Annotated in this window: 34 protein-coding genes, 2 tRNA genes, 1 other RNA gene and 2 pseudogenes; 27 read left to right on the top strand and 12 right to left on the bottom strand. The window is 38.8% G+C overall.

Annotated features, from left to right (window positions below; genetic code table 11):
• From AB7E63_RS05225 to AB7E63_RS05185, 9 genes and pseudogenes are all read left to right on the top strand, one after another.
• Window positions 1-233: pseudogene (locus AB7E63_RS05225) on the top strand (hypothetical protein); the annotation flags it as partial.
• Window positions 234-544: 311 nt separating this feature from the next.
• Window positions 545-2,077 carry a hypothetical protein gene (locus AB7E63_RS05220; RefSeq protein ID WP_036746109.1) on the top strand — a complete coding sequence of 511 codons (1,533 nt, stop codon included), beginning with the start codon at window positions 545-547 and terminating at the stop codon, window positions 2,075-2,077.
• Between the two features lie 95 nt (window positions 2,078-2,172).
• Window positions 2,173-2,929, top strand: a pseudogene (locus tag AB7E63_RS05215) (IS5 family transposase).
• A 296-nt stretch (window positions 2,930-3,225) separates the two neighbouring features.
• A complete protein-coding gene (locus tag AB7E63_RS05210) occupies window positions 3,226-4,608 on the top strand; it encodes an NAD-dependent succinate-semialdehyde dehydrogenase (protein WP_006340956.1) in 1,383 nt (460 codons plus the stop codon).
• Window positions 4,609-4,618: 10 nt separating this feature from the next.
• A complete protein-coding gene (locus tag AB7E63_RS05205) occupies window positions 4,619-4,909 on the top strand; it encodes a putative quinol monooxygenase (protein ID WP_006340955.1) in 291 nt (96 codons plus the stop codon).
• Window positions 4,906-5,463: a PPC domain-containing DNA-binding protein gene (locus AB7E63_RS05200; protein WP_013924840.1), complete on the top strand. Its 558-nt coding sequence runs from the start codon at window positions 4,906-4,908 to the stop codon at window positions 5,461-5,463. Before AB7E63_RS05205 ends, AB7E63_RS05200 begins: the two co-directional genes overlap by 4 nt.
• Window positions 5,464-5,555: 92 nt before the next feature.
• A complete protein-coding gene (locus AB7E63_RS05195; RefSeq protein ID WP_006340953.1) occupies window positions 5,556-5,822 on the top strand; it encodes a hypothetical protein in 267 nt (88 codons plus the stop codon).
• A 27-nt stretch (window positions 5,823-5,849) separates the two neighbouring features.
• Complete coding sequence (locus tag AB7E63_RS05190; protein ID WP_173362540.1) at window positions 5,850-6,644, top strand: SDR family NAD(P)-dependent oxidoreductase; 795 nt, start codon at window positions 5,850-5,852, stop codon at window positions 6,642-6,644.
• 16 nt (window positions 6,645-6,660) lie between these two features.
• Window positions 6,661-7,794 carry an L-dopachrome tautomerase-related protein gene (locus AB7E63_RS05185; RefSeq protein WP_006340951.1) on the top strand — a complete coding sequence of 378 codons (1,134 nt, stop codon included), beginning with the start codon at window positions 6,661-6,663 and terminating at the stop codon, window positions 7,792-7,794.
• On the opposite strand, the gene AB7E63_RS05180 is transcribed toward AB7E63_RS05185, so the two are convergent.
• From AB7E63_RS05180 to yidC, 7 genes are all read right to left on the bottom strand, one after another.
• Complete coding sequence (locus AB7E63_RS05180; protein ID WP_006340950.1) at window positions 7,791-8,378, bottom strand: iron-sulfur cluster assembly accessory protein; 588 nt, start codon at window positions 8,376-8,378, stop codon at window positions 7,791-7,793. The two genes, AB7E63_RS05185 and AB7E63_RS05180, sit on opposite strands and share 4 nt — an antisense overlap.
• A gap of 31 nt (window positions 8,379-8,409) precedes the next feature.
• Window positions 8,410-8,682 (bottom strand): 2Fe-2S iron-sulfur cluster-binding protein, encoded by a 273-nt coding sequence (locus AB7E63_RS05175; protein ID WP_006340949.1) that lies wholly within the window; start codon window positions 8,680-8,682, stop codon window positions 8,410-8,412.
• Window positions 8,683-8,769: 87 nt separating this feature from the next.
• Window positions 8,770-9,894: a prolipoprotein diacylglyceryl transferase gene (gene lgt, locus AB7E63_RS05170; protein WP_428418894.1), complete on the bottom strand. Its 1,125-nt coding sequence runs from the start codon at window positions 9,892-9,894 to the stop codon at window positions 8,770-8,772.
• Window positions 9,895-9,960: 66 nt separating this feature from the next.
• Window positions 9,961-10,035 (bottom strand) — tRNA-Pro (locus AB7E63_RS05165).
• 257 nt (window positions 10,036-10,292) lie between these two features.
• Window positions 10,293-11,621, bottom strand: a complete 1,329-nt coding sequence (gene ahcY, locus AB7E63_RS05160) for an adenosylhomocysteinase (protein ID WP_006340946.1) — start codon at window positions 11,619-11,621, stop codon at window positions 10,293-10,295.
• Window positions 11,622-11,629: 8 nt separating this feature from the next.
• On the bottom strand, window positions 11,630-13,024 hold the full coding sequence (locus tag AB7E63_RS05155) for a DnaA ATPase domain-containing protein (protein ID WP_006340945.1): 1,395 nt from the start codon (window positions 13,022-13,024) through the stop codon (window positions 11,630-11,632).
• Between the two features lie 229 nt (window positions 13,025-13,253).
• Window positions 13,254-15,776 carry a membrane protein insertase YidC gene (gene yidC / locus AB7E63_RS05150; RefSeq protein WP_006340944.1) on the bottom strand — a complete coding sequence of 841 codons (2,523 nt, stop codon included), beginning with the start codon at window positions 15,774-15,776 and terminating at the stop codon, window positions 13,254-13,256.
• A 215-nt stretch (window positions 15,777-15,991) separates the two neighbouring features.
• On the opposite strand from yidC, the gene AB7E63_RS05145 reads away from it, so the two are divergent.
• The 5 genes from AB7E63_RS05145 to AB7E63_RS05125 all read left to right on the top strand — a co-directional run bounded on the left by AB7E63_RS05145 (window position 15,992) and on the right by AB7E63_RS05125 (window position 25,144).
• Window positions 15,992-16,906 (top strand): tetratricopeptide repeat protein, encoded by a 915-nt coding sequence (locus AB7E63_RS05145; RefSeq protein WP_036746105.1) that lies wholly within the window; start codon window positions 15,992-15,994, stop codon window positions 16,904-16,906.
• Entirely contained in the window at window positions 16,899-18,866 is a 1,968-nt protein-coding gene (locus AB7E63_RS05140; RefSeq protein ID WP_006340942.1) for a bifunctional serine/threonine-protein kinase/formylglycine-generating enzyme family protein, read from the top strand. Before AB7E63_RS05145 ends, AB7E63_RS05140 begins: the two co-directional genes overlap by 8 nt.
• Before the next feature lie 18 nt (window positions 18,867-18,884).
• Window positions 18,885-19,361: a low molecular weight protein-tyrosine-phosphatase gene (locus AB7E63_RS05135; protein WP_013924847.1), complete on the top strand. Its 477-nt coding sequence runs from the start codon at window positions 18,885-18,887 to the stop codon at window positions 19,359-19,361.
• Between the two features lie 4 nt (window positions 19,362-19,365).
• Window positions 19,366-20,685: a glutamate-1-semialdehyde 2,1-aminomutase gene (hemL, locus tag AB7E63_RS05130; protein ID WP_006340940.1), complete on the top strand. Its 1,320-nt coding sequence runs from the start codon at window positions 19,366-19,368 to the stop codon at window positions 20,683-20,685.
• A gap of 265 nt (window positions 20,686-20,950) precedes the next feature.
• A complete protein-coding gene (locus AB7E63_RS05125) occupies window positions 20,951-25,144 on the top strand; it encodes a PEP/pyruvate-binding domain-containing protein (protein WP_428418890.1) in 4,194 nt (1,397 codons plus the stop codon).
• 651 nt (window positions 25,145-25,795) lie between these two features.
• On the opposite strand, the gene AB7E63_RS05120 is transcribed toward AB7E63_RS05125, so the two are convergent.
• Window positions 25,796-26,416 (bottom strand): HAD-IA family hydrolase, encoded by a 621-nt coding sequence (locus AB7E63_RS05120; RefSeq protein ID WP_013924850.1) that lies wholly within the window; start codon window positions 26,414-26,416, stop codon window positions 25,796-25,798.
• A gap of 450 nt (window positions 26,417-26,866) precedes the next feature.
• On the opposite strand from AB7E63_RS05120, the gene AB7E63_RS05115 reads away from it, so the two are divergent.
• The 10 genes from AB7E63_RS05115 (at window position 26,867) to AB7E63_RS05070 (ending at window position 35,061) form a co-directional block, all read left to right on the top strand.
• Window positions 26,867-27,478 carry a hypothetical protein gene (locus AB7E63_RS05115; protein WP_237753907.1) on the top strand — a complete coding sequence of 204 codons (612 nt, stop codon included), beginning with the start codon at window positions 26,867-26,869 and terminating at the stop codon, window positions 27,476-27,478.
• Window positions 27,479-27,612: 134 nt separating this feature from the next.
• A tRNA-Val gene (locus tag AB7E63_RS05110) sits at window positions 27,613-27,686 on the top strand.
• Between the two features lie 19 nt (window positions 27,687-27,705).
• On the top strand, window positions 27,706-29,430 hold the full coding sequence (locus AB7E63_RS05105; protein WP_428418888.1) for a His/Gly/Thr/Pro-type tRNA ligase C-terminal domain-containing protein: 1,725 nt from the start codon (window positions 27,706-27,708) through the stop codon (window positions 29,428-29,430).
• Between the two features lie 20 nt (window positions 29,431-29,450).
• Window positions 29,451-30,020: a translation initiation factor IF-3 gene (gene infC / locus AB7E63_RS05100; protein ID WP_006340934.1), complete on the top strand. Its 570-nt coding sequence runs from the start codon at window positions 29,451-29,453 to the stop codon at window positions 30,018-30,020.
• A 34-nt stretch (window positions 30,021-30,054) separates the two neighbouring features.
• On the top strand, window positions 30,055-30,249 hold the full coding sequence (gene rpmI, locus AB7E63_RS05095; RefSeq protein WP_006340933.1) for a 50S ribosomal protein L35: 195 nt from the start codon (window positions 30,055-30,057) through the stop codon (window positions 30,247-30,249).
• A 77-nt stretch (window positions 30,250-30,326) separates the two neighbouring features.
• Window positions 30,327-30,683, top strand: a complete 357-nt coding sequence (gene rplT / locus AB7E63_RS05090; protein ID WP_013924851.1) for a 50S ribosomal protein L20 — start codon at window positions 30,327-30,329, stop codon at window positions 30,681-30,683.
• Between the two features lie 132 nt (window positions 30,684-30,815).
• Window positions 30,816-31,844: a phenylalanine--tRNA ligase subunit alpha gene (gene pheS / locus AB7E63_RS05085; RefSeq protein ID WP_006340931.1), complete on the top strand. Its 1,029-nt coding sequence runs from the start codon at window positions 30,816-30,818 to the stop codon at window positions 31,842-31,844.
• Window positions 31,845-31,847: 3 nt separating this feature from the next.
• Window positions 31,848-32,735 (top strand): RluA family pseudouridine synthase, encoded by an 888-nt coding sequence (locus tag AB7E63_RS05080; RefSeq protein ID WP_013924852.1) that lies wholly within the window; start codon window positions 31,848-31,850, stop codon window positions 32,733-32,735.
• Window positions 32,732-33,781, top strand: a complete 1,050-nt coding sequence (locus AB7E63_RS05075) for a glycosyltransferase family 9 protein (RefSeq protein ID WP_013924853.1) — start codon at window positions 32,732-32,734, stop codon at window positions 33,779-33,781. The genes AB7E63_RS05080 and AB7E63_RS05075 overlap by 4 nt, the downstream gene beginning before the upstream one ends.
• Window positions 33,782-33,816: 35 nt before the next feature.
• Window positions 33,817-35,061 (top strand): hypothetical protein, encoded by a 1,245-nt coding sequence (locus AB7E63_RS05070; RefSeq protein WP_006340927.1) that lies wholly within the window; start codon window positions 33,817-33,819, stop codon window positions 35,059-35,061.
• Here the strand turns inward: AB7E63_RS05070 and AB7E63_RS05065 are convergent.
• A complete protein-coding gene (locus AB7E63_RS05065; protein ID WP_006340926.1) occupies window positions 35,058-36,173 on the bottom strand; it encodes a phosphotransacetylase family protein in 1,116 nt (371 codons plus the stop codon). The two genes, AB7E63_RS05070 and AB7E63_RS05065, sit on opposite strands and share 4 nt — an antisense overlap.
• Window positions 36,174-36,295: 122 nt before the next feature.
• Here AB7E63_RS05065 and AB7E63_RS05060 point away from each other — a divergent pair, with 122 nt between their 5' ends.
• From AB7E63_RS05060 to ffs, 3 genes are all read left to right on the top strand, one after another.
• Complete coding sequence (locus AB7E63_RS05060; RefSeq protein WP_226987372.1) at window positions 36,296-36,961, top strand: MazG family protein; 666 nt, start codon at window positions 36,296-36,298, stop codon at window positions 36,959-36,961.
• Window positions 36,958-37,461 carry an NUDIX hydrolase gene (locus AB7E63_RS05055; protein ID WP_006340924.1) on the top strand — a complete coding sequence of 168 codons (504 nt, stop codon included), beginning with the start codon at window positions 36,958-36,960 and terminating at the stop codon, window positions 37,459-37,461. The genes AB7E63_RS05060 and AB7E63_RS05055 overlap by 4 nt, the downstream gene beginning before the upstream one ends.
• 118 nt (window positions 37,462-37,579) lie before the next feature.
• Window positions 37,580-37,678: signal recognition particle sRNA small type (ffs, locus tag AB7E63_RS05050), an RNA gene on the top strand.
• A 436-nt stretch (window positions 37,679-38,114) separates the two neighbouring features.
• On the opposite strand, the gene AB7E63_RS05045 is transcribed toward ffs, so the two are convergent.
• The 3 genes from AB7E63_RS05045 to AB7E63_RS05035 form a co-directional block, all read right to left on the bottom strand.
• Complete coding sequence (locus AB7E63_RS05045) at window positions 38,115-41,180, bottom strand: hypothetical protein (protein ID WP_428418883.1); 3,066 nt, start codon at window positions 41,178-41,180, stop codon at window positions 38,115-38,117.
• 181 nt (window positions 41,181-41,361) lie between these two features.
• Complete coding sequence (locus tag AB7E63_RS05040; protein WP_006340922.1) at window positions 41,362-42,330, bottom strand: class I SAM-dependent methyltransferase; 969 nt, start codon at window positions 42,328-42,330, stop codon at window positions 41,362-41,364.
• 22 nt (window positions 42,331-42,352) lie between these two features.
• Window positions 42,353-43,285 (bottom strand): asparagine synthase-related protein, encoded by a 933-nt coding sequence (locus tag AB7E63_RS05035; RefSeq protein ID WP_428418899.1) that lies wholly within the window; start codon window positions 43,283-43,285, stop codon window positions 42,353-42,355.
• Window positions 43,286-43,374: the final 89 nt, after the last annotated feature.

Raw genomic sequence — 43,374 nt, 5'->3', positions numbered from 1 at the left:
GCTTACGAAAAAGGGCAGAAATTGATAGTTCCGCAAGAGAAGGAGCAATGTTTAACGAAAAGGAAAAGCCATGGCAAAGGGCTAGGAATGATGCTATCTGTCAGATTATAGGATTAGGAAATGGTGAGGTGGCCATAAAGCTATGGAAGAAATTAGTCGGATATCACAAAAGATCGCTAGTGGAAACAGCATTTTCACGACTAAAAGGAATATTTGGGGGCGAAGCTATTTAGTAAAAGCATTGGAAATCAAGAATTTGAGTTGAAACTAAAGGCATGCATACTGAATGAAATGACAAAACAAGGGATGCCAAAAGGGATCATGACTTAAGAGAAGTAAAGATAATTTTGGGGTAAGACGAGCGAAAGCGAGACTTATCCTACAAGGCCCTAAAAGAGTGATTTTGCATGTGCAAGATTTAGAAATTCAGTAATTTATCGTTTAATCAAATTAGTGAACTAAAATTGTGTTGTATGAAATAAATTGAATTTAAATATTTGAAATTATAACCTTAAGTTTTTTTAAAATTAAATAGGTTCTTTTCATGTCAAATCACATTAGTTTATTAAGTAGTCCTCCGCCAATTGAAATGGATGATTGGGCAAAAAACAAAATTATTAAAACGGCTTATTTAAAAACAAATACAAACGAGTATGGCTTGCCAACGGAAGAAGCAAGTTTATTGGTTTACAATTTTGCACATGTTATTTTTAAAAATTTTTATTCGCAATTATATCAAAAACATCCACTCCCTCTAGACAAAGAAATTGTTGTGATGACCCAAGTTTTAACGGATGGGGTTGGAGATTACTATCATGCTCTTTCCACCTCTGAGGCAATAAAAAAAAGTTTTCCTAATCAGCAGGTGTTAATGATCCCCGTATTTTGTTCGGACAAGCAATTAGAAGGAATCTCTTTACCTACAAAATTTGATTGTTGTGTGGTAAAGTCAGGTGAATCCTGTCAAAAAGACGTGATAGAGAGAATAAAAAAATCTTTGTTCATTTTGGAAATTCCTTGGGAAGTTGATATCTTTCATTCTAGAGAGATTTCTAATGCAAAAGATGAAATGAAGTCAGAAAAAAGGTATGTTTTTGTAAACGAATATGGAAGTCGCCGAATTGGAATGGGATTAGACTATTACTACGATGGAATTTTTATTAAGGATATGCCTTCCAATAGCTCTTTGATAAATTTAAAGGATGATATTCTAAAAAGTTGTCTTTTTGAGAGAACAGCTCTTTCTGAAGGTGATGTTGAAAAATATTTTTATGAAAATGAATTGTTTTTTTCATATATCCATACAAATAAAAAAATCATGCGTTTATTTCTTTATTCGGCAACTTTCTCTCAATTTAATCAAAGTAAAAATATTGATATTTGTTCTTATCTCGATCCTTTGGATTCAGAAATTGACTATCAATTTTTGAAAGAGCAAGGCATTGCGGGGGTTGAATTTATTTCCAAAGAAGGAAATAAATTGGTCTCTGTCAAAAAAAAGCTTGCAGAACAAGGAAAATTTTTACGCCTGATTAATCTCTTTCCCGTGCCACAAAAAGATGTACATGCACTAATGGTTAATAGTCACATGATGATAGGGTGTACGGGCGATCAATCTTTCACAGAAGCCGTGTCTTTTAATAAGCTTCCGTTTTACGAGATGAGAACATTTAAGCAAATGTTCTTCATGCATTATCGTCGTATTACGCAATATGAATTAGATCCGGAAGAAAAAGAATTTAAAAAATACTTAGATCAAATTTTTAAAACTGTAAATATTAATAATTATTCTGAAGAAAAAATTAAAAAACGAGCAATTAAAATTGGAAGATTGGTTAATACGCGAGCTCTTTTTGAAGAAGCACAAAAAATGAATCTGATTATTCAAAAAAGATTTTCTTTTCATGATAATTTAAAAGGAATCATTGCACAACAAATATTTAGAGATAAATTTCCTGAATTTTCCAGGTTTGAAAATAAAATCATCAGCCTCATTGCACGACATAAAATTGTTAATTTCCAAGAAATCTGGGATCTTTTGAATCAAAAAGCACAAGAATTGCTTCATTTAGAATAAGATTTTCTTATTTTTTATTAGAGCGTGTCATCAATTAAGTGATTGATTAAATCATGTAGATATCGAATAAACTAAACGATTCCAAGGAGTTGTTTATGAAGCGATATGCATTGAGAGATGATCAATGGCAACAGATCAAAGATCTGTTGCCTGGGCGTGAGGGTTATATTGGGTATACTGCTAAAGATAATCGATTGTTTGTTGAAGCTGGGCTCTACCGTATCGAGCAGGTATACCCTAGAGAGACTTGTCAGAGAGATTTGGGGGATTGGAAAAATATCCACCGAAGATGGAGCAGGTGGGGCTAAGAGCGGTGTTTGGGAAAAATATTCAAATATTTAGCCGCTGATGCTGATAATGAATACGGGATGATCGATTCTACAATTGTACGAGCGTATCAACGCCAGTGCAATAAAAAAAGCAACGCGAAGACCAAGCCACAGGAAAGAGCAAAGGAGGGTTAAGCACCAAAATTCATGCTACAACAGATGCTTTAGGTAATCCGACCAGTTTGCTTTAACTCCAGGACAATCTCATGATCTAGATGGGGCTGATCTACTACTACTACCTAAAATCCAGGCTGAAATTGTTATTGCTGATAAAGCATTTGACGTCGAAGACAGAGTAATTCTTCCATTGAGGAAAGCTTGTAAAGGCATCGTAATTCCATCAAAGAATAATGCTAAAGAATCGAGAGATTATGATAAACATCTCTATAAGTCTAGGCATCTTATTGAGAATTTTTTTGCCAAGTTAAAACAATATCGAGGGATCGTTACTCGTTATGATAAAACTGTTCGAAACTTTTTATTTGCCATTTATTTAGCAGCTTCTGTGATATGGCTTAATTGACGACACACCCCAGTCAGGAAATTGAACGAATTCCTGACCAATCATTTCTTCTCATATCTTTTTAGGGGATCTTACTTCCATTCCATACCCCAAATCGAAAGCCATTTCTTAAAATTAGACTTGAATATTCATAAGTTAATGACTTTATTTATCTAAGGATTCTAAATCCCTAAAAAAGAGAAATATTATTTAAAAAATAATTTACATGAGCTACACACAATAGTAAGTTTATATAATTAAGAAAATCGCCTGTCGTGCGCTTTCTTTTCTTCCTAATAACTTATTTGGAGTTAGATATGGCCATTCAAACAGTTAATCCTTTCAATAACGAGGTTATAAAAACATTTAAAGAAATGACACCTCAAGAAATAGAAAAAGCTGTCACAAAAGCGCATGAAGCTTTTAAAAGCTGGAAAAAAACGCCTTTCTCAACGCGTTCGAAAGTTCTGCATGAAGCAGCCGCAAAAATGCGTAGCCAAAAAGAAGAGCTTGCCCAAATCATTACGCTTGAAATGGGAAAATTGATCAGTGATGCAAGAGCAGAAGTGGATCTCAGCGCGAATATTTTGGATTACTATGCGGACAATGCGGAAAAATTTTTAAAACGGCAAAAAGTAGATGTAGAGACTGGTGAAGCCTATGTTGTTTTTGATCCGATCGGGGTTGTTTTTGGTATCGAGCCATGGAATTTTCCTTTTTATCAAGTGGCACGTATTGCGGCACCTAATATCATGGCTGGGAATACAGTTCTCATCAAACATGCTTCAAATGTTCCACAATGTGGAATCGCTTTAGAAAGACTTTTCAAAGAGGGTGGAGCTCCAGAGGGTGTCTATACAAATCTTTTAATTTCATCCAAAGCTGTTGCTCAAGTAATTGAAAATCCCAAAATAGCGGGAGTTTCATTAACAGGAAGTGAGGGGGCTGGAGCGCATGTAGCTGAAACTGCTGGAAAATCCTTAAAAAAATCAGTGCTCGAATTAGGGGGGAATGATCCTTTCATCGTTTTGGATGATGCCAATATTGAAAAAACGTTAGATTCTGCGATTTGGGCGAAGATGAATAACACAGGCCAATGCTGTATCGCTGCTAAACGGTATATTTTGATGGATTCTATTGCAGATGAATTTATTAAAAAATTTAGTGAGAAATTAGCCAAATTAAAACCGGGAGATCCTTCTAAAGACAAGACAACCCTTGGGCCTCTGTCGAGTGAAGGTGCTGCAGTTCTGTTGCAGAAGCAGATAGACGAAACAATTAAAAAAGGTGCTAAAGCGTTGGTGGGTGGAAAGCGACCAGATATCAAGGGTGCATTTGTAACCCCTACGGTTCTGGTTGATGTTAAGCCTGGGATGCCAGCTTATAGCGAAGAGCTTTTTGGGCCTGTTGCCACCATCTTCCGCGTCAAAACAGAAGAAGAAGCCATCCATTTAGCTAACGATACGGTTTTTGGCTTAGGTGCCTCTGTTTTTAGTGATAATCTAGAAAGAGCTGAAAAAGTAGCTAAGCAAATTGATAGTGGGATGGTCTTTATCAATCACCCCACGTGGACAGAGCCTGATCTTCCTTTTGGAGGAACGAAAAAGTCAGGTTATGGACGGGAGCTATCTGAAGTTGGGATCTTTGAGTTTGTCAACAAAAAGCTGATTCGGATCAGTGATTATAACGACCCATTTTAGGGAGGATGGCATGTTAACTGTCATTGCAAAAATAACAGCGAAATCTGGTAAAGTCGCCGAATTAAAAAAGGTTTTGATTTCAGTGCGAGTTCCAACCTTAGAAGAAGCGGGTTGCAAGAATTATGATCTTTATCAAAGTCATGAAGACCCAAACATTTTCTTTTTTTATGAAAATTGGGAAAGCAAAGAGGCTTTAGATAAACATCTGAAGAGTCCACATCTGTCTGCGTTTAAAACGCAGACAGATCCTTTACTTGTAAAACCGATCGAAATGCATTTATTGCATGAGGTGACAGAATGAAAAGAGCGATATGCCTGTTAATCTGTTCGTTATTTACCCTACAAATTTTTGCAGCGGAGGACTATATGGAGGTTTCAAAAGCGGTTCCACATGGCCAAGCTCAAGGAGTTAAAGTCAAGCTGCTCAGTGATTCAAATGGCGTAAAAAACTATGTGCTGATTTTTGCTGAAGATGATGAAGTTTTGACGGGGATTGCAGATTTTGCTAATAAGCATCAAGTGAAATCCGCCCATTTTACAGCGATTGGAGCGCTGAAGAAAGCGACGACAGGCTGGTATGACGTTGTCAAAAAAATGTATAAGCTCCATTACATCAACGAGCAAGTAGAGCTTATTTCATTGATTGGAGACATCGCACTACAAAATGGAAAGCCCATTGTACATGCACATTTTGCTGTTGGATATCCCGATGGTAAAGTAGAGGGTGGTCATTTGATTGAAGCCTACACATTTCCAACGGTAGAAATGTTTATAACGGTTGAACCCGCATCTTTATATAAGGATCCTGATCCAAAAACGGGTCTAAATTTAATTAATCCCGATTCTAAAGAGTGAATGGACAAGTTGGTGAGGAAATTTAGATTTATTGACTTTTGAGAACTTTTTAGTATAACTTTCGTAAGGATTATGATTTCTACGGAGGATATATGTTTAAAAAAGTGTTTTTCTTTTTGACTCTTTGCACTACTGCGACTGGCTTATGTGCACAGGAAAAGCAGCGTTCTCAACCGGGGCGATATCAAATAAGCACGGTTTATAATCCTGAATGGGGCACTGAAGTTTTTCTTGTGGATACAGAAACTGGGTCTGTTTGGAAGAATTGGCGGAGCAAAAGAAAATTTATGAGTTCTGATTATGGTGAATGGAAAGAATTACCTCCTTTATTTCCTAGTGAGGAAGAAGTGGAAGATTAAAATCTAGATGATAGAGAGTGAGTGATTGTGGATTTTCAACTGAAAAATAAGAAGGCTTTAATCACCGGAGCTACTGGTGGAATTGGTTTAGCGTCTGCGCAGCAACTTTTGCAGGAAGGGGCTTTTGTTTATGTTAATGGAAGAACCAAAGAGCACGTAGATAAAACTGTGGAATCTCTTAAAAAAGCAGTGCCTCATGCAAAAGTACAGGGTGTTATTGCTGATTTTTCCAAAATTGACGAAGTCAATCATTTGATTGAAGAAGTCCCATCAGTCGACATTTTGATCAATAATGTAGGTATTTATGGTCCCAAGCCATTTGCTGAAATTACGGATGAGGATTGGTTCAAATATTATGAAGTGAATGTATTAAGTGGAGTGCGTTTGTCACGCCATTACTTTCCTCAAATGCTTAAAAACAATTGGGGACGAATTATTTTTCTTTCCAGCGAATCTGCCATTCAAATTCCAAAAGACATGATTCATTACGGGATGACTAAAACGGCCTTATTAGCAATTAGTCGAGGTCTAGCTGAACTGACAAAAGGTACTGGTGTAACTGTTAATGCTATTTTGCCTGGTCCGACAGAATCGGAAGGAAACAAAAGAAGTGTCGACGAAATCGCCAAAGAAAGACATATTTCTCGTGAAGAAGCGATTCAGTTTTTTTTCAGAGAAGTGAGACCCACTTCTCTTCTACAACATTTTGCACATAGTGATGAAGTCGCTAATCTCATCACCTACGTGGCAAGTCCCCTTTCTTCGGCCACAAATGGGGCGGCTTTACGAGTGGATGGGGGCGTAGTTCTTTCGGCATTTTAAATGAAGGGATGAAAGAATGGCAAAATGGATTATTTTGTTGATGGGAATTGTCATGCTTACAACCGTACAAGCATTACCTCTTTTTGGAGAGATTGAAGTTATCGCAGAAATCACCAAGCCTGATTTTTCGGGGATTGTGGTTACTGCAGATGAGCGCATCTTTTTAGGATTTCCCCAACATGCTGAAGCGCATGTTGGGCCAACCTTAGCTGAGTACCGGGATGGAAAACTGATTCCTTTCCCCAATGCCGAGTGGGCACTGCCTTCGAATGCTTTACCAGAAAATCATTTTGTTTCACCGCATGGGATGACTTTAGATTCTTTGGGGAGATTATGGGTGCTTGATGATGGAAAAATTGCAGGCCAACCGATCCAACCGGGAGCCCCAAAAGTGGTGGGAATCGATTTAAAAACGGGTGAAATTTTTGCAAAAAAAATCATTACATCACCGGCTATGAAATCTGATAGTCATCTAAATGACTTACGTGTGGATTTAACGCACGGAAAAGAGGGAATGGTTTACATTGCCAATTCTTCCTTTGGAACATCCCCTGATTTAGTTGTTGTTGATATCGCAAGCGGAAAGAGCCGTGGCGTGTTAGGAAATCATATTTCGACGCAAAATGAAAAAGGGTATATGGCTTTTCTGGAGGGGATTCCCCACGTTTATGATCCAAAGAATCCGACGTTTCCTGTAGGAGGGGCAGATGGAATTGCCCTTCGCAAAGATGGAAAAACACTTTATTGGACAACGTTGGTTGGACGACGTTTATACAGTATTCCAACGGATATCTTAGCTAACATGGAAGCAACCGAAGAAGAATTAGCTGCGGCAGTAAAAGATGAAGGGGAAAGACCTGCTACGGATGGAATAGCAATCGATGATGAAAATAACATCTATTTTGGAGCTTACGAACAACAGTCTATCGTCAAAAGAAAACCCGATGGACAATACGAACTTGTCGCTCATGATGAACGTTTTGGATGGCCTGATGATTTGTTTTTAACAAAAGATTATTTATATGTGACTTTGGGGCAATGGAATCGACTTCCTGCTTTTAACAACGGAAAAGATTTGCGTAAGCCGCCCTATTTGGTTGTTCGAATAAAAATTAAAGGGCAGTCACTTGTACTGCCCAAGAATGATTAGTAGCCGTGGGAATGGCCACATCCACAGGAAGATTTAACGTGTGGATTTGAAACTTTAAAGCCTGAACTATGTAATCCATCGACGTAATCAATGAGAGAACCTAATAAGTGATCAGCGATGTAATCGTCTACGTGGATTTCAACTCCACAGGAAACAAAGACACGATCGGCTGGAAGAGCTTTTTCTGAATAATCAAGAATGTACTCAAATCCGTTGCAGCCGCCAAATTTTTCAGCAAAGCGAATTCCCCACCCTTCTTTACCTTCTTCTGCGAGAATGCTTTTGTATTTTTCCGCTGCGCGAGGCGTTAGCGTGATCGATGTTGCATCGGATTCTTCTTCTTCGAGAAGGGCATTTAATCTTTGGACTAAACGTTCAATGTCTGCTTCATTCATGCGGTGACTGAGCATTCCGGCTTCTAGTGTTTCCCAAACAGCTGCATGGCATCCAACACAATTTAAACCCGCATTGGTGATTTCTTGTGAAAGACGTTGAGCCTTATGAGGGAAAAGAGAGAGAATGTCTTTAATCGTCATGTTTTTATGAATCACGACTTTTTCTGTTGTTTCTTTTGACTCTGACATGATTGATCCTTAAGTTTTATGAATTTAAGATTTAGAACGAAATACGGACACATCCACCTTTGATTTTGCATTGGCAGGCAAGTCTTTCATCGACTGTTCCTTCACCTAGAAAATCTTTTTCTTCTTGTGTAGGATCGGTAAGATTTTCTTTACCTTCTTTTACCACAATAACACAAGTTCCACATACACCTTCTGTGCAAGCAAAAGGGACGCCGGCTTCTTCGCATGCTTCGGCGATCGCGGAGCCATTTTCAAGTTCGACTTCTTCGTCGTTATGGTCAAATATTAACTTTGATTTTGACATGTTTTAAACTCCAATACTAAAAGGACCAAAATGTCAAAATATAACGAACAAAAAATTAAAAAACAACAAAAATGACAACTGGCTCTATTAAGACATTTGTAATTGTTTTCGATTCCGACAAGAATAAAAGATCAAAATCAAACCGAGTATAACAAAAGGGATGCTTAAATATTGTCCTGTTTGTAAAAAGGATTCATCCAACATATGGCTCATGGGGAGTTTAAAAAACTCGAGGAAAAAACGAGCGGAAAAAGTGAGGGCGAAAAAGATTCCAACTAAAGCCCCTTCTCTCATTTTTTTGCCTTCAAATCTCCATAAACAATATAAAATGGTAAAGATCGCTAAATAGGAAAATGCTTCATACAGTTGTACGGGATGGCGAGGGATGCCAGGTTGTCCATAGACTGGATGACCAAAAACGACAGCCCAAGAGACTGTTGTATACGTGCCAATAATTTCCTGGTTAAAGAAGTTTCCTATCCGGATCCAAAAAGCGCCTAATGAGGCGGGAATGCATAGACAGTCGAGAATGGTCAAGATGGAGAATTCAGGGAAATTTTTTTTGATGGAACGATGAAAAAGAAAAATGGCGATTAAAATGCCGATGACTCCTCCATGGCTTGCCAATCCTCCTTCCCAAATTTTGATCATATCGAGCGGATGCTCTCGGTAGTGGGGCCAATCATAAAAAAAGATTTCGCCCAATCTAGCTCCCACTAATGTGCCCACAGTCACAAACCAAGTGATTCGATCGGCTAATGAGACACAAAGTTGTTTAAGGGGAATGATCGTTTGAGGGAATAAGGTTTCTAAATCTATTCTTGAACGTGACCCTTTTAGTTCATTTAGGGTTTGCAAGAGAGTGGCTTTAAGAGAGGAATCAGGCTCTTGCATAAACTGCAGTTGAGAGAGTTGTTTTTTTGCTTCAGGACTAAGTTTGAGGTGCAAAGAACGGATCCAAGGATCAGGACTATTTTGTGCAACTTTGAAATCTTTTACTAAGAGAGGCCAGTCTTGAATATCTCTTTCTAACAAATTTCTTGTTTCGAGAAGTTTACGCTTAAAAATAGGGAGAATAATGAAGTAGCCCAGGATAAAGCCTAAAACGAAACAAGCTCCATACCAGCCAAGTGGTCGGTCAACAATCGGAAGACGAAAGATTTCTCTAGAGGGATCCCAATAAAACCACCCCAAGGATATGATTCCGTGCATTGAATATTTCCAATGTTAAGAAGTGGATAGATAAAAAAAACGAGCCTTAAAAAAGGCTCGTAAAGATCGGAGTAGAGGGATTTGAACCCCCGACCTACTGCTCCCAAAGCAGCCGCGCTAGCCAAACTGCGCTATACTCCGTAGCAATAAAATGTAACTATAGCAAAGAGTCATTTTTTCCCAAAGCAGAAAATTCATACAAAATGAAAAAAAATAAAAAGTTGACGGTTAGCTTCTTAAGAAAAAGTTTTTTTCTCTCTCAAGAATAGGTATAGAAGTGATCATTTCTACAATGAAAATTTCTGCTTATGCGTCAAAACATGCGAAATGGCTGAGTTTTTTTGCTTGATTTCCACGATGTTCTTAGCAAAAATAAAACAAATAATTTTATTGGTTTATCAGTAGCGATAGAGCTCAGGCTTGAATGGTCCTTTAAGATTGATTCCGAGATAGTTAGCCTGCTGAGGAGTGAGATTTGTGAGATGGACTCCGAGTTGATCGAGGTGCAATCGGGCAACTTTTTCATCTAAAATTTTTGGGAGGCAGTAAATACCGATTGGATAGTCTGAATTCCATAACTCAATTTGCGCAAGTACTTGATTTGAAAAGGAGTTAGACATCACAAAAGAGGGATGGCCTGTTGCACATCCTAGGTTAACGAGCCTGCCTTCTGCGAGTAAAATCAAGCTTTTTCCTGTGGAGTCCCATGTGTAACGGGAAACTTGCGGTTTAATTTCATCTTTTCGAATGTTTGGATTGTTTTCTAGCCAGGCGACGTCAATTTCAATATCAAAATGTCCAATGTTACAGATGATGGCTTGATGCTTCATCTGCTCCATGTGTTGTCCTGTGATGACATTGCAACAGCCTGTGGCTGTGATAAAGATGTCTCCAGCGGGAGCTACTTCTTCCATCGTAAGGACCCGAAAGCCTTCCATTGCAGCTTGATAGGCACAGATGGGATCAACTTCACAAATCACAACGCGGGCACCAAAGGCTGCCATGGATTTTGCACATCCTTTTCCAACATCTCCGTAGCCTGCAATGACCACCGTTTTTCCGGCAATCATTACATCGGTTGCGCGTTTGATGCCATCAATTAAGGATTCTCTGCATCCATATAAATTATCAAACTTAGATTTAGTGACTGAATCATTCACATTGATGGCAGGCATACCCAATGTTTTATCTAAAAGACGTTTTTGCAGTTTACGCACGCCGGTCGTTGTTTCTTCCGAGAGTCCTTTAATGGAGGGGAGCAATTCAGGTGTTCTATCGTGGACATAATCGGTTAAGTCGCCTCCATCATCAATGATCATATTGAGAGGTTTATCGCCAAAAAAAAGCGTTTTAGAGATACACCAAAGATATTCTTCTTCTGTCATTCCTTTCCAGGCAAAAACAGGCACTCCAGCTTGGGCAACGGCTGCTGCGGCATGATCTTCTGTAGAAAAAATATTGCATGAAGACCATCTAACCTGTGCACCAAGTGTGCGGAGCGTTTTAATTAAAACAGCGGTTTCAATGGTCATGTGGAGGCAACCGGCTATGCGAGCTCCTTCAAGAGGTTGTGAAGAGGTGTATTCTTTGCGTAAAGCCATTAAGCCCGGCATTTCTCGTTCAGCCAGTTCGATTTCTTTATTTCCCCATTCTGCGAGCTTTTGTGCTCGCTTGCTTTCAATATTAAGCCCTCCCACAATCCTGTAATCAGTCGTTTGGGAAGTCATTGGGGTCCTTAAACTTTAAGTTTTTTGAGAATCGCGGAAACCGATCCAGACAAATCTGGTTTGTCTTGTTCGATTCCTTTATGAATCAGTTTGACGCTAGACATAACCGTGGAGTGATCGCGAGTGAAAAGGTCTCCAATTTTCATATAGGGGATTTTGAGTTGATTACGGCATAAGTACATGGCGATTTGGCGTGGAAGAGCACAATCGCGACTTTGTGCTTTGCCCAAAATATCTTCAGTGCGGATGCCATAAAATTCAGCGACAGCTTGCACAATCTTATGAGGTGTAAGAGCGGTTTGTTCTTCTTCTTTTATTAAATCAGCCAAATACTGTTTGACTTGCATAATTGAGGGATTAGGATTTGTTGTGATGCTGGTTCCTTTTAAATTGAGATGGGAACGTAGAATCAATGCTTCTAAAGCTTTGACTAGTGCTTTAGTGCTACTTGTAAATGTTTCAAGTAGGTATTGGGAAACTTTAGGATTGAGTAGATAGTTAAATGCGCGTGCTTTGCGTGAAAGCATTTCCTGCTTTTCCTGGATGTTTAGGGATTCAAGAGGGAGGACAATTCCCCATTCAAAGCGACTGACAAGGCGTGGCTCTATGAGTTGTAAGTCTCCCGGCAAGCAATGTGAACTAAGCACAATTTGTTTTCCAGAAAGGTGAAGGGTATTAAAAGTATGGAATAACTCTTCTTGAGTGGCTCCTTTTCGAGAGAAAACATGGACGTCATCGATCAAGAGAACATCTATATTTCGATAGGCTTGTCGGAAAGTACTCATTTCGCCTGCGCGAATAGCGCCAACGACGTGTTCTGTAAATGTTTCAGCGCGTGTATAGATCGCGGATAATCCTTGCTTTCTTAAGGCATCAGCAGTTGCCATTAATAAATGTGTTTTACCTGTCCCTTCTTTTCCATAGAGATAGATTGGATTAAAAGCTGCTAAATCAGAAGTGGGAGGAATGAACGTTTTAGAAACAGAATCAAAGCCTGTGATTTTGCAAAGCAGTTTATGAGCTAGAAGGTTACTTTCTGAAATGACAAATTGATCAAATGTACAGTAAGGATCGACCTGGTCAAAACTGAGGTGAAATTTTGGTGGCGCCGTTTCGGCTTGACCCTCTCGTTCTTTTTCTTTCTTTCCTTTTGAAGCTTTCGGTCGCTCAGAAGCCGCAGCAATGTGAATCTTGATGCGTTTATTGTTGTTATTAAACAGGCGTGAGCTTGCTTTTTGACGCATATGCTCTTCAAACCAAATAACTTGAAAATAATCTTTGGCTTGCAGGTAGAGGTTACAAGCGTCGTAACGGACAATTTTGAGTGAGCGCAGCCATTTATGGACTGTTTCGACCCCTATTTCAGCTTCTTGAAGTGTTAGAAATTCATCCCACGCACGCATGTCAAACAAACTATGAAAATTTTCAAAAATATTATCGTCACTACTAATCTAAAACTAGTGCAATGGTATAATAAGAGGCAAGAATAAAGTTTTTTTTTATTTCTCCAGGGTGAATTTTGGGCCCTAGCTTGAAAATTTTAACTTGTCATTTTTGTCCGCTGTGTCCATCCAAAACCGTAAAATCTGGTCTGGGCTTTGGGGTTATTTTCCCCAAAACCCAGCCACAAGATTATTTTTTGGTTTCTTTTCCCTTTGCCGGAGCGGCTAAAATTTTGGCCGTCTCTTTTTTCATTTTTTTACCCATCCACCATTGTTGGAGCATTCCCAGTAACATGGAAGATAACCAATAAATATTTAGTCCGGAAGGAAATTGATAGAACATCACCGTAAAGACGACTGCCATCATATTTCCCATCACTCTTTGTTGTCTTTCTTGCTCAGTCATCTGATTTGCATCTTTTGGAGCTGCAGACATGAATCTTTGCTGCAACCACATGACCACTCCGAGAAGAATAGGGAGCAAATGGAATTGATTTCCAATAAAGGGAAGGGGCGTTTGCCAGCTAAAGAGAACGTCCGGTGCTGTCAAGTTGTCAATCCATCCAGGAATAAAAGAGGCGCCTCTCAATTCAAAGGTAGACTTGAGCAAATCGAACATCCCAATCAAAAAGGGCATTTGAATCAAGAGGGGAAGGCATCCTGACACAGGATTCACTCCACGCTCTTTATAAAGATTCATGATCTCAAGTTGCGCTTTTTTAGGATCTTTTTTGTGACGTTCCTGAATCGCCTTCACTTCTGGGGCAATCTGCTGCATCCGTAGCATAGACTTCGTTGACCACGCATTTAATGGATAAAGCATGACACGTAAAGCAACCGTGAGCAAGATGATAGAAAAGGCCCATGAACCAGTGACAGAATGGAAAAATTGCATCAAGATAAATAAAAACTTGGCAAAAGGTTCTGAAATAAAGGAAAACCATCCATGGAAGCTTTGACAAGCGATATAGTCAGGATTATAGCCTGTCTCAGGATTAGAAAAAGTGGCATCGACAGTTTTCAAGACATTGCTTGCAAAAGGACCTGCAAACATACGGAAAGTGGCTGTTCCGCCGCTACTTTTTAGAGGGAGCAAGGTCACATATCCAGGAAGGTCCTGTGCTTTAAATCGATCTGTTTTCTGTCCAAGAATGGTTAAACGAGAAGGAACTTCAACTCCTGAAACATGATCGACACGCAAGCCCGGATCAATTTCGGTTAGAGGATCCAAAATGGTTCCCAAAAATCCATTTGAATTACAAATCCAGTCTGGAAAGATGGAGGTCACCGTGATTGCATCACTCGGAGGCGAAATAGAAACAACTTCAGATTTGCCTTTTCGTGTAATACGGTATTTTAAAGCTGGCGCTGGCGATCCTGAGATAATCTCAACTTCAGGGACTCCAGAGCCCACCCATAATCCGCGACTATCGCCCTCAATTTTGATGGTTGCGTTGAACACATAAGGGGCATTTTTTTCATTTTCCTCAAGTGTATAAGTTTTTGTTATACGGCGGAAATTTTGATTTGCCTCGAATACAATGCTTTTGCTGTCAAAATGCTTAACGGTATAGACCAAATTTGAGATTTCTGGATATTCGGAAATCAGGTTAAAAGCGTAGTAGACAGGGGCTACGCGGGTGGCCTTTTGGTTTTCGGAAGGAAGTACATCTCTTCTTAGTAATGGATAAAATCCACCCAATTGACCTTGTGTATGGTATTGGAAATTTTGCGGATCTTTTCCTTCAGCAGGTGTAAAATAAGGGTGTGCCGGGAAATGTGCATTGTTCGGATGATGGGCGACCATCTCGCGATCAAATTCGATTTCTTTGACAACGCTTTGAGGGTTTTGTTTACTTTGCAGGGGTAGGTTAATCTCGGCTAGGGCACCACCATAATTGGAGAAAACTAATTGCTGGTAGGGTGTTTCTAAGACATAGAATAATTCTTCTTGAGTTGTCTGTTGCTGCGATTGTTGCTGTGGGGAAACGATTTGTGTAGGCAAACCAGAAACATCGCTTAGATAAATGAGTCCCGGAATATTTTTACGATAGAGTGCGATTGGATAGGTTTTGTCGTCTTTCTTAAATAAGACGATTGCTGTGCTCATCGGTGATGGTGTCGACTGGTAATGTGCATCTAGCTGCTGCTTGAGCTTTGTTAGCTCTTCACGTGGCAATGAAAAATGCCCATCTGTGTAATTGCCTAATTGCACTAGATAAGGAGGTGTGCTCTGTGTCGCTAGTGGTGAGACGAGTTGCAAATCATAGGTTCCAAATTCAGGCAAACGAGGAATGGCTAAAGGATGTTCATTCGTTTCTTGATAAACAAGCAAGCCTTCTTCGCCATCTTGTCTAAATGTCAGATGAAACTTTTTAGGGATTTCAGATGTGGTTGAACTTGCATAAATTTCAGCAGGAGCGGAATCTGCATTCCAAGCTAGAGCTAAAATCGATTGATCATAGAGCAAACCATGGCTCAAAAATTCTTTTTGATTTGCGTCATGAAAGAACGAAACAACAGGCAATTCGGCCGTTGAATTTTGATGTTTTTGAAGCAAGGCTTCTAAATTAGCCACTTTTTCTTGTTTTTTTGCTGTTTGTTGTTGATGCCAGATTCGAACAGATTCATCATTTTGCTGCTGAAAATACTGGTTTACAAACAAAAGAATAAGTGTAAATGAAAAAACTAAAAGGAGTGTGCGTTTATCCATGTTGTCCTAAGCTGCGCAGATCAAAGAGGTAACAGCAGTATCTTAGCTGTTGCAAGCAACTTTTGATCTCATACACTGTTAATAAAGTTTGAAAAAGACTTGAGTTTATCATAAGCTTCCGAAACCGGTAAAGAAAAAACTCGGAGATTAGCCAAATGGTAGTTAAAAATCTTTTTAGTTTAATTCATTTATAATGAACATTCTAGGGTCAAATTATGCATCGTTTTCGTTTACCTGTAGTTTTATGTGCATTTTCTTGTATGTGCTTTTTTGAAAAAGGTTTTAGTCAAAGTGACATAGAATCAGCAATTTGTGAAAAAAATTATAAAAAAGCCATTTTGCTATATCAAGATCTTCTTGAAAAAAGTTCTTCAGAAAAAAGACTCGATATTTTAAGAGATTTGGCGATTGCTTATTGGAAGGATCAAGAAGCAGAGAAAGCTTTTAAAGTATTTCTTGACGGAGTTGAGTTGAGACCTGTCCAGGCAATGTTGACAGAAATGCATGTAGATGAAAAGGTCGTTTATGAACAGGCTCTATCTGATTACCTCAATTTGCAAGAAACTCCCCAAAAAATTGCAGTTAAAATTTTGGAAAAATATGAGCCCATTTTAACGCAACATCCTGACTACCACCATCTGGGTTATTTAGTTGCGGCAGCTTATGCCAATCAAGGAAATTTCGAACGTTTTTTTTGTGTTTTCTTGAGTTCTTATTGTGCTGATCCTTCCCATTTCATGGCTTATAAAACCAAAGCTTTGCTGCACATTAAGCTTTTTGAACGCGCGAGAACGACAGAAGAGCATAAGATTCAGCGTAAACAAATTTTAGAACAATTGCGATTAGCCACAGAGGCTTATCCCCAAGATCATACCATTTACAAAATGCTTTTGCTTTTCACTCCAGAAAGTGAACTTCCGCAAATGCTAGACAGGTACTTGAATAAAATAATCGATATAAATATGATCATCCCCCGAATGGATATTGCCTTTTACATGCAGCACATTTTAGCAACGGGACAAGTCGAACTCGGAAACAGATTTCTAGATAAAGCGAGTGAGTGGTATACGCAAAGCAAGGTAATTGATGAATTTCGAAAACGGCTCAAAAGTTGGAATCATAATGACTGATACAAAAATCCTCGGGGACTATAAAATTATTAAAAGCATTGGACAAGGTGCCTTAGGCTTTGTCTATCTTGCTGAGCATCGCTTTATGAAACGGCAGTTCGCTTTAAAAGTATTGCCTGAGGAGTTGTCTCAAGAACGTTCATTTGTGCAGCGCTTCGAAGAAGAAGTCGGGCTTCTAGCTACTCTAGAACACGAAAATATTGTTAAAGTACACAATATTTCTTTTGCCCAAGGGCATCATTTTCTTGTTACAGATTGTGTTGTAGATGAACATGGGGAAACGACCAATCTTGCCCAATATATTCGGGCTCGCAATAAACAAATTAAAGAAGAAGAAATTTATCATATTTTAAGTCAAATTGCAGATGCGCTCGATTATGCACACAGCCGCAAAGGGGTCAGTGCCTGCATGGTGCACCGTGGATTGAAATTGAATAATATCTTGATCAGCAAAGGAAAAGCTGGGGTCAATATCCACTTATCTGATTTTGGCTTGTCAAAAATTATTGGTTCAGGCGCCATTTTAGCGCGTAGCTATAAAGTATTGGCTGAAGCATTAGGGATTGCATCTATCGGAGGTATAGCACAAGAAGGCTATCCTGTTCCTCCTCTTGATATTAAAAAACTCACCCCTTTGCATGCCTCCTTTTTGCAGAATTATTCCTTTTTAGCTCCTGAACAAAAACAATTAGACGAATGCAAAATCGGCGATGCAAAAGCGGATGTATATGCATTTGGTGTTATGTCCTACTTTTTAATCTGTGGTTGCTACCCGGAGGGCTTTTTTGAAATGCCGTCAACTTTGCAGCCCGGTTATCAGTACGATTGGGATACTCTTGTTAGTGAATGTCTGCAAGTTAATCCGGAGAAACGCCCATCAAGCTTGCTGAATTTACTTGAAAGTTGCAAGAGCGGCCGAAAGCAGCAGAAAAAAGTCGAATTTGATCCTTCTATTGGGCTTGTAGAGCCTGTAGAGCCTCTAACGACAGAAAAAGAAGAGCTGCATTTGCCAAAATCGCAAGAATGTGTGGAAATAGAAGAAGTCGTTGAACAACAAGTTGTAGAAGAGCTTCGAGAAGAATTTGTAGAAGAAGTTTTACCCAAAACCTTACGTCCTATTCTTAATGTGACTCAACTTGAGCGTCCTGAAACGGATTTGGATCCAGGGATTATTTTTCAGCTTGACACAACAGTTAAGCAGTATTTGCCTGAGAAAAAAGAGGTTAAAAATGTTCAACCCTTACTAACAGATATGGTGGGTATTCCAGGCGGTGTATTTGCGCGTGGAAGTGCTAGTGGAAATCGAGATGAGATGCCGCGTCACCAAGTCACGGTTGACAGTTTTGCTATTGATATCCATCCTGTCACAAATGAGCAGTTTACGCGCTTTTTGGAGGCAATGGGAGGCGAAAAAGATAATAATCATCACGATATCATCCGTTTACGTGATTCCCGCATTAAGCGGAGTGGTGGAAAAGTTCATATTGAATTTGGCTACAACAAACATCCTGTCGTGGGAGTAACTTGGTATGGGGCCCTAGCTTACGCAAAATGGGTCGGAAAGAGACTTCCGACAGAGGCTGAGTGGGAAGTTGCTGCATATGGTGGAGTAGACAATTATTTATTTCCTACCGGAGATGATATTGAGAAAACGCAGGCCAATTTTTTTAGCGCAGATACAACGGGTGTAATGAGCTATGCTCCCAATGGTTATGGGCTTTATGACATGGCTGGAAATGTTTATGAGTGGTGTCATGATTGGTATGGCTACAACTATTATGAAATTTCGGTTCAAGAGCCAGAGAATCCAAAAGGTCCCTTACAAGGTGTTTACCGTGTTTTAAGGGGAGGATGCTGGAAAAGTTTAAAAGAAGATCTGAGATGTTCACGTCGTCATCGTAATAATCCAGGCACTGTAAATGGAACGTATGGTTTTCGTTGCGCAGCTGATGCTCAATAATCGAAGGATTCTTCACTTATGATTTCAGTGCTCTATGTCTGTTTAGGAAATATTTGTCGCTCGCCCGCGGCTGAGGGGATTCTGCGTCATCTTGTGAAAAAGCAAGGAAAAGAGGAGCAGTTTCATATCGAAAGTTGTGGTGTGGGGGATTGGCACATTGGGCGTTTACCGGATGACAGAATGCGTGATTCTGCAAAAAATCGAGGGGTTGTGCTCTCCACTCGCGCTCAACTATTCAAGCGTGAATTTTTTGATCAATTCGATTACATTTTTGTTGCAGATCAGGAAATTTTGCATGTACTCTATCAACATGCTAAATCACCTGAACACAAAGCAAAAATTCATCTCATGACTGTTTATAGTAAATGCTATCCAAATGAAGAAGTGCCAGATCCCTATTATCGGGGAGGTGGAGATTTTGAAACAGTCTTGGATATTTTAGAAGACTCTTGCGAAGGGTTTTTAGATTATTTAAACAAACATCACAAAGCTTAAGAATATGATTTGCCGAACAAAACCTCAAGCAGAAAGACCTGCTTCTCAATTAACATATAGTCATTTATGTTCCGTTATTCCTGCGGGGGTCAATTCTCCAATCCGAGCCTGTAAAGGGCTGGATCATCTGCCGTTAGTCGTTGAAAGTGCGGAAAACGATCTCATTCAAGATGTAGATGGAAACAAATTCATTGATTATTGTGGTTCTTGGGGAGCTCTTATTCATGGCCACGCACATCCGAAGATCCTTGCTGCAGTGCAGAAAAGACTGGAAAAAGGAACGACTTTTGGTGTCACGAGTGCTATAGAGGGGCAGTTAGCTTCAAAAGTGGTGCAATGGATCGATTCTGTAGAGAAAATTCGCTTTGTTTCATCAGGAACAGAAGCGACGATGAGTGCTGTCCGCTTAGCTCGAGGCTATACGGGGCGTAATTATATCATTAAATTCAATGGAAATTATCATGGTCATGCTGATTTCTTTCTCGTTAAAGCTGGGTCGTGTGTTGCTGAATTATCTGCCTCTTCATCAGCTGGTATTCCTGCCGAAGTTGTGAAACACGTGATCTCTTTGCCTTTTAATGATGGAGAAGCTGTAAAAAAAGTTTTCGCGGAGTTAGGAGATCAAATCGCCGCTGTGATTTTAGAACCTATTGCTGGCAATATAGGGGTCGTTCCGGCTCAGCCTGAATTTATGGAGCTTCTGCGTCAGGAGACATTAGAAGCTGGAGCTCTCTTAATATTTGATGAGGTGATCACGGGGTTTCGCCTAGGATTGCGTGGGGCGCAAGGGATGTATTCTATTAAGCCCGATTTGACTTGTTTTGGAAAAATCATTGGAGGGGGATTCCCTGCTGCCGCTTTTGGTGGCAGAAAAGAAATTATGGATTTCTTAGCTCCTCTCGGACCTGTTTTCCAAGCTGGAACACTTTCAGGTAACCCCATCGCGATGGAGGCAGGACTGCAAACGCTCGTCTTGGCTGAACAACCCGGTTTTTATGAAAAGCTGGAAGCCAAAACACAGGTGATTGTGCAACCGGTTCAAGAATTTATCCTTCAAAATGAGCTGCCGGCTTGCATTCAGCAGGTGGGATCAATGTTTACGCTCTTTTTCGGTCGGCGTAGAGTGATGAATCAAGAAGAGGCTCAGCAGCTAGATCTTCCCCGTTTTGCGCGATTTTTCCGTTTTATGTTTGCTCAGGGGATTTATGTTCCTCCCTCGCAGCATGAGGCGTGGTTTGTGTCGAATGCACATGAGCAGGAGCATCTTGAAACAACACGTGATGCGATCCTGGCTTTTCTAAATACAGAGTTCAATTCTTTATAGTTATTTTCTGTAGGAGTCGCATAGGGCTTTGGTTTTGTGAGGGTCCTATGCAAAAGAAAAAAATGTGAGCGACAATTGGTTTTGCCTTTTTAAGGGCTTAAATAAATTTTTGTTGTTCACTTTCCTTATGAAAATAAACCTATCAAGTTTGTTCACCTTGCTACTAATTAAATAGTACATCTAATTTTATGATACTTGTCTTTTATGGGAATTTTTATTAAAATTAGTTCATTTTCTGACAACTAATTTATAGAAGGTATAAGAAATGAGTGTTAATTTCTTTGATAGTATTTATTATCCACGTCATCGAAATTTAACATGGTCAGAATTTTTTTTAGAGAAAGCAGATAGTTATTTTGCCTTGCCTTGGACAAGAAAAATGTGCGTCCTTCCCTCTTGTACTCAAGGAGGGGCCCAAGGTGTGATGTTAAAAAGCTATCCCACTTCTAAGATAAAAACCATTCTAAAAGTTGCCTCGTTATTTACTATCATTGTTCCTCTCGTAATGCTTCCCATTAAGCTGGCAACTCGCCATACTCATCGCTTTTACTTGATTGATTCAGATGTTGCTGCGACTCAGATCCAGAAGAATATTCGTGGATGGATAGCGAAAAAGTCTTTCGACCGCAAGAGGAAGGCTGCCATTTGTATTCAAAAGATCTATCGAGGGCATAGAGAGAAACAAATTTTTCAAAAGAAAAAAGAAGCGGCTGTTGTAATCCAAAAAAACTGTCGCAGATATTTAGCAAAACAGGTTTTCGAAAAACAAAAAAAAGCTGCGAATATTATTCAGAGAAATTATCGCAGGCATAGGGCCCAACTTGTATTTCAACATCTTCGGCAAGAAAGAGACTATGAAAAGCTGTGTTCAGTGGTTTTTTCTTCAGGTCGTTGTGGTTCTAAACACGATAATCTTTTGCGGATCAGAAGCTCCTTATCAAGTGAAATAGCTTTAGTTCCTGCTTTCTTTGGATTTACGGATGAACAAATTAAGTCGTATTTTAGTCCAGAAACTTATCGGTTATGGGATCAGACAAAATCCGAAACAAATGAAAGCCGGCAGGGAGAATTGCTTCGATCAGTAGAGAAAAATGTGAAAGAAGATATCTTATCCGTGGATTTTTTGAAGCTTACGCCGGAACAAAAAACAGCTCTCAATGGACTCAAGGGAAAAACTCTTATTGTACGTAGCTCCTCGAATGAAGATGGTCGTATTGTGAATGCGGGAGGGAATAAAACGGTGGGGGGAATCCTAAACACAGAGAGATTGTTGAAACAAGCATTGGCTGAGGTGGTTGCTTCTTATTTTGGATATCGCTCTTTCAAAAACCGATCCCCTTTTGAGAATCCATTTGCCCACATGCCTCTTTGTAGCGTGCTGGTCATGGAACAAGTGACAGAAGATGATCATCCCTTAGTGAGCGGAGTTATGATGACGCATAAGCCGAACTGGAGTTCTGATCAAGAGGGAAGGATTGCGCAGATAAGTGCTTCTTGGGGTTTTGGAGAAGGGGTTGTTTCTACACAAAAAGGAATTGCGGCGGATGAGTGGATTATTACTGAGATGGGGATTTATGAAACAATTCGGAGAAAAACGCACAGATTGGTGGTTTTACCCGGTGGTTCAACCAAAGAAGTGGTGAATGACTCATCTCTTCAAGAAAAGAGAGTTTTAGAAGAAAGGCACTTAGAGAAACTTCAAATTGTAGCCAACCGTTTAGAGGAAACCTTTGGTTGTCATCTGGACATTGAATTTGTGATTCGAGAGGATGTGATTTACATTGTTCAAGCAAGGCCTATTCAAGTCCCTGAGATGAAGGATCCTACATTCTTGGATCCAGAAACCATCCCACAAAACGGAATAAAATTTTATGGTAAAGCCGTGGTTTCTGGAGAAAACCGGCTCATGTCTGTCTCTGGTAAAAGTCTACTCTTCGCTTCAAATTTAGATGAAGCAGATGAGAAGTTTAGCTCAAAGCATCAAGCTGTGATTATTTATGAAACCCCAAAGGTCAGTAATTCACATGCCGCAGTCAATTTTTCCAGCGCTCGCACTCCCATCCCTTGTATGGTTCTTTCTTATGAAGACTGGAAGAATTGTCGTAGTTTATGGAAGGATTTAGGGTGTTATAATCTGTGTCCACAGACAGGAGTTATTGTCTTTGCAGAGAGCTATATTCCTCCTAGAAGTGGGCTTATTATCCATTCTGCTTCTAATCCGATCAGTGTAGATCTTCAAAGCATGAGCATACAAGCTACTGTTCCAAATGAAAGTATTCAAGAGATCACACGGCTTCTGACCACAACTCCTGAAAGGCTAGCTGTAAATTTAGATGAGATTGATGAGAAAATAGCGCGCATTTTTGCCCACATATTGCATAGCAAAGTGCAAACAAGCGCAGTAAGAAAGGTTGCCATTTCTCTTCATGGCTCAGTAACACGCACTCTGAACATCATGCACAAGTGTCGAGAGTCAAAGGCGCCTTCTCATCTTTCTTTGCATGCGGGGATGCTCAAGCAAATGCTTGAACAAACTGCTAAAGGAATCGTAGGAGCCCATAGCCTAGCGGGAATCCAGGCCGCTACTTATCTTCCTCTCTTTATCAAAGTATTCATGGAGTCTCATGTGGAGAGTGAGATAATTTGCGATCTTGCAGCCTGTGGTCGAAATGCTTTTGATGAAAACCTTCAACGTAAATGGATTATCTTTTTACAAGATAACCTTCAGGCGCCTCCAGAAAAGCTAGAGAGATTATTACATATCGTTCAAGAATTAGGTGCTATTCATATGGACACTTTGTGGTTTGCTGTTTATTTTTCAGGTGAAACACCTTCTATTGATACTTTAATACAAGAGAGCAAAACGCGTGAATTTTTACTCTCTGTTTTGGAATTTGATGTTCGAGTTCAAAATTTAACTGATCAGTCCGAAAAAATCGGATCCAAAGAGAATCTTTATGATTCATGGACAGCATTACAAGCATTCAGTCAAGATTTTTTAAAATTTGTTTCAAAACATCACCAGCGAAGTTTTTTTCATAATCTCTATCTCTCAAAGATATTTGTCGATGTGATTCAGCTATGGGATTTAAATATTAAGATAGTCAGAAGTTTCCGCCTTCTTTCTGAAGAGGAAACAGACTCTTTATTTAAAGATCGCATTACTCAATTTGCTCTCTTTGGATTAGAGTGTCGAAAAAGTAGGTTGATTAATCAGAATTATGAAGAGGTGATGTTCGATATGGTAAGACCTATATCCAGAGCCTCTTCTTCTAAAAAAACTTTTTCGTTGGAGCATTGGCTTGTTCCTCTCAGTCCTGTTTATAGAGCGATTGAAAATGAGGATCAAAGGTTGACTGTGATTCATCAAAATTTATTACAGGCTGCTCAACCTGCCTTCTCTTCCACTCTCGCCACCTTATTACCTAGAACACTTAGGAGGGCATTACAACTTTTTGAGAAATATAATAAACCAGATCTTGTAAAGCGTTTTGCAGAAAACATAGGAACGTTTGTCGCTTTTTCTTCCGAAAAGGCATCTGTGCGTATTAATGTCCCCTTAAACTATCACAGTTTTGTGGCTACCATTTCCCAAAACAGAGGAAGCGACAGTTTGGAGGTGATTGCTTACTGGAGAGGATCAGATAATTGGCAAGGATCGCACAAAGATTTTTTACATCTCCTCTGTACCTTGACGGGGATTGGTTTTGAAGGTCACACAATTAAGGGTTCTGACCTCAAAGTGGTGTTTTCCGTTCACAATGAGGATCACATGAGGGTATTGTGCAAAGCAATTTTATCAGTCAATTGGATGTCATTGCACATCAAAAGTTATTTTCGCACATTGGTTCAGCTTATTTGTCCTAAAAAACTTAGTAACGAACCAAAGGAAATTCGCGATCAAATTAATCAAGAAACCGAGTATAAGATATTTGATGCAGTGTGGAGTGAGTTTTTAGTCACAAATGAGATGTCGTCTGTTATAAGAGAGAGGTTTCAAAATCCCTCCCCATCTGTCCGACAATATTTTACAGAAAGAGGGTTGCTTCCACAAATTCAGGCACAGGTTGTTGCTGAATTAAAAGCAGATAAGTCAGGAGTATTTGTTAAAAATTTTTTACGTTTTATGAAGAAAATAGCACCTCAAGAAATAAAAGAAGCAATTTGGTATAATTTAACCCATAGTCAAACCATTTGGCCATTTGAGATTCATAAGTCTTATCGAAAGGCATTTTTAATGCGCTTATTTACAGAATTTCCTTCTGAAGCTCTTGCTTACTGTAAGAAACATAAGTATTTTGTCGAGTATTTTGAGCCTGTTATTGAAGAAATGGTTTCTACAGGTTCTCCTAAATCGGCATATGAAGCAGAGTTAATTGCTTTGATTGCTAAAAAAATGCGCAACGCTCCGGATGCATGGAGAGAGGCCTTGAAGTGTTGGGAATTGGCGCAAGTATGATCTGAATTAAGACCTGGATATATCAGGATTAGGGAATGCCAAATTTTTTATTATTGTGCATACCAAAAAGTTTGGATCGGTGTTGCTATCAAGAGAGTGGATAGCTTAAGGTTTGAGTCCAGGTTCTCTCCATATTCTAAGATCTGATCAACAATCGTCGGCTAAATTTCGTTGGTTCAACATTTTATTGCTTTTTAGCTTATTCTCAGGAATTTCGTTTGCCCTTACTTCGATCCAGCTTGTAATTTGACCGGCCCATCTTTAGAAGCCCTCTTATATCTCGTGGATGAACTGAAGGAATAGTCGCAATCGCGTCAGCAAAATCTTCTTTCCTCCCTCAATTATAATAAATGGCATGCAGGTATGCATTATTTTCTGGTAGCATGACCCCAATGCCATTTGCACAAGAAACCTCAAGGGGGGGCTTGCACGAGTTGGTTCAGAGAGCGTGTGTGTGTATTCCTTCTCAAAATAAAGGGCCTTCAATTGTTTTAGCTTACGCCATTCACAGATAGCTTGAGTAATGGTGAGGATATGTCATTGATTAGAAAAAGCCTTGGTCGAAGTATTCAAGACAACACGTTTATAGTGAGTTTAACGACATTGACGCGAATAGAACAGAGCGTAGCCTTTCCTGCAAGGTTCTTATTTTCATCTGTTTACTTTTAGATCGGACAGTTTGACGTATGTTGATTCATAATCGGTATGAAGGATACTTTGAATCCCTAGTCCTTGAGCGACTTCGACAAACATAGGTGTATTTTCAATATAGACGACTCGTTCAGCAGGAACTTGTGCGATCTCCAAAGCGAGGCGAAAAATATCTTCGTCTGGTTTGCGCAAATGCACGATGCTGGAAGAAATAAAAAAATCTACGAATTCGCCTAACTTAAATTTTTTTATTCTGTATTCATTTAACTCTTTACTTTCATTACTAACAACGGCGATTTTAAGGCTATGCAGGATCTTAAGTTTAAGAGCCAAGTTAATCATTTGTGGAAAAGGCTTTGATTGATCAAACATGAATTTTTGAAAATCTTCTCGTGTAAACATTCGCTTTCGATAGAATACAACTCTATTTAAATAGTTCTCAAGGGTAAGCTTTCCTATTTCGAATGTGTCAGAGGTTAGGTGATGGCGACTCTCCATGTCTTCAAAATCAAGGTTAAATTTTTGTGATGCCAGCATGCGGGACTGTCTATCCCATCCATTAGTTAAAAGAACACCGCCAATATCTATAAATAATGTAGTTATCGATGCGGACTTTTTCATCTGATTCCCTTTATTTTTGTCTAAAAAAAGAGGTGCTAATCGATCTTTAATGGAGACAATCGATGCATATCACAAGATGCGATATCTGTTAAGTATGGAATTTAATTTTAAATCATAAGGAATCAGGGGTTCTTTTTACTCATCTATTTTTTGAACAAGTGAAATAGCCACCCTAAGCGGGTAATTTATTATGGGCTGATCATAGTATAGGGGTACGATCGAAAGAGAAGCAAAGAGGGGTGTTACTGTCAGAATATCATGGTGGAATTAAATACTTTATTTATGCTTACAATTATCAATGAACAATTTATTTTTAGGTCTATTTCGATGTTATATCTTAAACCAAGCAGACGATTACCTTTCGCTTTAATTCTTTTTTTTGTCTGTTTTTTGAGTGTTGCATCGATTGATGGTTTGGAATGCAATGCGAAGAGGTTATTAGAAGTGCGAATGATCTCTGATGATTGTTTATTAGAATTGATGAGTGGGGATTATGAAGATGGAAAGATTTTTGATGTTCAAAAATACATGTGCGAACGAGCCAGTGATGAGGATTTATTAGGCTATTCCCCAAAAGGTGCTTTGTGGGAGTGGGAATATCTAGGTTCTATCGGACAGTATCACGCCATCCGAAGTGTCATCCAGGGTGATACATGGCATCAACATAACGTCACAGTTTTAAAATTTGTTGAGCATGGAATAACGATTGTTTCAAGAATTCTTGGATTAAAACATCATGAAATTCTTTCAGCTGAAGTAAAAGGGGATTATATCTTATATACTCAAATGACAACAGGTTACGATCTTTTTCAGGCGATGACTAAAAAATACCCTGAGCTAAAGATGCAAATTCCTTTAATACGTGAATTAAAGGAAATGGAAAACCTACCGATTGGATGCATTGTATATGAGGTGAAATTAGAAAACCAAGGCAAGCTATCTTCTGAACAAATGGTGTCGTTCAGCACCAGCGAAGGATGGAGACCTTGGAAAGGACACAATCTAGAAGAGTTAAAAGAACGCATTTTGGGATTGAGCAAAACTGACAAATCTGAGTGGTGATAGAATCTGCTTCCAAGTGGTATCTCTGATGAAAAGCAAAAATCTTCAAGGACACGCTTCTTTTGCTTGAATAAATTTAGCACGATCGGCTATTGTTCTTGTTCAGTGATCAAAACTCATACATGAATTTAGATGGGGTATTAGCTCAGTTGGTTAGAGCGCCACGTTGACATCGTGGAGGTCAGCTGTTCAAGTCAGCTATATCCCATTCCCCTCTCAAATACCCCATGAATTTTATACCGATATCTCTTCGAACCCTTTTATCCAAGTTGCTGGGTTGCGTGCTACGCGATCTGTTTCCTAACGTTCAGCTTGTTCAAAGTGGGATTAATCAGGTGGGGTTTTACTATGATTGTCTTTTCCCACAGCCTGTGACAGAAACTTTATTACCTCTCATAGAAGAGCGTCTTTGGCAATTATGCAAAAATCCTCCCACAATTCAAGAAATGCATATGATGCGCGAAAATGCAGTGCATTTTTTTCAACATCACGGTCAGTCTTTTCATGCGCAGCTCGCCGAAAATGCAGAGGAAAATATTGTTGAATTAATCAGGATGGCGGATTTTTATGATCTTTATGCCGAAACTGAAATTCCTGATCCAACGGTTATTAGAGCTGTAAAAATTCTCTCTTTTTCTGAAAAAGAAATTTACAATGCAAGCTTTGGTAAATTACGTGTGATTCGCCTTTTTGGGGCCGCTTTTTTGCAGCGCGATGAGATGAAAGTTTTTCTAAAAAAGTGGACGCGTCATAAAAAAAATCAGCATGTGCATCTTGGGCAAGAAATGGAATTGTTTCTTCCTGCAGGGATATCTTCCTGGGTATGGCTTCCGCGCGGCGAATCTTTGCGCGCTGCTGTTTTGAAATGGTGTGAAAATGGCTATGCTGCAAATGGTTATCAAAAAATTGGAATGACTGGCTTGCTGCCTCTAGAGCATTTTTCGTTTAAGCCTTCTGTCGAAAAAAAAATACGGGAACAGTCTTGGATCGTTGAAAAAGAAGAAGAAGAGTATGTTCTCCCTTCTACGCAGCTTTCCTCTGCTTTTTTTGCTGCATCCGCTTTGTGCTCTTTTCCCCTTCGATTTTTTGAATCTGAAAAGCGATTTTCTCCTGCGGCAAGTGATCAATTAGATGGATTGCTTAAATCCCAAACTTGTGAAATGAGCAATGCTTATCTGTTTTGCCTAACAGAGCAAGTTTTGCATGAATTGATTTCTTCCTTGCAATTCATTGAGGAAACAGTTAAAGTATTTGGTTTTGAGGCCCAGTGGTATTTGTACCCAAAGGCTGAAAAAAATGCTGCTGCAAAGAAGCAATGGCCACAAGCAATTGCGTTTTTGCATGAAGCATTAAAGTTCTGTCACTTAAATTATCAGGTTGAAGAAGCTTTTTCTTCTTGGCGAGGTCCTAGAATTGAAGTTAAACTATTCGATTCACTCAATAGGCAATGGAAAGGACCTCAATTAGAGTTTGATCTTTTTAGTGCAGAATCATTCGCATTAGCTAGTCAAGCAAAAGGCCTTCAAAGCACCCCGTGGGTGATTCGTTGGACTGCACTTGGCTCGACCGAACGATGGATAGCTCTTTTAATAGAGCAAAACGAGGGGCGCTTGCCATTTTGGTTAGCACCTGAGCAAGTGCGAATCTTCCCAATAGGGGAGAAAGTAATAGAGTATGCGAAGAAAATACAGGTCTTGATGTTAAATCAAAACCTAAGAGTTGCGATTGATAAACGACAGCATCCGCTGGCAGAAAAAATCTATGATGCAACTCGACAGCGAGTTCCCTATTTAGTGATCGTTGGGGACAAAGAAGAACGAGAAAATCGATTGACTGTTCGCTCTTTTGACGACAAAACTGCAAAAACTGATGTTGAGATTAAAGACTTTCTTGCCCTTTTGAGTAAAGAAAATCTGTTTGACCAGCAAAATGCAGATGATAAAGAGCACTAATAAGGAGTTTAAGAGTCGGATTGAAAGCGAATCGAGAGATACGTGCTCCAAAGGTGCGCGTAATAAGTCAAACAGGCGAGCAAATTGGAATTATCTCCATACAAGAAGCTTTAGCACGAGCTGAAGAAGCGGGGCTAGACCTTGTTGAAATCGTTCCTGGTTCATCTCCTCCTGTTTGTAAGATTATGAATTACGGGAAATTCCGTTACGATCAAACGAAACGTGAGAAAGAAAATAAAAAGGCGCAACATCAAATTAGGGTTAAAGAAATTAAAATTAAGCCTAATATTGATGAAAACGACTTAAACACGAAACTTCGGCATGCTCGGGACTTTATCCAAAAAGGAAATAAAGTCAAGATTACTTGTACATTTCGTGGTAGGGAAATGATGCACCCTGAAATAGGGGAAAAGCTCGTTCAGAAGCTATGCGATGAACTTGATGAAATTGCCATTCCTGAAGCTCCGATGAAGATGTTTGGACGGATTTTGAATGTAGTTCTTGCACCTGGATCAAAGAAGAAAAAAGAAACTCCTAAGCGTTCATCTTCTCCGGAAGATGCCGATTCGACTGAACAACAGCCGAATTAGAACGAATAAGAGTATTTATTTTAGGAGAATTACAGTGCCCAAAATGAAAACAAAAAAAGCCGTGGCTGCCAGATTTAAATTGACTGGTACTGGGAAGCTTAAAAGAGGCCATCCTGGAAAACGGCATATTTTGACTAAAAAATCACCCAAACGGAAACGTCAGTTGTCAAAGCCAGCCCTAGTGGATGAGGGACAACTCAAGACTTACAAACGTTTGATGTGCGTATAAATGCATCTGCCAGAGTGCCGATGCGATAATAAACGTGTCTAGGCTGAAAGCTTAGATGTAAAATAGTGGAGATTAGCATGGTTAGAGCAACCAACGCTGTCGCTTCACGTCGTCGCAAAAAAAGACTGCGTAAACTATCGAAAGGATTTGTTGGAGATCGTAAAAACCATTTACGTCTAACAACCGAAGCTGTTATGCGTGCTATGGCGTACAACTATCGCCATCGCAAACTGAAAAAACGAGATTTTCGTAGTTTATGGATTATGCGTATCAGTGCTGCAGCAAAAATTCATGGGATGTCATACAGTAAGTTGATCCATGGATTAAAAGAAGCACGATGTGAACTTGATAGAAAAATGTTAGCCGATATCGCAGTACGCGACCCTAATAGCTTTGAAGCTGTAGTGGTTTGTGCAAAGGCATCCCTCGCTTAGAGGTTTTGATATCGACTGGTTTTAAGCAGAGCCCTAAGCGGCTCTGCTTTTTTTTTGGAACGAGATTGATTATTTCGTTTTCCTACTTCTTATCGACCATCAATGAAGACCTGTCAAAGTGAGTAAAAAATAATGGACATAACAATAGAGTCATTACGGAACGAATTTAACCATGAATTAAATACAGCTCATTCTTCCGCTGATTTGGAACAGATCAAAGTTAAATACTTAGGAAAAAAAGGACCTCTGCAAAATTTGATGAAATCCCTGCGAGATGTTTCCCCTGAAGAACGCCCAGAGGTTGGAAAGCAAATTAACTTACTCAAAGAAGAGATGGAAGGCGCGCTAGAGGCCAGCCAAACTCGATTTCTTTCAACCGAAGAAAATGCCCAATTAGAAAGAGAAGTGATTGATGTGACACTTCCTGGACGCAGACGTTTTGCTGGGCGTAAACATATCATCACACAAGTTCTCGACGAAATGATCGATATCCTTATTGAAATGGGCTTTTCAGTTCAATATGGGCCTGATATTGATTCTGACTATTACAATTTTGAAGCACTAAATTTTGCGCCTGATCATCCAGCACGCGATATGCAGGATACTTTCTACCTTTCCACCGATATGCTTTTAAGGACACACACCAGTAATATTCAAGCGCGCATCATGGAAGCTAATCGTCCGCCGATTCGTATCATTGCTCCTGGAAAAGTTTATCGTAATGAAACCATTACAGCACGTTCACACGTTTTCTTTCACCAGGTTGAAGCATTATATGTGGACGTCAATGTGACATTTGCCGATCTTTTAGCTACTATGGACCAGTTTGTAGCAAAATTTTTTGGACGTGAAATTGAAACACGTTATCGCCCTAGTTATTTCCCCTTCGTTGAGCCTGGCATGGAAGTTGATATTTCGTGTCTTAACTGCCATAAAAGCGGCTGCTATCTTTGTAAGCACACAGGCTGGCTAGAGATTGCAGGGGCTGGAATGGTTCATCCTGAAGTGCTTAAATATGGGAATATTGATCCCGAAGTTTATACAGGTTTTGCTTGGGGAATGGGCGTTGAGCGTTTAATTTTATTGAAACACGGGGTGAGTGATATCCGTCTTTTCACAGAAAATGATATGCGCTTCTTGACCCAATTTCCAGAAGTTTAAAATATGCACATCTGGAAAGTGGCTTCGGCAGAATCAGGCATGACCCTAAATGCATTTCTCAAACTCAAATTGGGGGATGCCTATTCCGCTAAACAATTAAAGCATGCTATTGAGCGTAATCTTTGTCGCATCAATCAACGAGTGGAACGCTTCGCCTCTACACGTGTTGCAAATGGCGATCAAATTGAATGGGACAACGACAAGCTTCAATTTCTTTTTGCTTCTTCCCAGTTAAAATTTGAAGCTAAGCGGATCATCTATGAAGATGCTGATCTCTTGGTTTATGATAAGCCAGCCGGAATTAATTGCGATACGAGTGGTATTGTTCGACTCATCCATCAGAAGGATCCCTCACTTAAGCTTGTTCACCGCCTTGACCGCGACACGACCGGTATCCTTTTGTTTGCCAAGACAGACGCAGTTTTGCACAAAATGATTCATTTGTTTAAAACATTTAAAGTGAAAAAGACTTATTATGTCATTGTGGACGGTGCTATTAGCAAAGAGAAAGGCGTCATCGACAACAACCTTGCTCCTTTGCATAAATACCAAGGACAAACAGTTTGGGGACAGGCCACAGGATCTAAAGGTGTACATGCCCGTACTGGTTGGAGAAAAGAAAAGAAAGGTCAGGATTGTACTTTAATCCAATGCTATCCAGTTACAGGGATCACACATCAAATTCGGGTACATATGAGTGAAATGGGGCATCCTATTTTAGGCGATTACCAATATGGTCGACGTTTTATCTGTTCTTATCAACCCTCACGTTACTTGCTGCATGCTTATGAAATCACTTTCCCACATCCGAGCTCAGAAAAAGAGATCAGGTTAAAGGCCCCGCTGCCTTCCGATTTTAAACAAGCCCTTGATCATTTGAGGCTGATATGAAAATTCTTATCGTGAAGACTTCATCTTTAGGCGATATCATCCAAACATTTCCAGTCCTTGACTATTTAAGAAGTCGCTTTCCGCATGCCCAGATTGATTGGGTGGTAGAGAAACCATTTTCTGAACTTGTTCAAGGGCATCCAGCGGTCTCAAATGTACTGTACGTCCACACCAAAAAATGGAGAAAATTTTTTCCTCTAAGAGAAAATTGGTGGGATATTTGTGAAACATTTTCGAGTTTGCGTAAAGTCACCTATGATGTGATCTTTGATTTACAGGGAAACAGCAAATCAGGGCTTATTGTGGGAATGGCTAAAGGCATAAAAAAAGTAGGATTTGGATGGAATTCTGTGCCCGAATGGCCAAATTTGCTTGTCTCAAACGTGAAGTTCGATCCTCCTGTGGGCTATAATATCCGAGAGGATTATCTTGCCATCCCACAGCAATTTTTCAATGATTTCACTTACGTTCCTCAAAAGATCTTATTGAATATTTCTGAAGAAAACCAAGCTTGTGTGAAATCTCTATTAACTTCCGGAAAAACTGTCTTGGTTTGTCCAGGGACAATTTGGCGCAACAAGCAGCTTCCCGAAAAGACGTTGATCGAACTGCTGCGCATGATCCAAGAAAGATTTGCCTGCCGTTATTTGTTTATTTGGGGGTCTTCTGACGAAAAAGAGATGGTTCAAAGACTCCATACACAATTGATTCAAAATAGCCAAATCGTCGATAAACTTCCTTTGCCTCTCTTACAAAATCTGATGAGTCAAGTTGACCTTGTGTTGGCCATGGATTCTCTTCCTTTGCATTTGGCTGGCACGACTGGTACACCCACATTTAGCATTTTTGGGGCTTCATTAGCCTTGAAATACCAGCCGTTAGGGACACAAAGCCACGCTTTGCAAGGAAGCTGCCCCTACGGTCAAACTTTTACCAAGCGCTGTCCAAAACTACGCAAGTGCTCATCTGGGGCCTGTATTCAAGAACTTTCTGCAATAGACATTTTTCAGTCTTTTCAGGCACAATGCTCTCGCTATTTGGGCTAACGTCACTATTTTACACGTTTGAACGCAGGTTTCTTATGACAATTAAATTCGATTTTTCGGATGGTAATTTTCAATCCAATTTAGTTAAAGCAGCTAAAGATCCTAAATTTGTCATGACAACAAAATTCGGGGTGCGGAAAAAAGATGGGAGATTAAAAGGATGTATCATATATGTCCTTAATCTTGTTCTCAAACCTTTTAGAAGAAGTATTGCTTCAACAAATGCCGAAAAATCTTTAGCGACTGCCCAAAAAACGATTGAATCTGCTCGCGAGATATTTTCCGATCTGCAAAATTTCAGAAATATGCATAAAATTTTGGAACGCACCATTTTTCTCGCCAGAATCGATCAGGCAGAGAAAGAAAAAATGATGGCAATTTTGAACTCTAAAATTTTCCCTTCAGAAGCATTCCTAGAAGATGCACAAGAAAATTTAAAAAATCTAGAAACTATCAATTCTATTCAGCCTGCAAGTGAATTAGAAAAAAATGAAATCAAAGGCAAAGTAGCCAATATATTTCGATTTTTGGATTCCATTGATTCAGATATCATTCATTCACATCTCAATGAATTAGCCGAAGCCGTTGGAAAATATGGTTCTATTTCTATGGTGAATGAGGTATTCAAACGAATTAATACTGAACCCAGCTCTAAACATTTTATTTTTGTTAAAGCTGCAATTAGCGGCACTTTCTTATCAAAAAACAAAGAAATTTTAAATGCTATCCAACAAGATGTTAGATCTTTGGCAAACGGAGAGTTTTTATTTCATGCCGCGATCGTGTACATAGCTTTGGAAAATGAACTTGATCTTTCTGATGATTTTTTTAACTTTGCATTTGATTTTTGCAAACCGACTTTACAAAGAGATGATAACGAAGTTTCCGGATTATTTTTTCTTATGGATTGCCCAATAAATAAGTATAGTCTAGCTTTTGCGGAAAAATTTTTGACTAGGTTTCCCCATCTAGTAAATCACCCAATAAATCATGTGCATCCAATTCTTTTGGCGATAGCAAATAATTCAGTGGCATTAATTGAGCTATTTCTGGAAAAGGGTGCAAATCCTAATATTCAAATTCCCAAGTTAAAACTGATTCAATTAGTATTAAAAGATCCCCTTTTGTATCCGATTGCGGAAAGATTAATCAAAGCAGATACATCTAAACAAACCTGGTTGGATGCCGGATTAATTGAAGTGAGCGAGAAAGAGACCATTTCTTTAGAAAAAGTTCTCGAAAGATTTAAGGCGACTTATCCTCTTCCAGCATCAATTTAATGTGAGGAATGCCCATTTGTGAGTAAGTTGAAATCCACATTATCTTCCACTAGGGATATCGCTTTTTCTACTTTTGGAAGGTCTTCCATACGGATTTTGGCGATATAAGAAGTGATCATTTTTAAAGCATCGTAGCTATGCAAGGGAGCATATAAAGTGGGGATGTCTACCCGTCGAATTTGTTCGCAAATTTCTTTGCTTGGCGGATGTCTACCAGTTAAAATCATTCCACCTTGAAAATCCGTGCCATCCATTTTAGAGGCAGCTAGGTGCTGTTTCAAGACCGAATGAATAATATCTTCACGACTAGCCGGCGTAATCACTAACTCATTTAGAATCACTTCTTCTTCATAAGCTTCAAGGGAAGAGGCAGCTAAACGAGTGTGTTTAAAATGGCGATAGCGATGCTGCTCGCCAGCAAATAAGGTGGTATCAAAAAGATATTCAAAGTCTTTAATGGTGGGATTATTTAAAAATTCGTTGTAAGGAATGCATCCTGCCAAAGGGATGTTCCATTTTTTAAGCAAGCGAGGGAAGTAATGCAGAATCATCTCCCTCTTTTCCTCATAAACGCGATTAAGAATAACTCCGCGGACTTTAACCTTATGTTCTTTGCACAAAGCTAAGTTTAAAGCAAGTTCGTCATAAGCCGAGCCAAGTCCTCCAGAGGTTACGATCACCATTTCAAGACCCAATAAAGAGGCAACCTTTGCATTGCTTAAATCGATGATAGAGCCTACTCCAACATGTCCCGTACCTTCCACAATGGTGTAGTCATTGGCTTTGGAGATTTTCTGAAAAGAGTGCTTAATTTTTTGCGTCATGCCTTCTTCAGTGACTTTACCCTCAATAAAATCTCTCGTAAAACCTTGTGGAATAATCACAGGACTCATATCTGCCCAGGGATCTTCTAACTGAAAGGCGTTTTTGAATAAGATCACATCTTTATCAACCGTCACATTTCCTTCAATAGTCACATGTTGTTGACCAATAGGCTTGATAAATCCAACTTTGGAATACCGTTTTTTTAAGCCCGAAATAATTCCTAGACATAACGTTGTTTTGCCAATGTTTTGTCCTGTGGATGCGATAAAAACTGAGGATTTTGGCATTTTAACATTCCTTGTTGGCAAGTCAAACTATGAAAGCTAAGGCAAAAAAAGGCAAGAACTTGATGAGAGAAATCGGGATTCATGATAAATTGCTTCTTTTTGATTTTAACTTGGGGTGCAAAATGACACAAGCGGATGAAAATTTGCTGGGCAAAATTCGAGAACTTCTAGACGTTTTAAATACATTGCTGGGGCCCAATGGATGTCCTTGGGATCGCGAACAAACGCTTGAAACCCTCCGTTCAACTCTTTTAGAAGAAGCTGCTGAATGGATTGAAGCTGTCGATTCAGGGGATGTTAATCATATGGAGGAAGAGCTGGGCGATCTCTTTTTAAATCTTTTCTTTATCACCAAATTAGCTGAAAAAGAAGGAAAATTTAGAATGGCAGAGCCTGTTGAGCATATTATTGCAAAGCTGATTCGCCGCCATCCCCATGTATTCAGCACAAAAAAATTGGAGACCGCGGAAGAAGTTGCGAGTCAATGGGAAGCAATTAAAGCTCAGGAAAAGCAAGAAAGAAAAAGTGCTTTAGATGGGATTTCAAAAGCGCTTCCAGGTTTAACGCGTGGAATGAAAATAGGAAAAAAAATCAAAAAGACAGATTTTTCCCTAGGGAACTTTAAAAGCATTTCTTGGGATTGTGCCGATGAAGAATCGGTCGGAAAGATGCTATTTTCTCTCGTTTTATATGCGGAAGAAAACAAAATTGATCCTGAAATAGCTTTGAGAAAAACACTTTCTAACGTTGAAAAGCATTTTCGTACTTACGAGGGAACAATAGAATGAGACAATTTACAACATCCGTTTACATTTTAGAAGAACAGAAAGTTCTTCTGATCTTTCATAAAAAACTGCAAAAGTGGTTGCCTCCTGGAGGGCATATAGAGCCAAATGAAGCTCCTCCAGAAGCAGCTAGACGTGAAGCTTTAGAAGAGACAGGATTAGAAATTGGTTTTTTTCTACAAGAAAATGTTTGGATAGAAAGATGGAATGCGACAAGCTTTGCTCGTCCTTATCTGTGTCTAACCGCTGAAGTTCCTGCTTATCGGGAGCAGCCGGCACACCAACATTTAGATTTTGTTTACTTGGGATTTCCATTAAAAGGAGAAATCACACAGAATGTTGAAGAAACGGAAGGAATTCGTTGGTTTACAGAATCTGAAGTCGAATTATTAAAACCCGACGAAGAAATATTTGTCGAAACTCAACAAGCTTTGCGGAAGATTTTTTCAGAAGATTTAGCAACATTTAAAAAATCCCATTTGTCTACTGCTGGGACTATTTGAACGAGGAGCTATGCATGAAAGAGAGCTTCTGTATGCCACTCTTTATAGAAGCAAAAATAACCATTGCAGTTAACTCACTATTTGGTTAACCTTTTACTTTCAATCTATTCCTCTTTAAGCCGGGGACCTCATAGAATGAAACAGTCCGAACCAGGTCAGGACAGGAATGTAGCAGCCTTAAGGATGTTGTTTGTGCTTTGAGACAATCTCCGGCCCTTTTTTTCAAAAAATTCAATTCTTTTCTATAAAGAATACCTTTAAAAATTATGAGAATGATTACCCTTTTTAAACTTTTAAAATAGTGGTGATAAAATGCATGTACCATCACGATAGTGAACGTTTGCATATGGTATCGACAAGTCAAAGCTCTCCATTAACTTTTTTCTGTTATTATTTCTCTATTTTGTTCTGCATCCTCAATTTCGCTTATAATTAAAAATTTTGTAAAGCTGTGTTAATGAAATAAAATATTTTTTTAGGGTGTTTCCTCATTGTAGCCTGATAAGATTTTGTAAAAGGTTATTTTTTTACAAAACTTTAAAAATGAGAGATTGCGGAATGATCGAGATAAAATGTGTTTGATTTCTGCAGGAGAAGTCTTATGACTTCTCCTGCATAAAAAAAAGGAATTTTAATGTGATAAATAAGTGTTTTTATTCATCCATCTTTTCTTTACCTTTGTCTTTTCGTTTTCTTTTCGCAAGAGGTTCTTCGGGTTCTAGAGAATCTTTACTCAACGAATCCGCTGGTTCTATCTTCGTTTCTTTAAATTCGAACTTTCTTTTTGTTTGCGTAAAAGAGTCAATAGATGTGGTGGGTAACCAGGCCATGATTTGCATTATGCTATTGAAAGAAAGGTTTCTAGACAATACATGATCTAGGAATTCTCGAGTATAACCATTCATTTTAAGCGCTTTTATAAACGGGAAAGTCATTTCCGAAAATTGAAACATATTTGAAACATTTGGTAAAATCGAAGCAAGAGCTCTTTCACCTAAAAACGTTCCTAAAGAAGCGGCTTCATGTCGTTTACGTTTCTCTAAAATTGAAAAGCAAATATTTTTAACGGCCTGTTGAGTAACATTGATAGGGTATAAAGCAAAAATTGTTTCTAAACACTTAATTTTACTTTCAATAGCCATCAAAGGTGCATTTAGGAGTAATATACCGATCTTCTTAAGATAAGTATTTCTTTCTTCTTGTGCTTCTACTTTTTGTAAGGCTTTTGTATTTTCTTTAAGTAAAAATGTAAAAATATCTTTCGATTCATTTTCGAAGTATATTTTTAAATGTTTGGCTCCAAGTGCATCATAAGCCTCCTTCCAAGCACTTATTTTGTTGAAAACAATTTCATTTAAGCATCTGGTAGAGGATTGAGTAAGTTCAAAATCTGCTAATAATCGTAAGGCTTTATTTAAAGGATAAAGTACAGCTTTGTGTGTTTTTGATCTACCTAAAAGGCGATGAACTTCTTTAGCCTCTCCACGAATTAAATGAACTGCAAGTAAGGATGGTATCATCCGATCTTTAATATTTTTTAAGGAATCTCCTTTTTTTGTTTTGCCCCGGTGAAAGCCTTCAACGAATTTCAAGACATCCGGTAGACATTCTTCTTGTTTTGAATGGATCAGCAAATATTCTAGTAGGTCAATTAAATTTACTGGGAAAGATTGCTCATCTTGATAATTTTGTAGAGGCAAGAAGAATTTATTTCCAATTTCTAGACTTATTTTGATAGGCTGCTTACAGGCATAATGAATAAGTTGAATATATAATTTTTGTTTGAGTTTTGAGTCATGAAGTAATTCAAGTCTCCCTAGCAGCTCAGAAAATAGTTCGAGCTTGTTTCCTGTCTGAGCATGTTCGAGATCGTTAATGATGACTTCTAAAAACATGTTGCGTGTTTTTTTTCCGAATCGTCGATTTAATTCTAAAGCATTGGCTAGACCGTTCTCACCCTTTAAAATTTCTTGCATCAACATGGTACGAAAAGCGATTTTGTCAAAAGCCTTTTGATTTGATAGCCGATTTTCTTCATCACGTAATGCACACAATGCGGCATCTATTTGATTAAGGCGAAGATATTCAATGACCTTTTCTGAGAAAGAATAATCAAATTCTTGTTTTTGCTTGGAATGTTCTTTATGCATGATTAAGTTATTTTTAACATCGTCAGTTAATCTATCCTGCATGGCTTGTACAAATTCAGGAAAACGATCTTCATATTCGGTAAAATCCAAGGCTAAATCCAAGGTAATTAATCGAAAATGATCAAGTAACTCTATAAAATCTTTTAAGAAACGTTGATGATCCTCATTATCTTGAGAAAGATCTAAATGATGAAAAGTTTGTAAAAGGCGGGAATTGTAAAGATAATATGGATCCGCTTTTTTTGTCGAATCTTGCAATCCCTGATATATATGTAAAAATTTTACTAGCATTTTTAGCCACTCTTCTGGGTCTTTGGTCGCTTGGAGTGCGGATTGAAAGGTACAGAATATGCTATGGAAAGCAGTATTAAGGATATAAGCATGTTGATTATTTTTGGGGATCGTCCATATTTTGGGAGGAGCTCGCAAAGCCGGGAGCGGGAATGACAAACCTTTGGTCTCTATATTCAAAATACAATCACAAAATGTTTTTGAGACTTCAGCGGCTTGATTTGAAGAGATGTTATGAATCATTGCATGAAATGCAAAGGAGGCGAACACACTTTCCTGAACACTAAAGACTAGGGATGCTTCTTGTTTTTCAATTGTTTTATTTAATATTAGTGAACCCCAGTCAAAATGATCTTGTAAACATGATTTGGAGATATTTGCTGCGCTATCAATGATTTCAAACAGTTTTTTTGCAAGAAAGGGGTCTCTGATATTTTTTGCTAAGCTGATAAAACTATGGAGGACTAAGTAATCTCCTTGTTCATATAATTTCGGAAGTGCATCTGTGAACGATAGGGATAGGTCTGAGTTGAAGCGTTGGGGAAGTGTATCTTTAGATGATAGGAGAAAGCTGGGATTTGAGCTTAAATAATCCTTATCGCTAAGTACTTCAAAAAAATAATAGAGACATTTTTGTCGTTTAGCACAATGTATCCCATTAGGTCCCATAATCCAACCGAATATTTCTTCAATACTGCTTTCGGTTGTTAAAGACATGAACTTATGCAACTGCTCTTTTACTTTAGTATTGGATCGATTACATGTAATTAACATGTAGCAAGCGTATTTTCTCTGATTTAAATCAAAAGCATCGTTATTGACAATCTCTTCAAACTGTTTTAGTTGGTATTCATTTGGTAAGTTGTCACCAAGAGAAATCGTCAGCAATAATACTTGCAAATATTCTATCGAAAAAAAACTTGCAAATTGATAAATCTCGGGGAGTAAAGAAACTGAATTTTGCATTATGGGTTGAAAGTATGCATAGAAACTATTTTCAGAGTTTTTCTTAATCGCACAATCAATGACAAAATCTAGAACGGCGGCGCTAAATTTCAATCGAGCTTCGCTCAGTTTCGATTCATCTGATTCTCCATAAGCAAAAATTTCTTTTAGGATACCTAAGTTGTCAAGGATCCGATTGTCAATTACACGTTCGTGTCCATCTAAAGTGTAAATCTTCACATAAGTAATGGATTGTGAGTGATTGTCTGAATTGTTTAAAGAAAATGCTTGATAATCAAGGGGGGCTGAATGAAGATTTGGAGGGACTTGCATGAACATCCTTTTTATTATTGATTAATTTAGGGGAGGATGAAAATTTTAACAATTTACAATAAAAAATGCAATTGTTTTGCTGATTTAATTTCAGGTAGGAGTGACTATGTGTTTTTATGTATAAATTAAAATGTTATTATCTATTTAATTAAGCATATAAAATAAATAAGGTGTGAGAAAGTTATTCCCACACCGATCTTTTTTGTTTTGGCAAGATGGGTTGTTCATTGATAGGGGTTTTTTCAATAATCGGTCGGCGTGATCCAATGAAAACAACATGGCTAATTCCATTATCTCCCCAAATAAAGCGGCAAGCTTTTTCACATAGCAGAAGAGACGTACGATTTTGTGAAAGCCAATTAAAAACAGGAGCAAAAATGAGTTTCGGGATTTTCCATAGGTTTCCAAAAAAACGATTGCTATTCCATTCCATCCATTTTTTTTTGATTCCATTAGTTTTTTCGAGATATTTTTTTTTATAGATCGGATCTTGAGAGGCCCGCACAAAATGGGATGGAATTTCAAAAAAATCTCTCAGCTGAATATATAGGCTGTGATGGCTATACACAATTTTATGAATCTTAAATTCTGTTTCCGCTAATCCTAAAAACCGTTGCAATGCATCTTCAGAATAAATATCAACGGGTGTCGAGCAAACAGCAAACCCTTCGTTAGTATTTAAACGAGCAAGTTCAGAAAATAAGATCCGAAAATGGTTTGAAGGGAGATAGGCGATGACTTCTGTGCAAATGACAAGGGGATATTCTCCATCGAGCAAAGAGGTGAAAGGAAGATGGCTTTGAATAGGCTTGATCTTTTCAGAATGAAATATTTCTAAGTGTTTAAGGGCAGATGGTGCGATGTCCACCGCATCTACTTGCGAGCCCATTTGGCTTAGTTTTTCCGAAAAAATCCCATATCCACAGCCGAGATCAGCAGTTTTTTGGGGGGGGGTGGGAAAAAACTCTTGGATGAGATTCCATGTTTGATCTATGCGTTCACGCTCCATGCAATTGCGTAAGGGATTAAATTGCTCTGGATTATTTTGCCACATTTTTTCAAAGTGTTCTTCTGCTTGCTTTTTTTGTTGATTCAAATTTGAGGAAGCACTTGGTTTAGAATCTTTTGGAGGAAGTATTTGTAACGCCATATTGCTTGCTTTTGTTTGTTATTTAATATTCTAAGAGGATTTCTTTGACACTTAAATTTGGGGGTTCGGAGGAAATCGGTCGATTGATATAAAGACGAAACCAAATTTCCAGAATGAGAACACTCCATAAATACTTAAAGGCGTAAGGCGAAGTTTGTAGCTGATCGATTTGCATCTGCACCCACCTTAAGGAAATAAGACCGCTTTCTACGAGAGATCCTCGCTTCAAAAGAAGAAATACTTCTCGTATTTGGGGGGTAATTAACCACTCCCTAAGAAATGTTTGACGCGTTTTTTTTGGCCGCTGAGCAACTGAAGAGGGCAAAGCAGCTTTCATAATCGCTTTTAAAAAAGAAGCTGTTTCACTTTCATCTAGATATTCAGGTTCTTGAAATGTTGCGAGATATTCAATGAGATGATGGTCTAGGAAAGGCGTACACCATTGAAGCTGATGGGCAGTTGTTAGGCGCTCATATTGCAAAATAAAACAATCGGGTAAGCGCGTTTTAACATCAAAATAAAGAAAAGAAGACGTGAGTGATTTAATTCTCTCCAAATGATGAAACTTATGCAAAAAAACTTCCGGATCAAATAATCCAGCTAATTTAGGAGCAGCTCTGGCAATTTCCCTCTCGCTAAAAATCGTATTTTTTTTCATGTAGTTAAATTGCCATGGATTTGTTCCTGCATGGCGTAGCAGAGGATAAGCCCAAGATTTATTGACGACACTTAGTAAAGGAATTAAAAAGGAGCGCATCATCTGCATGGTAAACTGTGCCAAAGGTGAAAAAAAAGATTGCTCGCGCTCTTCAGTTGTATAACGATTGTGACCCGCAAAGATTTCATCACTCCCCATGCCCGAAAACACAGTATGTGTTTTAGTTGAAGCAAGCTTAGCAAGTCGCCACGTTGCCACAATATTGGGATCTGCTAATGGCTCATCGAGATACCATATAATTTTGACTTAATCAGACAACTGATCGGATGGAGGAATTTGTTCAGTATAGTGAAGCAAATGAAACTGCTGTGCAGTTTCTTTTGCAG

Source organism: Parachlamydia sp. (genome assembly GCF_050255895.1).
In the GTDB taxonomy this organism is placed as follows: domain Bacteria; phylum Chlamydiota; class Chlamydiia; order Chlamydiales; family Parachlamydiaceae; genus Parachlamydia; species Parachlamydia acanthamoebae.
This window is presented reverse-complemented; position numbering and strand designations above follow the sequence as displayed.

What these genes read in the sequence shown, in the direction of transcription:
- ahcY (WP_006340946.1), bottom strand. Translation starts at nt 11,621, where the DNA reads ATGACTTCCCAAACGACTGATTACAGGATTGTGGGAGGGCTTAATATT.
- AB7E63_RS05105 (WP_428418888.1), top strand. Translation starts at nt 27,706, where the DNA reads ATGAATTTTATACCGATATCTCTTCGAACCCTTTTATCCAAGTTGCTG.
- AB7E63_RS05060 (WP_226987372.1), top strand. Translation starts at nt 36,296, where the DNA reads ATGACACAAGCGGATGAAAATTTGCTGGGCAAAATTCGAGAACTTCTA.
- AB7E63_RS05125 (WP_428418890.1), top strand. Translation starts at nt 20,951, where the DNA reads ATGAGTGTTAATTTCTTTGATAGTATTTATTATCCACGTCATCGAAAT.
- AB7E63_RS05080 (WP_013924852.1), top strand. Translation starts at nt 31,848, where the DNA reads ATGCACATCTGGAAAGTGGCTTCGGCAGAATCAGGCATGACCCTAAAT.
- AB7E63_RS05180 (WP_006340950.1), bottom strand. Translation starts at nt 8,378, where the DNA reads ATGTCAGAGTCAAAAGAAACAACAGAAAAAGTCGTGATTCATAAAAAC.
- AB7E63_RS05075 (WP_013924853.1), top strand. Translation starts at nt 32,732, where the DNA reads ATGAAAATTCTTATCGTGAAGACTTCATCTTTAGGCGATATCATCCAA.
- AB7E63_RS05155 (WP_006340945.1), bottom strand. Translation starts at nt 13,024, where the DNA reads ATGCGTGCGTGGGATGAATTTCTAACACTTCAAGAAGCTGAAATAGGG.
- AB7E63_RS05040 (WP_006340922.1), bottom strand. Translation starts at nt 42,330, where the DNA reads ATGGCGTTACAAATACTTCCTCCAAAAGATTCTAAACCAAGTGCTTCC.
- AB7E63_RS05195 (WP_006340953.1), top strand. Translation starts at nt 5,556, where the DNA reads ATGTTTAAAAAAGTGTTTTTCTTTTTGACTCTTTGCACTACTGCGACT.
- AB7E63_RS05115 (WP_237753907.1), top strand. Translation starts at nt 26,867, where the DNA reads ATGATCTCTGATGATTGTTTATTAGAATTGATGAGTGGGGATTATGAA.
- rplT (WP_013924851.1), top strand. Translation starts at nt 30,327, where the DNA reads ATGGTTAGAGCAACCAACGCTGTCGCTTCACGTCGTCGCAAAAAAAGA.
- AB7E63_RS05135 (WP_013924847.1), top strand. Translation starts at nt 18,885, where the DNA reads ATGATTTCAGTGCTCTATGTCTGTTTAGGAAATATTTGTCGCTCGCCC.
- AB7E63_RS05065 (WP_006340926.1), bottom strand. Translation starts at nt 36,173, where the DNA reads ATGCCAAAATCCTCAGTTTTTATCGCATCCACAGGACAAAACATTGGC.
- AB7E63_RS05220 (WP_036746109.1), top strand. Translation starts at nt 545, where the DNA reads ATGTCAAATCACATTAGTTTATTAAGTAGTCCTCCGCCAATTGAAATG.
- AB7E63_RS05205 (WP_006340955.1), top strand. Translation starts at nt 4,619, where the DNA reads ATGTTAACTGTCATTGCAAAAATAACAGCGAAATCTGGTAAAGTCGCC.
- yidC (WP_006340944.1), bottom strand. Translation starts at nt 15,776, where the DNA reads ATGGATAAACGCACACTCCTTTTAGTTTTTTCATTTACACTTATTCTT.
- AB7E63_RS05185 (WP_006340951.1), top strand. Translation starts at nt 6,661, where the DNA reads ATGGCAAAATGGATTATTTTGTTGATGGGAATTGTCATGCTTACAACC.
- AB7E63_RS05200 (WP_013924840.1), top strand. Translation starts at nt 4,906, where the DNA reads ATGAAAAGAGCGATATGCCTGTTAATCTGTTCGTTATTTACCCTACAA.
- AB7E63_RS05045 (WP_428418883.1), bottom strand. Translation starts at nt 41,180, where the DNA reads ATGCAAGTCCCTCCAAATCTTCATTCAGCCCCCCTTGATTATCAAGCA.
- AB7E63_RS05120 (WP_013924850.1), bottom strand. Translation starts at nt 26,416, where the DNA reads ATGAAAAAGTCCGCATCGATAACTACATTATTTATAGATATTGGCGGT.
- pheS (WP_006340931.1), top strand. Translation starts at nt 30,816, where the DNA reads ATGGACATAACAATAGAGTCATTACGGAACGAATTTAACCATGAATTA.
- AB7E63_RS05055 (WP_006340924.1), top strand. Translation starts at nt 36,958, where the DNA reads ATGAGACAATTTACAACATCCGTTTACATTTTAGAAGAACAGAAAGTT.
- AB7E63_RS05145 (WP_036746105.1), top strand. Translation starts at nt 15,992, where the DNA reads ATGCATCGTTTTCGTTTACCTGTAGTTTTATGTGCATTTTCTTGTATG.
- AB7E63_RS05070 (WP_006340927.1), top strand. Translation starts at nt 33,817, where the DNA reads ATGACAATTAAATTCGATTTTTCGGATGGTAATTTTCAATCCAATTTA.
- hemL (WP_006340940.1), top strand. Translation starts at nt 19,366, where the DNA reads ATGATTTGCCGAACAAAACCTCAAGCAGAAAGACCTGCTTCTCAATTA.
- lgt (WP_428418894.1), bottom strand. Translation starts at nt 9,894, where the DNA reads ATGCACGGAATCATATCCTTGGGGTGGTTTTATTGGGATCCCTCTAGA.
- AB7E63_RS05175 (WP_006340949.1), bottom strand. Translation starts at nt 8,682, where the DNA reads ATGTCAAAATCAAAGTTAATATTTGACCATAACGACGAAGAAGTCGAA.
- AB7E63_RS05210 (WP_006340956.1), top strand. Translation starts at nt 3,226, where the DNA reads ATGGCCATTCAAACAGTTAATCCTTTCAATAACGAGGTTATAAAAACA.
- AB7E63_RS05140 (WP_006340942.1), top strand. Translation starts at nt 16,899, where the DNA reads ATGACTGATACAAAAATCCTCGGGGACTATAAAATTATTAAAAGCATT.